Annotated in this window: 42 protein-coding genes, 1 tRNA gene and 1 CRISPR repeat array (2 of these 44 running past the window's edge); of the genes, 9 read left to right on the forward strand and 34 right to left on the reverse strand. The window is 70.3% G+C overall.

Translation table 11 applies throughout. The annotated features are described in order from the left end of the window. Nucleotides 1-319: the 5' end (the start) of a FecCD family ABC transporter permease gene (locus ACIBF5_RS14315; RefSeq protein ID WP_396811694.1), read on the reverse strand. It extends 704 nt beyond the left edge of the window; only the first 319 of its 1,023 coding nucleotides appear in the window; it begins with the start codon at nucleotides 317-319; the stop codon falls past the left edge of the window. A gap of 71 nt (nucleotides 320-390) precedes the next feature. After that, a complete protein-coding gene (locus tag ACIBF5_RS14320) occupies nucleotides 391-1,473 on the reverse strand; it encodes an iron chelate uptake ABC transporter family permease subunit (protein WP_396811570.1) in 1,083 nt (360 codons plus the stop codon). A 129-nt stretch (nucleotides 1,474-1,602) separates the two neighbouring features. Here ACIBF5_RS14320 and ACIBF5_RS14325 point away from each other — a divergent pair, with 129 nt between their 5' ends. Next, a complete protein-coding gene (locus ACIBF5_RS14325; protein WP_396811571.1) occupies nucleotides 1,603-1,863 on the forward strand; it encodes a hypothetical protein in 261 nt (86 codons plus the stop codon). 333 nt (nucleotides 1,864-2,196) lie between these two features. Here ACIBF5_RS14325 and metG read toward each other — a convergent pair whose 3' ends face one another. Beyond that, a complete protein-coding gene (metG, locus tag ACIBF5_RS14330) occupies nucleotides 2,197-3,999 on the reverse strand; it encodes a methionine--tRNA ligase (RefSeq protein ID WP_396811573.1) in 1,803 nt (600 codons plus the stop codon). A 367-nt stretch (nucleotides 4,000-4,366) separates the two neighbouring features. Continuing rightward, nucleotides 4,367-4,633, reverse strand: coding sequence for a hypothetical protein (locus ACIBF5_RS14335; RefSeq protein WP_396811575.1), 267 nt, complete (start codon nucleotides 4,631-4,633; stop codon nucleotides 4,367-4,369). Nucleotides 4,634-4,959: 326 nt separating this feature from the next. Between ACIBF5_RS14335 and ACIBF5_RS14340 the strand changes: the two genes are divergently transcribed. Then, nucleotides 4,960-5,697: a hypothetical protein gene (locus tag ACIBF5_RS14340; protein WP_396811577.1), complete on the forward strand. Its 738-nt coding sequence runs from the start codon at nucleotides 4,960-4,962 to the stop codon at nucleotides 5,695-5,697. Nucleotides 5,698-5,814: 117 nt separating this feature from the next. On the opposite strand, the gene rsmI is transcribed toward ACIBF5_RS14340, so the two are convergent. Further along, a complete protein-coding gene (gene rsmI / locus ACIBF5_RS14345) occupies nucleotides 5,815-6,663 on the reverse strand; it encodes a 16S rRNA (cytidine(1402)-2'-O)-methyltransferase (protein ID WP_396811579.1) in 849 nt (282 codons plus the stop codon). Nucleotides 6,664-6,757: 94 nt separating this feature from the next. On the opposite strand from rsmI, the gene ACIBF5_RS14350 reads away from it, so the two are divergent. Both ACIBF5_RS14350 and ACIBF5_RS14355 read left to right on the forward strand, forming a co-directional pair. Then, nucleotides 6,758-8,578, forward strand: a complete 1,821-nt coding sequence (locus ACIBF5_RS14350) for a dolichyl-phosphate-mannose--protein mannosyltransferase (protein WP_396811581.1) — start codon at nucleotides 6,758-6,760, stop codon at nucleotides 8,576-8,578. A 149-nt stretch (nucleotides 8,579-8,727) separates the two neighbouring features. Further along, entirely contained in the window at nucleotides 8,728-9,318 is a 591-nt protein-coding gene (locus tag ACIBF5_RS14355) for a GNAT family N-acetyltransferase (protein WP_396811583.1), read from the forward strand. A gap of 39 nt (nucleotides 9,319-9,357) precedes the next feature. Here ACIBF5_RS14355 and ACIBF5_RS14360 read toward each other — a convergent pair whose 3' ends face one another. Next, nucleotides 9,358-10,614: a DUF418 domain-containing protein gene (locus ACIBF5_RS14360; RefSeq protein WP_396811584.1), complete on the reverse strand. Its 1,257-nt coding sequence runs from the start codon at nucleotides 10,612-10,614 to the stop codon at nucleotides 9,358-9,360. A gap of 108 nt (nucleotides 10,615-10,722) precedes the next feature. On the opposite strand from ACIBF5_RS14360, the gene ACIBF5_RS14365 reads away from it, so the two are divergent. Beyond that, nucleotides 10,723-11,469, forward strand: coding sequence for a TetR/AcrR family transcriptional regulator (locus ACIBF5_RS14365; protein ID WP_396811586.1), 747 nt, complete (start codon nucleotides 10,723-10,725; stop codon nucleotides 11,467-11,469). Here ACIBF5_RS14365 and ACIBF5_RS14370 read toward each other — a convergent pair. Both ACIBF5_RS14370 and ACIBF5_RS14375 read right to left on the reverse strand, forming a co-directional pair. After that, a complete protein-coding gene (locus ACIBF5_RS14370) occupies nucleotides 11,466-12,587 on the reverse strand; it encodes a glycosyltransferase (protein ID WP_396811588.1) in 1,122 nt (373 codons plus the stop codon). The genes ACIBF5_RS14365 and ACIBF5_RS14370 overlap by 4 nt on opposite strands. Nucleotides 12,588-12,685: 98 nt before the next feature. After that, a complete protein-coding gene (locus ACIBF5_RS14375) occupies nucleotides 12,686-13,084 on the reverse strand; it encodes a hypothetical protein (protein WP_396811590.1) in 399 nt (132 codons plus the stop codon). 800 nt (nucleotides 13,085-13,884) lie between these two features. Between ACIBF5_RS14375 and treS the strand changes: the two genes are divergently transcribed. Together treS and ACIBF5_RS14385 are read left to right on the forward strand one after the other, a co-directional pair. Then, on the forward strand, nucleotides 13,885-15,717 hold the full coding sequence (treS, locus tag ACIBF5_RS14380) for a maltose alpha-D-glucosyltransferase (RefSeq protein WP_396811592.1): 1,833 nt from the start codon (nucleotides 13,885-13,887) through the stop codon (nucleotides 15,715-15,717). A gap of 155 nt (nucleotides 15,718-15,872) precedes the next feature. Continuing rightward, nucleotides 15,873-16,529: an HNH endonuclease family protein gene (locus ACIBF5_RS14385; RefSeq protein WP_396811594.1), complete on the forward strand. Its 657-nt coding sequence runs from the start codon at nucleotides 15,873-15,875 to the stop codon at nucleotides 16,527-16,529. Nucleotides 16,530-16,618: 89 nt separating this feature from the next. Here ACIBF5_RS14385 and ACIBF5_RS14390 read toward each other — a convergent pair whose 3' ends face one another. The 19 genes from ACIBF5_RS14390 to ACIBF5_RS14480 all read right to left on the reverse strand — a co-directional run bounded on the left by ACIBF5_RS14390 (nucleotide 16,619) and on the right by ACIBF5_RS14480 (nucleotide 50,227). Then, a complete protein-coding gene (locus ACIBF5_RS14390; protein ID WP_396811596.1) occupies nucleotides 16,619-18,388 on the reverse strand; it encodes an NACHT domain-containing protein in 1,770 nt (589 codons plus the stop codon). After that, a complete protein-coding gene (locus ACIBF5_RS14395) occupies nucleotides 18,352-19,941 on the reverse strand; it encodes a VWA domain-containing protein (protein WP_396811598.1) in 1,590 nt (529 codons plus the stop codon). The genes ACIBF5_RS14390 and ACIBF5_RS14395 overlap by 37 nt, the downstream gene beginning before the upstream one ends. Nucleotides 19,942-20,038: 97 nt before the next feature. Beyond that, entirely contained in the window at nucleotides 20,039-22,621 is a 2,583-nt protein-coding gene (locus tag ACIBF5_RS14400; RefSeq protein ID WP_396811599.1) for a tetratricopeptide repeat protein, read from the reverse strand. Further along, on the reverse strand, nucleotides 22,618-23,955 hold the full coding sequence (locus tag ACIBF5_RS14405; protein WP_396811600.1) for a hypothetical protein: 1,338 nt from the start codon (nucleotides 23,953-23,955) through the stop codon (nucleotides 22,618-22,620). Before ACIBF5_RS14405 ends, ACIBF5_RS14400 begins: the two co-directional genes overlap by 4 nt. A 56-nt stretch (nucleotides 23,956-24,011) precedes the next feature. Then, a complete protein-coding gene (locus tag ACIBF5_RS14410; protein WP_396811602.1) occupies nucleotides 24,012-25,055 on the reverse strand; it encodes a transporter substrate-binding domain-containing protein in 1,044 nt (347 codons plus the stop codon). Further along, nucleotides 25,052-26,413, reverse strand: coding sequence for a hypothetical protein (locus tag ACIBF5_RS14415; protein ID WP_396811604.1), 1,362 nt, complete (start codon nucleotides 26,411-26,413; stop codon nucleotides 25,052-25,054). The genes ACIBF5_RS14410 and ACIBF5_RS14415 overlap by 4 nt, the downstream gene beginning before the upstream one ends. 225 nt (nucleotides 26,414-26,638) lie before the next feature. Further along, nucleotides 26,639-27,553, reverse strand: a complete 915-nt coding sequence (locus ACIBF5_RS14420; protein WP_396811606.1) for an NADP-dependent oxidoreductase — start codon at nucleotides 27,551-27,553, stop codon at nucleotides 26,639-26,641. A gap of 238 nt (nucleotides 27,554-27,791) precedes the next feature. Then, the gene (locus ACIBF5_RS14425) at nucleotides 27,792-32,168 is read right to left on the reverse strand and encodes an ExeM/NucH family extracellular endonuclease (RefSeq protein WP_396811608.1); all 4,377 of its coding nucleotides are present in this window, start codon (nucleotides 32,166-32,168) and stop codon (nucleotides 27,792-27,794) included. Between the two features lie 253 nt (nucleotides 32,169-32,421). Then, a complete protein-coding gene (locus ACIBF5_RS14430) occupies nucleotides 32,422-34,338 on the reverse strand; it encodes a glycerophosphodiester phosphodiesterase family protein (RefSeq protein ID WP_396811610.1) in 1,917 nt (638 codons plus the stop codon). A gap of 83 nt (nucleotides 34,339-34,421) precedes the next feature. Then, nucleotides 34,422-36,542: an acyltransferase family protein gene (locus tag ACIBF5_RS14435; RefSeq protein WP_396811612.1), complete on the reverse strand. Its 2,121-nt coding sequence runs from the start codon at nucleotides 36,540-36,542 to the stop codon at nucleotides 34,422-34,424. 228 nt (nucleotides 36,543-36,770) lie between these two features. Beyond that, nucleotides 36,771-39,726: a CRISPR direct-repeat array (repeat unit 37 nt; unit sequence GTTGCGATCCTCGCCCGGTCCGGGGACTGGGCGCAGC). Between the two features lie 126 nt (nucleotides 39,727-39,852). Further along, nucleotides 39,853-40,161 (reverse strand): CRISPR-associated endonuclease Cas2, encoded by a 309-nt coding sequence (cas2, locus tag ACIBF5_RS14440; protein ID WP_396811614.1) that lies wholly within the window; start codon nucleotides 40,159-40,161, stop codon nucleotides 39,853-39,855. After that, nucleotides 40,146-41,174: a type I-C CRISPR-associated endonuclease Cas1c gene (gene cas1c, locus ACIBF5_RS14445; protein ID WP_396811616.1), complete on the reverse strand. Its 1,029-nt coding sequence runs from the start codon at nucleotides 41,172-41,174 to the stop codon at nucleotides 40,146-40,148. The genes cas2 and cas1c overlap by 16 nt, the downstream gene beginning before the upstream one ends. Further along, nucleotides 41,167-41,811: a CRISPR-associated protein Cas4 gene (gene cas4 / locus ACIBF5_RS14450; protein WP_396811618.1), complete on the reverse strand. Its 645-nt coding sequence runs from the start codon at nucleotides 41,809-41,811 to the stop codon at nucleotides 41,167-41,169. The genes cas1c and cas4 overlap by 8 nt, the downstream gene beginning before the upstream one ends. Beyond that, nucleotides 41,808-42,671, reverse strand: a complete 864-nt coding sequence (gene cas7c / locus ACIBF5_RS14455; protein WP_396811620.1) for a type I-C CRISPR-associated protein Cas7/Csd2 — start codon at nucleotides 42,669-42,671, stop codon at nucleotides 41,808-41,810. Before cas7c ends, cas4 begins: the two co-directional genes overlap by 4 nt. Next, nucleotides 42,668-44,491 (reverse strand): type I-C CRISPR-associated protein Cas8c/Csd1, encoded by a 1,824-nt coding sequence (cas8c, locus tag ACIBF5_RS14460; RefSeq protein WP_396811622.1) that lies wholly within the window; start codon nucleotides 44,489-44,491, stop codon nucleotides 42,668-42,670. The genes cas7c and cas8c overlap by 4 nt, the downstream gene beginning before the upstream one ends. Beyond that, nucleotides 44,491-45,177 (reverse strand): type I-C CRISPR-associated protein Cas5c, encoded by a 687-nt coding sequence (cas5c, locus tag ACIBF5_RS14465; RefSeq protein ID WP_396811696.1) that lies wholly within the window; start codon nucleotides 45,175-45,177, stop codon nucleotides 44,491-44,493. The genes cas8c and cas5c overlap by 1 nt, the downstream gene beginning before the upstream one ends. 966 nt (nucleotides 45,178-46,143) lie before the next feature. Further along, nucleotides 46,144-48,417: a CRISPR-associated helicase Cas3' gene (gene cas3 / locus ACIBF5_RS14470; RefSeq protein WP_396811623.1), complete on the reverse strand. Its 2,274-nt coding sequence runs from the start codon at nucleotides 48,415-48,417 to the stop codon at nucleotides 46,144-46,146. Nucleotides 48,418-48,518: 101 nt separating this feature from the next. Beyond that, the gene (locus ACIBF5_RS14475) at nucleotides 48,519-49,655 is read right to left on the reverse strand and encodes a TolB family protein (protein ID WP_396811625.1); all 1,137 of its coding nucleotides are present in this window, start codon (nucleotides 49,653-49,655) and stop codon (nucleotides 48,519-48,521) included. Continuing rightward, complete coding sequence (locus ACIBF5_RS14480; protein ID WP_396811627.1) at nucleotides 49,652-50,227, reverse strand: SigE family RNA polymerase sigma factor; 576 nt, start codon at nucleotides 50,225-50,227, stop codon at nucleotides 49,652-49,654. The genes ACIBF5_RS14475 and ACIBF5_RS14480 overlap by 4 nt, the downstream gene beginning before the upstream one ends. 170 nt (nucleotides 50,228-50,397) lie before the next feature. Here ACIBF5_RS14480 and cobF point away from each other — a divergent pair, with 170 nt between their 5' ends. Further along, nucleotides 50,398-51,156 (forward strand): precorrin-6A synthase (deacetylating), encoded by a 759-nt coding sequence (cobF, locus tag ACIBF5_RS14485; protein ID WP_396811629.1) that lies wholly within the window; start codon nucleotides 50,398-50,400, stop codon nucleotides 51,154-51,156. Between the two features lie 111 nt (nucleotides 51,157-51,267). Next, entirely contained in the window at nucleotides 51,268-52,527 is a 1,260-nt protein-coding gene (locus ACIBF5_RS14490) for a D-alanyl-D-alanine carboxypeptidase family protein (protein ID WP_396811631.1), read from the forward strand. A gap of 24 nt (nucleotides 52,528-52,551) precedes the next feature. On the opposite strand, the gene ACIBF5_RS14495 is transcribed toward ACIBF5_RS14490, so the two are convergent. From ACIBF5_RS14495 to ACIBF5_RS14525, 7 genes are all read right to left on the reverse strand, one after another. After that, nucleotides 52,552-53,088, reverse strand: coding sequence for a GNAT family N-acetyltransferase (locus ACIBF5_RS14495; protein ID WP_396811633.1), 537 nt, complete (start codon nucleotides 53,086-53,088; stop codon nucleotides 52,552-52,554). Nucleotides 53,089-53,190: 102 nt separating this feature from the next. Then, the gene (locus ACIBF5_RS14500) at nucleotides 53,191-54,126 is read right to left on the reverse strand and encodes a threonine/serine dehydratase (RefSeq protein ID WP_396811634.1); all 936 of its coding nucleotides are present in this window, start codon (nucleotides 54,124-54,126) and stop codon (nucleotides 53,191-53,193) included. An 83-nt stretch (nucleotides 54,127-54,209) separates the two neighbouring features. Then, nucleotides 54,210-54,286 (reverse strand) — tRNA-Ala (locus ACIBF5_RS14505). Nucleotides 54,287-54,451: 165 nt separating this feature from the next. Further along, nucleotides 54,452-55,267 carry a hypothetical protein gene (locus ACIBF5_RS14510; RefSeq protein WP_396811636.1) on the reverse strand — a complete coding sequence of 272 codons (816 nt, stop codon included), beginning with the start codon at nucleotides 55,265-55,267 and terminating at the stop codon, nucleotides 54,452-54,454. A 167-nt stretch (nucleotides 55,268-55,434) separates the two neighbouring features. After that, complete coding sequence (locus tag ACIBF5_RS14515; protein ID WP_396811638.1) at nucleotides 55,435-56,076, reverse strand: GNAT family N-acetyltransferase; 642 nt, start codon at nucleotides 56,074-56,076, stop codon at nucleotides 55,435-55,437. Beyond that, complete coding sequence (gene glp, locus ACIBF5_RS14520) at nucleotides 56,073-57,401, reverse strand: gephyrin-like molybdotransferase Glp (protein WP_396811640.1); 1,329 nt, start codon at nucleotides 57,399-57,401, stop codon at nucleotides 56,073-56,075. Before glp ends, ACIBF5_RS14515 begins: the two co-directional genes overlap by 4 nt. Beyond that, nucleotides 57,398-57,671: the end of a UTP--glucose-1-phosphate uridylyltransferase gene (locus ACIBF5_RS14525; RefSeq protein WP_396811642.1), read on the reverse strand. The gene runs 689 nt beyond the window's last position; only the last 274 of its 963 coding nucleotides appear in the window; the start codon falls outside the window, past its right edge — the gene reads right to left on this strand; the stop codon is at nucleotides 57,398-57,400. The genes glp and ACIBF5_RS14525 overlap by 4 nt, the downstream gene beginning before the upstream one ends.

A 57,671-nucleotide genomic window follows, 5' to 3' on the forward strand; every position in this document is an offset into this window, starting at 1 on the left:
CGGTGTCGAACCCGACGACGTCGGGGCTGCCGAGCGGGTTGCGCGACAAACTCTGGAAGAGCGCGCCGCCGACGCCGAGCGCCGCCCCGACGAGTACAGCGGTGAGCAGGCGGGGCAACCGGAGTTCGCGGACGATGAAGTCGGTGGCCGGGGTGCCCTGGCCGAGCAGGGTACGGACCACCTCCGCGACCGGGATCGGGTAGTCCCCGATGCCGAGGCTGAAGACCGCGACCACGACGATCACCGCGGCGAGCGTGGCGCAGACGACGCTGGCCCGGCGGTCGACCCGGAGTGTGATCCGCCCGCCCAGGGCGTGTATCCGGCGGACCGGCGGCGCGGCGGGCGGCGCCACGGTGGTGACGCCCGGCCCCCCGGAGGTCGGCGGGGCGGTCACGGTTGGGCCACCCGGGTCCGGCGAATCAACGCGACCAGTACCGGGGCACCGACGAACGCGGTGACGATGCCGACCTCGATCTCACCGGGTCGGGCGATCACCCGACCGATGATGTCGGCGCCGAGCAGCAGGATCGGTGCGAGCACCATCGAGTAGGGCAGGATCCAGCGTTGGTCCGGGCCGACGAGGGCTCGGGCGATGTGTGGGATGGTCAGCCCGACGAAGGCGATCGGTCCGAGCGCGGCGGTCGCCGCGCCGCAGAGCAGGGTCACCGCGAGGACAGCGATTCCCCGGGTACGGCCGAGATGCGCGCCGAGGGCACGACCGCTCTCCTCGCCGAGGGCGAGTGCGTTGAGGGGGCGTGCCAGCGCGAGCGCGCAGACCGCGCCGGCGAGGAGGAACGGGCCGACCGCGGTGAGTACCGAGAGGTCCCGGCCGGTCAGGCTGCCGACCGACCAGAACCGGTATCCGTTGAAGGCGTTCGGGTCGAGCAGCACCAGCCCGGAGATGTATCCGGTCAGCGCGGCGGTGACCGCCGTACCGGCGAGGGTGAGCCGGACCGCCGTGGCGGCGCTACGGCCCCGGGAGCCGAGCAGGTAGACGACGGTGGCGGCGAACGCGGCACCGATCAGGGCGAACCAGACGTACCCGAGCGGGCTGGTGACGCCGAGCAGGGCGATCGCGGTGACCACCGCGGCGGCAGCGCCCGCGTTGACCCCGAGCAGCCCGGGATCGGCGAGCGGGTTGCGGGTGAGGGCCTGCATCAGCGCGCCGGCCAGGCCGAGCGCCGCTCCGACGGCGAGGCCGAGCAGCGTACGGGGAATCCGCAGGCCGCGGACGATGTCGCCGTCGGCAGAGCCGGTGCGGTGCAGCAGTTCGTGTACGACGATGCCGGGCGCGAGCGGCTTGGCGCCGACGGCGAGGCTGAGCAGTGCCACCACGGCGACCACCGCGATCGCGAGCACCAGCCCGGCGAGTCGCCGTCCGACCGCCGGGCGGCGTGGCGACGACGGATGCGGGGGCGACGCGGACGGCGGCGGGGTTGTCGTCGCGCGGGTGTGGCGAACGTCGGTGGACACGGAGTTAGGCTAGCCTGACCTAACCTGCGATGGGCAATACCCCCTTCCCACGCAAAGCTGTGGCCTGCATCTCCTTGGTACCGTCGGCCCGCCAGACGTTCGGCGACCGGCGATGGGGAGAGTGCGGAGATGACATCGGTGGGAGAGGTCAAGGCCGGCTTGACCCGGTTCAACGACGAGACGACCCGTCAGGCGGCAACCATCCGTTCCCTCGCGGAATCGATGGACCGGACCTCGGCGATGCTGCGCGGCCTCACCAGCGGCGCGAGCGCCGCCCAGGTCGCCGAGGCGCTGGTCCGACTCGAACAGGCGAAACAGCGACTACACGAGGCGGCGACCCTCGCCCATGCGGCGGTCGAGGCGACCGACAGCTACGCCGCCGGCTTCTGACCCCGGACCGGTCAACCGTCGAGAACGGATGATCGGGAGGTTCGCTACTCATTCAACTCGCTGCTCATTCAAGATGTGGGCAGGGCCGGACAGAGCGAATCCTCTGTGGCATCGGTACCCGGATGCCGCTGGCCCTGACCGCACTGGTCGGCGCCGTGGCACTGGCGCCGACGGCCGCGAGCGCCGGTACGACCGGCACGCCGCGCTGCTGTCGACGGCCCGGCGACGCCCGACAGTCGTCGACCGTCGGGCGTCGGGCGTCGGGCGTCGGGCGTCGGGCGTCGGGCGTCGGGCGTCGGGCGTCGGGCAGATAGTCCAGCCCGCGTCCCGTGCTCAGTTACCGAGCCGGGCCAACTCCTCGTCCACGATGGACGGATCGAGCTTGCGGAAGACCGGCTTCGGCGGGGCCAACGGCCGGCCAGCCTCGATCGGCGTCGACTCCCACCGGGCGCCGACCGTGTAGTCACCGGTCAGCACCGGGTACGACGGACCGCCGTCCAGGTCCTCGACCTGGACGATCGAGGGCATCGGCGCGTGTACGCCGGTGCCGCCGAGCAGTTCGTGCACCTGCTGCGCGGAGTGCGGCAGGAAGGGCGTGAGCAGGGTGTTGGCGTCACTGACCACCTGGAGGGCGACGTGCAGGATCGTACCCATCCGGGCTTTCTGATCCTCGCCCTTGAGCTTCCACGGCGCCTGGTCGGAGAGGTACCTGTTGGCCTCGGCGACCACCCGCATCGCCTCGCCGATCGCCGCCTTCTGCCGGTGCCGTTCGATCAGGTTGCCGACCGTGGCGAATCCGTCGCGGGCGACCGCGAGCAGCGCCTCGTCCGCCTCGGTGAGCCCGGCCGGGTCGACCGGTGGAATCGCGCCGAAGTTCTTCGCCGCCATCGAGATCGACCGGTTGACCAGGTTGCCCCAGCCGGCGACGAGTTCGTCGTTGTTCCGCCGGAGGAACTCCGACCAGGTGAAGTCGGTGTCGTTGCTCTCCGGGCCGGCGACGGCGATGAAGTAGCGCAGCGCGTCGGCGTCGTAGCGGTCGAGGAAGTCACGGACGTAGATGACCACCTGGCGGGAGGAGGAGAACTTGCGTCCCTCCATCGTCAGGAACTCGCTGGAGACGACCTCGGTGGGAAGGTTCAGCCGACCCAACTCGCCCGGGGTGCCGTCCCGGTCGCCCTCACCGGAGTAGCCGAGCAGCAACGCCGGCCAGATCACCGAGTGGAAGACGATGTTGTCCTTGCCCATGAAGTAGTAGCCGGTGGCGTCCTTGCCCTCGCCGTCCGCCGCCCACCAGCGCCGCCACGCCTCCGGGTCGCCGGAGCGGCGGGCCCACTCGATCGAGGCGGAGAGGTAGCCGATGACCGCGTCGAACCAGACGTAGATCCGCTTGTCGTTGCGGTCGCGCCAGCCGTCGAGCGGGATCGGCACGCCCCACTCCAGGTCACGGGTGATCGCCCGGGGCTGGAGGTCGCCCAGCAGGTTCTTCGAGAACCGCAGTACGTTGGTCCGCCACCCCTCCCGGGTGTCCAGCCAACGGCCGAGTGATTCGGCGAAGCCGGGCAGGTCGAGGAAGAAGTGTTCGGTCTCCACGAACTCCGGGGTCTCGCCGTTGATCTTCGAGCGAGGGTTGACCAGGTCGATCGGGTCGAGCTGGTTGCCGCAGTTGTCGCACTGGTCGCCCCGGGCGCTGTCGTACCCGCAGATCGGGCAGGTGCCCTCGATGTAGCGGTCGGGCAGCGTACGGCCGGTCGACGGGGAGATCGCCCCCATGGTCACCTTCGGCACGATGTAGCCGTTGCGGTGCAGCCCCTCGAACAGTTGCTGCACCACGGCGTAGTGGTTGCCGGTGGTGGTCCGGGTGAACAGGTCGTACGAGAGACCGAGACCGTGCAGGTCCTCGACGATCACCCGGTTGTAGCGGTCGGCCAGCTCGCGCGGGCTGACCCCCTCCTTGTCGGCCTGCACCTGGATCGGGGTGCCGTGCTCGTCCGTGCCGGAGACCATGAGTACGTCGTGGCCCGCCATCCGCATGTACCGGCTGAAAACGTCGGAGGGGACGCCGAAGCCGGAGACGTGGCCGATATGGCGCGGGCCATTGGCGTACGGCCAGGCGACCGCCGCGAGAACGTGACTCATGAACAGCAAGCCTAGTGACCGCCGCTGGGAGATCGCGAACCAATAGGCCCGTTCCGGCTCCGTACGCCCGAGCCCGGCCATCCGGACGTGACTTTGGCCATCCGAAGGTGAGCTGGGACATCCCGTCCGGACCCCAGTCGGATTTCTGCGCCCGATTTGTCGGCGACACGCACCCCAAGCTGCCCCTTTGAGCCAACAGTGCATTGTCCAATACTTTCTGTGACCGGTAGAGCGAACGGGCAACAGCCGGGGGATGCCGATCCCGGCCGGGCCGACGACGGCGATTCGCCAACCTCCGTACCCGAGGCCAGCGGCAACGGGCCAGCCGACGACCCACCAGCGCCTCCGCCACCCACGGCCGTGCCGCCTACACCCGCTTCGCCCACGCCCACGCCTGGGCCTGGGCCGCACGCGCCAGCGTCCAGCCCGCCCTCGCCGCCGGTGTCCAGCCTTCCCCCGACGCCCAGCACGCCCGCACCACCGGCATCCACCGCGCCCACACCACCGACGCCCAGTTCGCCCGCTCCCGCCGCTGTGACACCCGCCGCGCCGGACGCGCGGGCAGCCGGTCCACGGGTGCCGTCCCGGCCCGCCGACGTACCGGCGGCGACACCGGACGCGCGGCCGGACCCATGGGCGCCACTCCCTGCGGCGACACCGCTGGGAACACCGGCGGTCCCCGCCGCCCGACCGGCGCCCACCCAGTTACCTCCCACCCCACCCGGTACGCCGACGCAACCCGGCCCAGCGCGCACTCCGACACAACCCGGCCCCGCTCGGGCCGAAACGAGTGCACCTGAGGTCGTACCCCCGGCGCAGCCGCCGCCCGGCCCGGGCGCGAACCCGGCGGCTGGGCCGGGCGCCGCGACCGGGGCGGCCGGATCACCCTGGCTCGCCGCGCCGGTCTCCGCCGCGATCGAACCGACCACAGGCGCACCGCGCAGTTCGCTCCCCGACCGGGTGCCCCGGATCAACGAGGCCGGGACGCGCACGGTGCCGTCGGCGGACGGCACAGCGAGCCCGGCGACGGTTCCGGGGCAGGCCCCGACGGCCGAGGACGAAGAGGACTTCTGGCTTCCGATCGAGCAGGTCAACTGGGATGGCACGCCGGCCCGGCCGGACCCCGACGAGCGACCCCGACGGCTCTGGTCGTTCCCGACCGGGCGGGTGCCGGCGGGGGCACCCCCGCGGCTGCCGAAGCCACCCCGCCGACCCGCCTCGGGCCTGGCCGGACTGGTCCTGCTGGCACTGCTGGCCAGCTTCTTCGCCTGGGTGAGTGTGGAGCCGCTCTGGCTCGCCTTCGGGCACGGCGACCTCGGCACCGCCACGGTGATCGACTGCACCGGTGAGGGGATCAACCAACGCTGCCGGGGCGAGTTCGTCTCGGCGGACGGGAAGTTCAGTGCCGAGGGAATCCGGCTGGCCGGCGTACCCGCCGAGGACGAACTCGAAAGCTGGCAGCTCACCGCCCGGATGATCGACGCCGACAGCAGCACCGCGTACGTCGGCACCGGCACCGGCTCGCTGCACCTACGCTGGGTCCTCGGGCTGGGCCTGGTGGTCCTCTGCGGCGTCGGCATCGTCTGGGCGACCGGTGCCGTACGGCTGCCGAACCGTTCCGCCCGGCGGGGTGCCGTACTGATCGGGCTCGCCGGCCCGCTGGCGATCACCGCAGGCTTCCTCGCCGCCACCTTCTGACCGCACCCGCACCCGCACCCGCATTCGCATTCGCGCCCGCATTCGGCGCACCCGCTCCTGCTGCGGCGTTAGGAAGGGCCCCTTCCTATACAGAAAGCGATAACAAGGGGCCCTTCCTTACCCCTGGGCGGTGTGGACGACGGTGTAGACGTCGCGGCGGCGGAGGGCGTATGCGGTGGCGACCTCGGTGATGGCGTCGCGGCGGGTGATGCCAGCGGCTTCACGGGCGGCGACCGCGGCGCGGAGTTCGTCGTCGGTGGGGCGGGCGGCGGGGGTGGCGGTGGCGCCGGCGATCACGAGGGTGATCTCGCCGCGCGGTTCACCCTCGGTGGCCCAGGTGGCGAGTTCGCCGAGGGGGCGGCGGAGGATTTCCTCGTACGTCTTCGTCAGCTCGCGGCAGACGGCGGCGGGCCGGTCGGCGCCGAAGGTTTCGGCGAGGTCGGTCAGGGTGCCGGCGACCCGGTGGGGTGCCTCGAAGAACACGAGGGTGCGTTCCTCGGTGGCGAGGGCCCGAAGCCGGGTACGGCGGGCGCCGCCGGTGCGGGGCAGGAAGCCTTCGAAGCAGAACCGGTCGACGGGGAGTCCGGAGAGGGCGAGTGCGGTGGTGACGGCGCTCGGGCCGGGGGCTGCGGTGACCGGCGCTCCGGCGTCGACCACGGCCTTGACCAGGCGGTATCCGGGGTCGGAGACGCTGGGCATGCCGCCGTCGGTGACGAGCGCGACCAGTTCTCCGGCGAGTACGGCCTCGACCAGCCCGGGGGTGCGCCGTTCTTCGTTGCCCTCGAAGTAGGAGATGATCCGGCCGCTGATGGTGATCTCCAGATCGCGGGCGAGTCGGGTGAGTCGGCGGGTGTCCTCGGCGGCGACCACGTCGGCGGCGGCGAGTGTCTCCCGGAGTCGGGTGGAGGCGTCGCCGGGGTTGCCGAGCGGCGCTCCGAGTATGACAAGTCGCCCAGAACCCGACATATCTACCACCAGAAACGTCCCCTCATCGACACCTATGAAAACGTCAGGTTGGCGTAGGCCGCCACCGTCCGCTCCCGCAGCCTACGATCGCGGGGTGACCCTGGCGTCGACAGCGCATACCGCAAGCCGCGACAGCGACCGCGATCACTCGGGCGGTACGTCCACCGCACCCCCCGATGGTCCTCGTGTCGAGGCGGCGAAGACCGAGCCGACACTCCCCGGCGGACGACACCTCCCCGCCGTGCTGCGACGCCGGCTGGTCCCGATCGACAGCCGACTGGAGCCGTACTCCTGGCTCGCCACGCTGGTGGTGGTCGCGATCGCCGCCATCCTGCGACTGGTCGGGCTGAGCCACCCCAAGGGCAAGATCTTCGACGAGACCTACTACGCCAAGGACGCCTGGGGCCTGGTCAGCAAGGGCGTCGAGTGGAATTACAAGGACAACGTCCCGTCGTACGTGGTCCACCCGCCGCTGGGCAAGTGGATGATCGGGATCGGCGAGTGGGCGTTCGGCTACTACGACGTCGACGGCAACGTCGTCTCCCCCGGGCACATCGTCACCACCTCGCCCGAGTTCGGTTGGCGCTTCTCGGCGGCGATCATCGGCATCCTCTCGGTACTGCTGATGGTCCGGACCGCTCGCCGCCTCTTCGGGTCGACCGTGCTCGGCTGCGCCGCCGGCCTGCTGCTCGCCCTCGACGGGTTCCACCTGGTGCTCTCCCGCACCGCCCTGCTCGACATCTTCCTGCTCTTCTTCGTCTTCGCCGCGTTCGCCGCACTGGTCGTCGACCGGGACCACCACCGCCGCCGGTGGGTACGCGCGATCGAGGGCGGACTCGACCCGAGCCGGCGGGGTGCCGTCGGTCGACTGCCACTGCGGTTCCCCGAGAGCGTCCCGTGGTGGCGTCTGCTCGCCGCGCTGATGCTCGGCTGCGCGGTCGGCGTCAAGTGGAGCGCGCTCTACTTCATCCCGGCGTTCGCTCTGCTGGTGATCTTCTGGGAGGTCGGCGCACGCCGCTCGGCGGGCGTACGCCGCCCCTGGCTGGACACGCTGCTCGGCGAGATCGGCTGGCTGGCCCTGGCCGGGGTACTGATCGTGGGCACGTACGTCGCCACCTGGTCGGGCTGGTTCGCCACCGACCACGGCTACTTCCGGCACTGGCTGGCCGACAACGGCCACTCCGAGCCACCGATCCTCGGGGCGTTGCGGAACCTGTGGCACTACCACGTCGAGGCGTACAGGTTCCACACCGGTCTGGAGACGCCACACGTCTACCAGTCGTGGCCGTGGCAGTGGCTGCTCCTCGGCCGCCCGGTCGCGTTCTACTGGTCGTCCGACGCCGGCTGCGGCGCACCGAGCTGCGCCGCCGAGATCCTGCTGCTCGGCACCCCGATCCTCTGGTGGTCGTTCCTGCCGGCGCTCGCCGCGACCGCCTGGCTGGGCATCGCCCGCCGCGACTGGCGGGCCGGGGCGATCCTGCTCTCCGGCGCCGCCGGACTGCTCCCCTGGTTCTGGTTCGCCTTCGACGGGCGGACGATGTTCTCCTTCTACGCCGCACCCGCGCTGCCGTTCCTGATCCTCGCGGTGACGTACGTGCTCGGTGCGATCATCGGCCCACCCGGCGGCGGCAGACCGGCCCGGTCCCGGGTCCGTTCGGCGGCACCGGCCGAGGGCGACACCGGGAAGCCGACGGCCCTCACCCTCTCCGAGGAGACACTTCCGGCCGAACTGTCCGGCGAGTCGTCGGCCGAGGGCGGTGGCCTGGACCGGCGTACGGTCGGCGTCATCATCGCCGGGGCGTACGTCCTGCTGGTGGCGATCTGTTTCGCGTACTTCTATCCGGTCTTCGTCGGCCAACTGCTGCCGTACGCCGAGTGGTCCGCCCGAATGTGGCTAGGACCCCGCTGGATCTAACCCGCCCCCACCCCTCCTCGCCGATCCAGGGCAAAGCGACGTGAGTTGATCTCCGGCAGAGGCGCTTCGCCCTGGATCGACAGCGAGGGGAGGGGCGGGGACGGGACGGGTTTGTGGTGGGTAACGGGGAGAGCAGGCATGATCTCGTTGTGGCCGACGCAATCTCGTTGATCGAGAAGCCGATCCTGGTGGGTGAACGGGTGCTGCTCCGCCCCGTCGAAACCGCCGACGCACCGGGGTTGGCGGCGCTCGACCCGGAGACACTCAGACTGACCGGCAGCCACCGCACGCACAGCCTGGAGATCCTGGAACGCTGGTACGCCACCCGCGCCGGCCATGACGATCGCCTCGACCTGGCGATCGTCGACCAGGACAGCGGCGAGTGGGTGGGCGAGGTCGTGTTGTTGGACCTCGACGAGCACAACCGGTCGTGCTGGTTCCGCATCCTGTTGGCCGGTCCTCGATTCTTCGGCCGTGGGTTCGGCACCGAGGCGACCCGACTGATCTTGGCGTACGCCTTCGAGACCGTCGGTCTGCACCGGATCGAGCTTGAGGTGTACGCCTTCAACCCGCGCGCCCAGCGGGTCTACGAGAAGGTCGGCTTTGTCCACGAGGGCACCAAGCGCCAGGCTCTGCACTGGGACGGCGAGTGGATCGACGCCCACCTCATGGCACTGCTCGCCCCCGACTGGGCCGCCCACCGGGGCCACCCGACACCCCCACCCGCGCGTCGACCCTGAGGTCGGCGCGCGGGACGGGCAGGGACGTGACGCCGCGCGTCAACGCGGGTCGGGCTGGCCGGTGGTGGTCCGGACCGGTTCGACGATTTTCGCGTGCGGCTGCTCGGATGCCGGTTGGTCCGATGTCGGCGGCGCGACGAAGGCGGGGCGGCGGGCGTTGGTGAGCCAGCGCAGCCCCCACTCGACCGGGCCGTAGCGGAAACGGCGCAGCCAGAGCCCGCTCAGGCCCAGTTGAGTGGCGAAGACGACCGCGACGAAGGCGAAGAGCGCGAGCGGGGAGAGGCTGCCCGCGAGGCCGAACCCGATGCCGGTGAAGGCGATCAGACCGATCGCGGACTGACCCAGGTAGTTGGTGAGGGCCATCCGGCCGGCCGGGGCGAGCGCGCTTCGGACCGCCGCCGTACGCGGGTGGTGCATGACACGCAGCAGCGTCGCCACGTACGCGGCGGCCAGCAGCGGTGCCGTCGCCACGCTCGCCGCGACCCCGAGGGTGTTGCCGTTTCCGCCGCTGACGGTGTAGGCGATCGAACCGAGCAGCCCGACGGGGAATCCGATCCACTGGATCCGGCGCAACACCGGCTCGCCGCCGGTGATCCGGGCCAGCCACTGCCGGCGCCCCGCGACCATGCCGAGCAGGAAGAGCCCGAGCGCGGTCGGGCCCTGCAGGGTCACTGCCTGGAGTACGAGCAGCGGCAGGCCGCCGAGGTGCTCGCCGATGTTCGCACCCCAGCCGCCGAGCAGTGCCCGGGTCGCCTCCTCGCCGTTGGCCAGCGCCTCGGCCTCGCCCGGTACGAACGTCGAGCGGTCCACCAGGAACGCGCTGGCGATCAGGCTGACCAGCACGAGTGCGTAGAGGGCCCCCGCTGTCCGGATCGCCGTACGGTCCTTGATGTTGCGCAGCAGGAGCAGGACGAGACACGCCACCGCGTAGGTGGTGAGCACGTCGCCGCCGTACAGCAGGACGGTGTGCAGGGCGCCGAGGAGGAAGAGGCCACCGATGCGGCGGAGCATCCGCGCCGAGAAGGCGGCGCCGGCCCGGCTCGCCGCCTCCATCTGGAGGGTGAAGCTGTACCCGAAGAGGAACGAGAAGAGCACGTAGAACTTCATGTCGACGAAGAGGGAGGAGAACGCCCGTACGGCGTGGTCGATTCCCGAGTCGAAGTGGGGGTCGCTGACCAGGTTTCCCGGATAACCGGAGGCCATGAAGGTGACGTTGACGGCGAAGATCCCGAGGAGTGCGAACCCTCGGATCGCGTCGACGTCGAGAACACGTCTGACTGGACTCTCTGTAGCCATAGCAGTCCTCCCCGTAATCTGCGTATGCGATACAGCGTACGCGGTACAGAGTTGCCGAGATCTACAGTGAGCGCAAGACCCGCGGGTGGAGGACGAGGAGAGTTCAACGTGGCGGAACCGACGCTCCCCCCCGTGGTGGCCCGGATGTGGGGTCGCGAGACGATCGCCCGGCACGGCCCCCGACCCAGCCTTGACCTGGGCAGAATCATCGACGCCGCGATCCGGATCGCCGATCGCGACGGCCTGGAGGCCGTGAAGATGAGCAGCGTCGCCGCCGAAGTCGGGATGGCGACAATGTCCCTGTACCGCTACGTCGGCAGCAAGGACGAGCTCCTGATCGCGATGGCCGACGCCGCGACACCCGAACCACCCACGTTGGACGGACAGGGCTGGCGCGACTACCTGACCGAGTGGACCCGGGCCAACCGGGATCTCCTCCTCGAACGACCCTGGCTGCTGGGGCTCGACCAGCGCACTCCACCCACCGGTCCTCGGCTGCTGCGCTGGCTCGACCGCGCGCTCGCCGCGCTCGCCGACACCGGACTCGGCTACGGCGAACGAATCAACATCGCGACCAGCCTCACCGGCTACGCCGTCCGGCAGGCAGCCCTGGCCCACGCCCTCAACGGTGTGACCGGAACCGTCACCGGCGACGACTCGATCGCCGGGCTGGCCGACTACGGCAAGGTCCTCGGGCAGGTCCTCGATCCGGAGGGTTACCCCGAACTCACCGAGGCCGTACGCGTCGACGCCTTTGGGGCCGCCGAGGAGTGGATCGACGACGCCGACTTCACCTTCGGGCTCGACCTACTCCTCGACGGCATCGAGGCGCTCATCGCCCGCCGACACGGCTAGGCCGCAGCGGCCAGCGCGACCAGTTGCCGCAGGGCCTCCGGGGTGGAGTTCATGGTCGCCATCTCCTCCGCGACCTTCGCGGCAGCGGCGCGGTACGAGCCCTCGGCGAGGAGCTGGGCCGTGGCCGGACCGACCTCGTCGGCCCGTTCCAACCCGATCGCCGCACCGGTGGCGGTCGCGGCGGCGACGTTGCGCGGGTGATCGGCACCCTGGGGCAGCATCACCAACGGGATGCCACGGCTGAGCGTGGCGAGCATCGTTCCCGCCCCTCCGACCGTGACGACGGCATCGACGCCGTCGAGCAATTGGTCCAGCGGCACAAAGTCGACCAGGCGCACCTGCTCGGTGTCGATCGCGAGAGCGTCGCGGTCGATCTTGTCGTCGATGGTGGCGATGACGTTGACGTCGATCGACTTCAACGATTCCAGGATCGTGCCCAGCCGTTCATCGCTGTTGAAGATGGTACCGAGCGTAACCAGGACCAACGGCAGGCCCGTCCGACCGGGGAACTCGGGCACGCTCCACGAGAAGCCGGCCTGACGGTGAGGTTCCGGACGCACGGTGAGGCGGGGCGCCGGAGGCTCCCATCCGGCGGGCTGGAGCGAGAGCGGGCAGGGGTCGAGGTAGGCGACCGCTGGCCGCTGGGTGAGGCCACGCGCCTCGTAACGGGGGGCCACCTTCTCCGCCACCAACCTGACCGTCTCCGGTTCCATCCGGGGCCCGTACGCGATCCGGCTCCACGGCACGCCGAGTTGCGTGGCCAGGAGCGGGCCGACGTTGTCCGAGGTCTCGCAGACGACGAGGTCCGGCTTCCACTCCCTGGCCGCGGCGACGGCCTCGTCGATGGTCAGGTCGACCCGGGCCGCGGCGAAGAACTCGATCTGACCGGGCACGCCGTGGACGCCGAGGCGCAGCCCGCTACGGCGCTCCGCCTCGTCGACCATGGCGGGGAGGGTCGGACCGGCCGACAGGATCGGCAACTCGGAATCGACCTTGCCGACCATCTCCGGGCCGGTGACCAGCGCGACCTCGTGACCGGCACCCCGTGCCGCACGGGCCAGCGGCACCATCGGCAGGACGTGGCCGAAAAGCGCCACGGCGGAGAACAGAATGCGCACAGCAATCCCCCTGAGAGATGAGCGGGGCCTTCACGTTACAAGATCGAGAATAGGTGAGCAGGGACGCGGGTTCCACGTCCCTCATCCGGTGACCTCCCTCATCGCCCACTTCCCAGGGCGGAGACCAGCCTGTCCGGGTCGTCGACCGTGACCGTGACAGCCGGGTGGCGCAGCCAACCACCCGGGGCGAGCCCCGGCACCGGGGTGCGGAACCGGATGCAGACACCGCCGGCGCTGGTGGTACCGAAACTGGCGCCCCGATCGACCATCGACATGTGCGGCCCGAGCACCCGCCACCACCGGTACGGGCCGGTCCGCTCGGCGCCGACGATGTTCACCCGAGGGCTGTAGAGCCGCCACGGCCCGTACCGGACGGTCAGCCCGGCCACATCGACGGTGACCCTGGCGCTGTCCGGGCGGACGCCGATGAGCGACAGGGGCAGCCGGAACGGTCGCGCGAACGCGAAGCCGAACTGTTGTGCGGCCGGGTCGGTCACGACGCGCCACCGGATCGAAGGGTTCGCGGCATGCCGCCGGTCTACCCGATCGGTGCCGGTCGACACTTCCCGGCGACGACGAGTGCCCCCGGTTTCGCTCTGGCAGCGGGCGGTGCCCGGAAACCGCCCGGCCGGGTCGTCGCCGCTCGCACCGCCTCAGGGTGTCCGCCGGTAAGCCGGTACGCGCAACGCTGCTGTAGCGAAAATGACCGCGGAGAGTGATCGCCGCAGCCGCGGTGGTGGGGCCGGCGGTCACCACCCGTCGTTCGCACAGTGGCGGGCCCAGGGTGTCAGACATGACCGTCGTCGGTGTGGACGCTGCACGCACCGGACGGGCGCTCGGGGCCGTAAGCAAACGGCCTCACATAGGTGCGCGCCCCGATCGCCTGCCACGGGGGAAGCGGGCGATTGGGGCGCGCACGATGAGCTTAACCATGCCGGTTCACCGAACACAACGGGTGATGTTCAGTCAGATTTCCGACGGGTGTCCGGGTGGGCAGAAGGCGTAAATCATCTCAACCGTCATAAATGACCATGAGTCAACTCGTCCACGACAACCTCCACAGCGTACATATGCCCTGGTCGGAGGGGGTGCGAAGCGATCACCGGTCGGGTTTCCCTCGATCGTCGGATTCGCTACTGAAACATCGGCGTTACCGCTGATCGTCACCCCCGGTTGAAGCGGATGAACGGGCGGTGAACCCGCCGTCACCGGCGCCGGCGATTCCTTCCCGCGTGACCCGCGGGCACGACGGCTGCCGTACCTGCGGGCCCTCCACTTGGAACCCCGGAGGAGAACCATGTCCGATCTCGCTGAGCGCATCAACGCGCTGACGGTCCCGTCCCCGGACCAGGAACTGCTGCCCCGGCAGTTGCCCGTACCACTGGAATCGACCCCCGCGCCCCTGCGGCGTGCCCGGGAGCTGCCCGCTGAACCGCAGTGGTACCAGCGGGCCGTCTTCTACGAGATGTTCGTGCAGGCGTGCTTCGACGCCAGCGGTGACGGCTTCGGAGACCTGCCCGGCCTCACCACCAAACTCGACTATCTGAAGTGGCTCGGCGTCGACTGCCTCTGGCTGCCACCGTTCTACGACTCCCCCCGCCGCGACGGCGGCTACGACATCCGCGACTACTTCACCGTCGCGCCCGAGTTCGGCACCATCGACGACTTCGTGACGCTGATCGACGAGGCACACGCGCGCGGCATCCGGGTGATCACCGACCTGGTGCTGAACCACACCTCCGACACCCACGAGTGGTTCCAACAGTCCCGGCAGGACCCCGACGGACCGTACGGCGACTTCTACGTCTGGCGCGACACCGACACCGAGTACGCGCAGGTCCCGATCATCTTCTGCGACACCGAGCCGTCGAACTGGACCTACGACCCGGTCCGCCAGCAGTTCTACTGGCACCGGTTCTTCGCCCACCAACCGGACCTGAACTACGACAACCCGGTGGTACGCGAAACCATGTTCGACGTCGTCCGGTTCTGGCTCCAGCTCGGCATCGACGGCTTCCGGCTGGACGCGATCACGTACCTCTTCGAGCGGGAGGGCACCGACTGCGCCAACCTGCCGGAGACGCACGCCTACCTGAAACGGCTGCGCAAGATGGTCGACGAGGAGTTCCCCGGCCGGGTCCTGCTGGCCGAGGCGAACCTCTGGCCGGCCGACCTGGTCGACTACTTCGGCGACCCGGCAGTGGGCGGGGACGAGTGCCACATGGCGTTCCACTTCCCGGTGATGCCCCGGATCTTCATGGCCGTACGCCGCGAGTCCCGCTTCCCGATCTCCGAGATCATCGCCCAGACGCCGCAGATCCCGCAGGGCTGCCAGTGGGGCACCTTCCTACGCAACCACGACGAACTGACCCTGGAGATGGTCACCGACGAAGAACGCGACTACCTCTACAACGAATACGCCAAGGACCCCCGGATGCGGGTGAACGTCGGCATCCGGCGCCGCCTGGCCCCGCTGGTCAACAACGACCGCAACCAGATCGAACTCTTCACCTCGCTGCTGCTCTCGCTGCCCGGCTCACCGGTGCTCTACTACGGAGACGAGATCGGCATGGGAGACAACGTGTGGCTCGGCGACCGCAACGGGGTCCGTACCCCGATGCAATGGTCCCCGGACCGCAACGGCGGCTTCTCCAGCGCCGACCCCGGCGCGCTCTACCTGCCGGTGAACCAGGGCCCGGTCTACGGCTACCAGGCCGTCAACGTGGAACGGCAACTCGAACAACCGGCGTCGCTGTTGCAGTGGACCCGACAGATGATCGCCGTACGCAAACAGCACCCGGCGCTCGCCCTCGGCTCCTTCCGCGACCTCGGCGGCAAGAACGGGACGGTGCTCGCCTTCCTGCGCGAGTACGACGGGCCCGACGGGCACGAAGTGGTGCTCTGCGTACACAACCTGTCCCGCCATCCGCAGCCGGCGCAGCTCCCACTGGGCAGCCGCTTCATCGGTCACCTGCCGGTCGAGCTGACCGGGCAGACACCGTTCCCGCTGATCGGTGCCCGCCCCTACCAGCTCACCCTGCCCGGCTACGGCTCGTTCTGGTTCCAGCTCACCGCCAGGACACCGGCACCGAGGACGTCGCCGACGGACGACCTGATCGCCGCCGGCTGACGCAGGACCGGTCCCCCGGCTACCGGGTCGACGGGACCGAGGACGGAAACAGGGTGGAAATTTAACCATCGTTCATGCGCGGACGAGGCCGTACGACAATTGGCTCCGTCTATATGGGGGACAGGCAGAGAGCCTGCCAACCGGATGGAGTCGTGATGACCCGTACCCCCACGCGCTGGGCCACCACCCTGCTGGCCACCGCCACCCTCGCCGTCCTCGGTCTCGCCAACCCGGCCCAGGCCGCAACCGTCTCCCAGCCGCTCCGCACCATGATCGCCAACCTGCCGGTCGCCACCGAAATCCGGACCGGCTACAACCGCGACCTCTTCCCGCACTGGGTCGACGCCGACGGCGACGGCTGCAACACCCGGTACGAGGTACTGATCGCAGAAGCCACCACCAACCCGTCGGTCGGCTCCGGCTGCACGCTCACCGGCGGACGCTGGTTCTCGTACTACGACGGGGCCTACTGGACCAACCCCGCCGACCTGGACATCGACCACGTGGTCGCGCTCGCCGAGGCGTGGGACTCCGGCGCCCGCTCGTGGACCACCTCCCGGCGGCAGTCGTACGCCAACGACATGGGCGACGTACGGGCACTGATCGCGGTGACCGACAACGTCAACCAGGCCAAGGGTGACCAGGACCCGACCACCTGGGTACCGAGCCGTGAGGTCTGCCGCTACATCGGCGAATGGGTGGCGGTGAAGACCCGCTGGCGGCTCACTGTCGACACCGCCGAGAAGAACGCCCTCACCAGCCGGGCCGCCTCCTGCTCGAACATCACCCTCACGGTCACCCACGCCTTCTGAGCCACCGGCTCCGCGGTCGGTACGGGACCGGTGTGACCACACCGGCCCCGTACCGCGCCCGGACGCCCCGGCGGCGCCCGCACCCCGGCTCAGTCAGGAATCGACTGACGTAGGGACGGCACCGCGACGAACGTGTTCGCGGCCCGCCGCACCTGGCGCGGCCAGCGCGGGTCGGCGGCGATGCCGAAGACCGCCCGCCGGATCGCCGGTGCCTTCGCCAGTTCCGCCAGCACCGAAAGGCACTCGCCAGCCAGCGACACCTCGCCGGCCTGCCAGAGCCGCAGCAGAGCGGCCAGGATCATGTCCCGGACCTCCACCGACATCGGAATCCCGGCACCGACCAGGTGGCCTGCGGCCAGGACCTGCGGCCCCGTCCCGCCCGCCAGCCGGGTCAACGCCGACTCCGTCGCCCGACCCGCGCGGGCCAGCACGAACGCGCCCTTCCCCCGGGTCGACGGATCGGCCATCAGCTCCAGCCACCGTGCCTCCTGCCACTCCCGCGCCACCGGGCCGGCCGCCAGGTACTCCGCGACCGCCCGGGTCAGCGGCTCGACATCGGCTCCCCGGGGCAGGAACAGACCGGTGGCGAGCAGCAACGCGCGGACCCGGCCAGGCCAGTCGCGCAACAACCCACCGGGGGCAACCGGGGCGTACGTGTTGGTCCAGTCGACCGCGGCCGTCACCGCACCACCGTCACGCAACCAGCCCGCCGCAGCGGCCTCGCACGCCCCCTCGATCCGCTCGTCCAGCCAGGCCGCCACCTCGGTACCCGCGACACCCCGACGGCCCAACACCGCCGCCACCTCGTCCATCACCGCCGCGCCGCTCTCGATCAGGTGCGGCACGAACCGGTCGAGCAGTTCCGGCGGCCCGGGCGGCAACGTACCCGGCCGCCGTTCCCAGCTCAGCGCCGCGAGCGTGACCAGCAGCGGGTTGCCGGTCAACCCGTCCAGCTCGACCCGGGCCAGATCCACCCGAAACCGGTCGGAGTCCCGGTTCGCCCGCTCCGGATCGGGCACCCGGTCCCGGAACCACCGCTCAGCGAAGATCGACAGGTCGTCCGCCTCGAACGGCAGCAGGTGGTGCTCGGCGAAGTACGTCCGCAACGCCGTCGCCTCCTCCGCCGCCAACGGGCGCGTGGTCACCATCAGTCGGTACGGGTGGTCGACCCGGGCCGCCCACTCCCGCAACTGGCCCAGCACCCGCGACCGGGTGTTCGGGTCGCTGATCCGGTCCACCCCGTCGACGAGCACCAGCCACCGTCCATGCCGACCCGGTGGCTGACCGGTCGAGACCGCCGGCACCCCGAACCGGTACGCCTCGGCGAGCGCCTCCGGTAACGACCGGTCGACCAGCACGGTCGCCGGCAGGGCCAGCCCGACCTCCTCGGGCACCCCGCCCCGGCCCCGCACGGTCCCGCTGAAGCTCCGGGCGAGTTCGCGGACCGCGTGCCCGACGAAGGTGGTCTTGCCGCTGCCGGCCGCCCCGACCAGCAGCAGGTGGGAGTCGGTGCGGAGCAGGCGGTCAGCGTCGAACGCCTCGACCGGTCCGATCGGACCGGTCCCCGGCACCACCCGTTGCCGCACGTAGATCGCGGAGAGGGCGGCAACCGAACCGTCCAGAAACTGGTACGCGTGCGCCGGTACGGTGTCCCGCTGGGCGGCGACGAGGGCGCGTACCGAATCGACGGTCTCCGCCCGGCCCGGCCGGCGGCGCTGCCACGCGGCGCTCCCCCCGACCATCGCCAGTACGGCAACCGTGCCGACGACGATCGACACGATGTTGTCGAACCGCTCCACCCATTCGAAGAGGTCCACCCCGATCAGCCGGCCCGGCTCGCCTGGAAGTCGTACCGGCACCGCTCGCAGAAGCGGCCCCGTCGCCGGGTCTGGCACTCGGGGCACTCGTCCAGCAGCGGGACCGGCGCCGGTTCGCCACCCCGCTCGGCGGCGGCGGCCTGCTTCGGCACCAGATCGGCGCCGGTCCCGGTGGCGTTCTGACTGTTCAGGACGCTGACGCCGGTGGATCCGGCGGTGCCCCAGGAGCGGGTGTGGTGGCCGGTCACGGTCGGCACCTGCCAATGCCCGGGGTCGACATCGGAGCGGAGCCGCACCCGGCCCGTACCAGCGTCCTCGATCTCCACCACCCGGCCGAAGACCGCCAGCTTGTCGTGGGCGCCGGCCGCGTACGCCAACGACACCGCCCGCCCCATCAGCGACTCGGCGTCGGCCAACCGGCGCTCGTCGAACGCCTCCCACGCGGTGCGGATCGCCACCGCCAACTCCTGCTGCCGGGTGTAGTGGGCCACCGTCGGGTTGATCCCGGTGTAGCGGGCGATGTCCTCGGTCCACTCGACCGCGATCGCGGTCTGCCCGACCTCGGCCGTCCGGTCCCCGTCCACCCGGCCCGGCTCGTCCGCCGTCCCCGTCGCGGCGGCGGCCGGTGCCTCGTCCGCCAGTGGCACCAGCAGGCTCAACCAGGCGACCCGCCGGGTCTCGTTGGCCGCCATCGGCTGCACCGCCAGCCCCACGTGATAGTCCCGGTGCCCCTCACCCCAAGCCCCGATCGGATAGTCGGTGGTCTGGGCGTCGACCGGTTGCGCCAGCTCCGCGAGGTCGGCGATGGTCGGGTAGACCTGCTTGACGAACCGGACCGAGGCCAGTGCCGAGGTACGCACCCGCAGCCGTACGTCAGCGGTCCGCTGACCGAGCGCAGCCGTGATCAACTGGGTGAACTCGGCCGAGAGCCGGTCCGGGTCCTCCACCGGCACCACCGGGTTGGCACCGAGGGCATCGGCGATCCTGATCAGCTCGGTGCCCCGCCAGGCGTGCACCCCCGGCCGCTCGGCGATCGCCCGGCAGTCCACCGTGTACCGGCCGGCGCACTCGGCGAGCACCACATCCAACTCGCTGACCAGCTCACTCTCGTTACGGCCGTCGGTGAGCAGGATCGCGTGCCGTACGCTCCCCGGCGCCTCCTCGAAGAGTCGCGCCGCCAGGCGCAACCAGTGACTCATCGCGGTACCGCCGCCGGCACTGGTTCGGCGCAATGCCTCCTTGGCCGCCGCCCGGCTGGTGTCGCTGGCCACCATCAACCGGACCGAGCCCGGGTAGATCATCTCCGCGCTGTGCGTGCCCGCCACCACCGCGAACCGGACCCCGTCCGGCAGGGCCTCGATCGCCGCGACCGCCGCCCGCCGGGCCTGGATCAACTTGCTGGTCGGCGAGCCCATCGAGCCGGAGCAGTCGAGGAGGATCACCTCGGCCAGGTGCGGCGCCGGCGCGCCGGACCCCGCCTCGCCGACCGTCGCGCCGGTCGACCGGACCGTGGCGACGACGTCGACCAGGGTCCCCTCGGTCGGCAGGTACATCTCGTAGTGCGTGGTGATGTCGAAACTCGGACCAGCGCTCACCGGCGCACCTCCCCGGATCGAGACGAGCAGAGACGACGTCGGCGGGAGTGCGGCGGCCGGGACCGCCGCGCAGGGCGGGTGACGGCAGCCCGGCCGGTCACAGCCACGTCCACGGTCGTACCCGGTTGGCCCGGTCGACCAGGGCGACCCGCTCCTGGCGACGTACGCTCTGCCGGGCCAACGAGCGGTAGACCTCGGCCAGCCGCTCCCGCAGCCGGTCCTCGACCAGTGGCACGTCGAAGACCATGCCGGCGACGCCACCCTGCTGCGGGATCATCCAGGCCAGCGCCACCTCCAGCACCTCGGCGGTGAGGCTGTCCCGGGCCGCCCCGGTCAATTCCAACGCCTTCACCGTCGCGGCGGCGTCGACCAGTTCGTCCGCCTCCGGCCGGTCCGGACGTACCCCGCCGAGCAGTGCGCGGACCTTGGCGATCTGCGCGGGGAGCCGGTGACTGGCCGTCTCCGGCACCTGGTCGAGCGCGGTCGCCGCGCCCCGCCGGTCTCCCTGGCGCAGCCGGGTACGGGCCAACCCGAAGAGGGCGCTGAGCGACGAACGCTCGGTGGCCCAGACCGCGGCGTAGTGCCGTTCCGCGGTGACGAGGTCGCCGTCGAGTTCACTGGCGACGGCGTACCCGAGCCGGGAGACCAACTCACCGGGGAGTCGCCGGTAGACGGTGTCGAAGTGCTCCCGGGCCGGGCCGATCTCGCCGGCCGCGAGAGCGACCAGGCCCCGGTGCCAGTCCAATCGCCAGTCGTCGACCGGCGCACCGGGCTGGGCGGCGAGTTCGGTGAGCGTGTCGGCGGCCAGTTCCGGCTGGCCGGCGTCGAGGTGGGCCCGGGTCAGCCGGAGCAGGACGTCCCGGCTGCGCTCCGGCGCCCGCCCGAGTAGTGCGATCAACTCGGCCGGCTGGAGCGCGCCGATCGAGCCGAGGAACCCGGCTCCGGGGTCGGCGAGGTCCATCAACGGCGCCGGGAGCGCGGTCGCGACGGTCGCCGCCGGCAACGGCGTACGGAGGTCGTCGTACGCGCCGAACGGGCGGGGCGCGAGTCCGAAGAGTGTCGACGCCTCCGGGGTCACCTCCTGGCCCTGCTCGGCGAGGACCTGCCGCAGCACCCCGCGCACCTGCGCGTACATCTCGGCGGCGGAACCGAACCGGCGTTCCGGCTCCGGGTCGGTGGCACGCAGCAGCAGCCGGCGGTACGACTCGTGCTGCTCCAGCAGTTGCGGCACGGTTTCCGGCTGCCGGCCGTCGGGGAAGCGGCTGAGGTACTGGCTGGTGTTGGCGGCGAGGCTGAGCGCACCCATGGTGCGCCCGACCGTGTAGAGGTCGGACCGGACCGAGGCGGCTCGCGCACCGTGGCGGTGGACCTCGGGCGCCTCGAAACCACGGGTGCCGAGCAGCGGGCTGTCCAGATCGCCGGCCCGTCTGGCGGCACCGAGGTCGAGCAGCTTGAGCCGGTTGCCGACGTGCATGACGTTGTCCGGCTTCAGGTCGCAGTAGAGCCAGTCCTGGTCGTGCAGGTGGTCGAAGGCGTCCAGGATCGCCAGCCCGTACGCGAGCACCTGCGGCAGTGGCAACGGCCCGGGCACGCCCCAGCCGGAGGGGCGGGGTCGCATCTCGTCGAGGGACTGCCCGCCGACGAACTCCATCACGATGTAGGGCGTACCGTCGCCCGCCTCCGGCGGCACGAAGTCGTAGATCTTGACGATGTTCGGGTGGTCCAGGGCGATCAGTGCCCGCCGTTCCCCGACAAACGCCTCGGCAGCGGTCGAGTCCTCTGCCGCCCGCTGGCGCTTGAGCACCCGCCAACTGCCGTCCATGTCCTCGTCACGGGCGGCGAAGATCCAGCCCATGCCGCCGTACCCGACGCAGCCCTTGATCCGGTACCGCTGCTTGATCACGTCCCCGTCGTGCAGCGGCGGGACAAACGAGAAAGGCGTGCCACAGTACGGGCAGAAGCCGGTGGTGAGGCCGGTCTCGCTGCCGTCGGTACGTCCCACCGGCCGGCGGCAGGATGACCGGGCGCAGATCCGCGCGTGCTCGGGCACCGCATGGTCCGCCCGGATCGCCGCGAGCGGGTCACGGGGCGGCACCACCGGCATCTCGACCAGGCCGAACCAACGCCGGGTCCCGCCACCGCCACCCGGCGACGGGTTACCCCCACCGGACCGACCGCCGACTCCGCCGGAACCGCCGAGCCCCGCACCGGAACCGCCGAACCCTCCGCCCGAGCCGCCGGCCCCTCCGCCCGAACCACTGATGCCTCCACCCGGGCCGCCGCCGAAACCCGGGTCGCTGATGCCTCCACCCGGGCCACCACCGAAACCCGGGTCGCTGATGCCACCACCCGGGCCGCCACCGGAACCCGCGAGACCCCCACCCGAACCGACCACGCCGGCACCGGAGCCGACTCCGGCCGAACCGGCGCCCCAGCCGGCGCCACCGGACCACCCGGGCCCGGCGCTCCCCCCACTGGTCGTCGCCCCCGCACCGGACCGGCCGCCGGGTGCCGCCGGGTCACCGGTACCGGCCGGACCACCGGCGCCAGACGAGCCGGCCGACTGGCCGTCCACACCAGACCGCTCACCGGACTGCCCCAGGCACCGGTGCCCCCACCTGAGACAGAAGCCGTCCAGGTCCACGTTGCCCGGGCAGTCACGGGCGAGACAGCCGTTCACGCCTGGCCCTCCTCGTTCACCGCGTACATGTAGCGGGTGACCGCGGAATCGGCAGCCTCGGCGTCAAACGGCTCCGCCCGTAGCTGACGCCGGGCCTCGTTGTACAGATCGGTCAGGCGCAGATCCTCGGAACGCCCCAGACTGAACGCCTTGCGCTGGAACGCGTCCAACCGGCCACGCAACTCGACCCGAAGCTCACGCAGCCGTTGCCGGTGCAACCCGGCCGCGTCCCTGGCCCGCACCGCTCGCTCCGCCGCCGCGGTCACCGCCGCACCAATCTCGGCCGGCTCCGCCTCCTCGTCGACCGCGTCCCACCACTGGCCATGGCGGCAGCGGCGCTCGACCGCGCGCAGCCGCACCCGCAGCGCCCCGGCCTGCGGCACCGGTGCGCCAAACTCGGCCGCGTCCGCCGCCGCCCCGGACTCGGCCCCCGCCGGTTCCGTGCCGACACGCGGACCCGGGATCGCGGCCAGGCCACGCCACGCGTACCGGGCCTCGGTCTCGTCCGCGTCCAACCGCCCGATGAGTAGCCGCAACTCGTCCACCAGGCTCGGCAACCGGACCCTCAGCTCCTCGGCCCGTCCGAGCCGTACGCCAAGGTCGGCGACCTGCGCGGCGAGGCGCTCCCGGGCCGCCCGCCAGGTCACCCCGTCGGCGGCACCGAGCGGATCGCGCTCGGCGACCCGGCGCAGCGTGTCGAACTCCGCCTCCACGCCGGTGAGCACATCCTCCGGCACGGCCACCGCCACCGCCCGGGTACGCAGCTCGGCGAACCGCCGGGCGAGCGGATCGAGCTGCCCGACCACCACCGTACGGGCGGACGCCACCGCCTCGGCCACGGCGACGATCGCCGCGTGGTGCTCACCGGCCCGCTTGATCACCTCGGGCAGCGGCGACCTCACCACCTCGACCGGCGCCCCGGTGGCCCCGGTCAGCACCACCTCACACGGCCCGTGCAGCAGGGCGGCCAACTCGGCGGCACCGTTCGGGGCGGTCAGATCCGGCGCCAGGACACCGTCCGGTCCCGCTCCCGAACCAGCCGGCACCGGTGCACCGGGCTGGCGGCGGCGCAGCAGCTCCGCCCGGTCGAGCACCTGCTGCGCGGCGGCGAGTTGGGCGGCCAGTTCGCCGATCCGCCACTGGACGTCCTGCCAGGCACGGGCGGTCGCCCCGGCCGTCTCCTGACGGTCGGAGTGCGGGAAGCCGTCCGGGGCGTCCCGGATCATCAACGCTCCGGAGAGCCGGGCGCACTCGGCCGCCAGTCGGCGCAGCTCCGCCTCCGGATCGCCGGCACCACCCTGCTGGTGCTGCGTCAACGGCTGGTGCCGCAACACCGGCGGACGTCGGGCCGCTGGGGGTCGCGCTGCGCGCGGTTCTGGCATCGCCGCCCTCACATGCCCGGGGGCCAGAACAGGTTCGGACCGTAGCGGGCCGGCGGAGGCCCGGCGTCCGGGTGTTCCGGCAACCACTTCTGGTGCATCTGCGCCCATCTGCCGTCCCGTCGGAGCTGTTCCAGCACGTGGTTCACGAACCGGAGCAGGGCGATGTCGTCCTGCCGGGTGGCGATCGCGTGCGGCTCGTCGCTGAACCAGGTGCACGCGGACTTCGGCTCGACGTGCCAGTCGCAGGAGGTGTCACCCGACGGACGCCACCCGGGCGGCTGGGTGACGAGCCTGGTGCTCGGATCGAGGTCACGGAGACCCAGCAGCACGTTGTGGTCGGTCGAGATCGCCTCGACCTGACGTTGTTGCAACATGACCAGGCAGTCTGTCCAGTTCGGCACCGACACCGGGATCGGCTTCTCCGGGCGGTCCCGGGTGTGCTGGAGTGAGGTGGTGCCGGTCGCCGCACAGACCGTCCTGCCTCCCAGGTCCCCGATCCCCTGGTAGGGCGAGTCACCCCGGACCAGCACCGTCTGCCCCGAGTCGAGGTAGTCGGTGGAGAAGGCCACCTCCGTCGCCCGGGCGCAGGTGGCGGTCATCGAGTCGGCGACGATGTCGACCGTGTCGTCCCGCAGCCGCGCCTGCCGCTCCGCCGAGGTGACGACGACGAAGCGGAGCGTCTGCTTCGGGTCCTTGCCCGGAAAGAGGGCCTTGGCGATCTCGTAGAGCAGGTCGATGTCGAAACCATGGAACTCGCCGGTGGCCGGGTGGCGGTAGGTCATCCGGGTCATGGTCTGGTCCACCCCGGCCCGGATGTATCCCTGCGTCACGTACTTGCTTGGTGCGATGTCCAGCGGCGCGACGCTCCGGCGCGCGTCACACTCCGGCGCGTTGACCGGGCTCGGGGTCGGTGCCGGATTCTGTGCCCCGGCCGGGCGCGGCGGAACCACCGTCGGCGGTTGGTAGCTGTTCGTGCAGCCGCTCCCCGCGAGCAGCAGCACCACGGCGAGTACGGCGGTGGCGCGGCGCCGCGCGGCAGAGGTCGACGTCACTGGTACTCCCTCACCCGTACCCCGATGCCGACCAGCACCCCCGCGCTCGCCAGGAGGCAGAGCAGCAGGGTGACCACGCCCATCGAGGCCGGTGCCGGTGGGGTGGCGGTCAGCTCGCGGAAGATGTCCCGGTCGAGCATGGTGATCTCGTTCGTCAGCTCGGTGTCGTAACGCCCGAACGCGGTGGCGACCTCGCCGCCGGGCAGCGCCGCACCGACCGCCGCCGGGTGCGCGCCGAGCCGTTCGTTCTCCTCGACATACCGCCGGTGGGCGTTGCACCAGGCACCGACCAGGGCACGCATCTGATCGGTGAACGGCTCCTGCGACTGTCCGCAACGGGCGTCCCGCTCGAACCGATCGTTCAGCGCGTCCATGCCGTACTGGCTGCTGTTGCCGCCGAGCCGCAGGTAGATGTCCGCGCGGGCCTGAAGTGCGTCGCGTTGGATCTCGATCAGGTCGCGGTGCCGTTCGAACTGGCGGCCGGCCACGGTCAGGCCCTTCTCCGCCTGTGGCCAGTGCCGCCAGGAGACGACCAGCCAACCGGTGGTGGCGACCATGGCGACGGTGGCCAGCACCAACCCGGGGTTGACCCGACGCTTTGTCCGCCGGCGCAGGTAACGCTGGCTCCACCAGAGTGCGACCAGGGTGAGCAGGGTGATCCCGATCGATCCGAACAGCGCCAGTTGGCCGCCGCGTCGGGCTTCCCGCAGTCGGGTGGTCTCGTCCTCCCAGAGTTGCTGCGCGGCCGGGAGCAGCACACTGCGCAGATATCCGGAAGCTTCCCGCAGGTACGCCGAGCCGAGCAGCGCGTCGGTCGGCTTCTGCGCCGGGTCCGCGCCCAGCGTCTGGGCATGCTGTACGAGGTCGGCGTAGACCGTCAACTGGTTCGCCACCCGTGCCAGACCGGCGGCACGGGCCGGATCACCACCGGTGAGTCCGGCTGACTCGCCGAGTAGCCGGCGTACCTCACCGAGCGCCTGCTCGTACCTCTCGTTGAGCTGGTCCCGCTGTCCCGACTCGGGCGAGGCGAGGAAGCGCCCGGTCGCCGCGGCGTCCGCCTCGGCCAGCCAGCGGTGCATGCCCTGTGCGTTGCCGCTCATCTGGGCGGCGCTGGTGACCATGACCCGTCCCGCGTCGACCGCCGCCCGCGCGGCCAGCCCGGCGATCGCGGCGGTCAGCCCGAACAGGAGCACGAGCATCACCCCGACCAGGACGAACCGGTTGGGGGTCGGCACCAGCAGGCTGCGCAGCCACCGACGACGTACGCCCCGGCGGCGCCCGCCGTTGCGCGGGCGGCGTGGGGTCCGGGCGGTCTCGGGCTCGGTCGGCGCTCCCCGGTCCAGTTCGGTCAGTGCCACCCTCACCACCCCTCCACCCATCGACCGGGCGGGTAGATCGTGACCCGCCCCACATCCGCACGCAATGCTACTGACGCCATGCGACACGTGATGCCCCCGCGACGGGGGAAGGAAGGGCCCCTTGTTATCTGATTTGGTAGAGGAAGGGACCCTTCCTAACCCGCCGGCACGGGCGCGCGCGGTGCGGGTGCGCGGTGCGGGTGAGGTGCAGTGCGGTGCGGGGGGTCAGGCGGGGAGGAGGATGAGCTTTCCTCGGATGTGACCCGCCTGGCTGATCCGGTGGGCGTCGGCAGCCCGCTCCAGCGGGAAGGTCTCCGCCACCGGGAGGGTGAAACTGTCCTGTTCGACCAGTCGGGCGACCTGGTCCAGGGCGGGGAACGGGTTCTTGCTCCGGCCGCTGCTGAAACGTACGCCGTACTTCTGCGCATCGGGATCCGCGATGGTGATCACGTTGTCGGTGCCGTGGGCCAACTCGATCAGGTCCGGCAGACCGCCCTTGCCGGCCACGTCGAAGGCCCGGTCCACCCCCGCCGAGGCGATCTCGCGTACCCGCTCGACCAGGCCCTCGCCGTAGCTGACCGGGGCCACCCCGAGCGAGCGGAGAAAGTCGTGGTTGGGCTCGCTGGCGGTGCCGATCACGGTCGCGCCACGGAACCGGGCGAGCTGGACCGCGGCCAGTCCGACGCCGCCGGCCGCCCCGTTGACCAGCACGGTCTGTCCATCGGTGACGCCGAGTTGGTCCAACGCACGCGCGGCGGTCTCCGCCGCCGTCGGCAACGCCGCCGCCTCCGGCCACGGCAGGGCGGGCGGCTTCTGCGCGAACTGGTCCTGGGCCAGTACGGCGTACTCGGCGTACGCCGCGCCGACGGTGAAGCCGAAGATCTCGTCCCCGACCGAGAAGCCGGTGATCCCGTCGCCGATCTCGTCGACGACACCGGAGACCTCACCGCCGGGGATGTACGGGAAGTCGACCGGCAGGAACTCCCGCATCGCGCCGCTGCGGACCTTCCACTCCCACGGGTTGACGCCGATCGCCCGTACCGTCACCCGGATCTGGCCCGCCCCGGCGTGCGGCTCGGCAACCTCGGCTATTCGCAGCACGTCCGGCTCGCCGTACTCGGTGAACTGCACAGCCTTCACGTCGGAACCCCCTCGTCGCACGCCTGCGGGTCCAGGGCGCCGGACCCACTTGATCCTCCCCCGAAATCGCGGAGTTAATCCGCTATCGCGAGCTGACACACAGCGGGAATACGTGGGCCGGACGGAACCACGACACCCCCGCCGGGCTACACCGTCCGGGGGCCGGAAAAGGGCCGGTCCGGGGCCACCCGCGAGGGTGACCCCGGACCGGGGTGTGGCAACCGCTGCGTACGTCAGCTCAGAGCCGCGCGCACTGTCCGCTCGCCGGACCGCGTACGGTGTTCGGCCGGCCGTCGTTGCCCGGCGCGGGCGTGTTGCCCGAGCAGGAGAGGGGACCGTTGACCGTGTTCGCCGCCACCAGCACCGGCTGGCTGCCGGAGTTGCCGGTCACGGTGACCGGGCCGGCGACGGTGAGCGTGTCGAGGCGTACCCCTGCGGTGTTGTTGGTGGCGGAGACCGGGCCGCTGATCCGGCCGGACTCGACCAGCACCGCACCGGTCGCACCGGTGACGGTGACCGGACCGGAGACGGTGGTGCCGGTGAGGGTGAACAGCACCGGGCGGGTCGCGGTGACCGGACCGGAGATGGTGCTGCCGGTGCTGATCAGCGACGCGCCGGGGGCGACCGTGACCGGCCCCGAGATGGTCGCCTTGTCCAGGCAGGTCAGGCCGGCGGTGACGGTCAGCGGCTTGCTGTAGCGACCGGTGATCGTCATGGTGCACTGTGGGCCGGGCTGGCCGACCGCCGAACGCGGCTGCGGGTCGGCGGTCACCGGCGAGTTCGCGCCGAGGTGGTCGGTCAGCATGGTCAGGTCGTTGTCACCGGTGGTGGCCGGGTTGGCGCCACCGCCGAGGGTGGTGAAGTTGTCCCCACCGGCGGCGAGGAACGAGTTCACCGTGACCCGGTACGTCGCGGTCGGGTTGATCGCCACGCCGTTGAGCTTCATCGACGTGATCCGCGAGCCCTGGGCGGCGTCCGGCAGGTAGGTGTAGCTGAAGCCCTTCGAGACGCCCAGCCAGAGCACCGGCCGGGAGGCGCCCGCCGGCTGCCACTGCTGCTCCAGAGCCTGCTTGATCTCGGCACCGGTGTAGCTCTTGGTCACCACGTCGTTCGAGAACGGCTGCACCGAGAAGGCGTCGGCGTAGGTGACCGTGCCGTTGGTGCCGTAGAGCAGGTCGGCGCGGAGTCCGCCCGGGTTCATGAACGCGATCTGCGCCCCTCCCCGGCCGGGTGCCGAGGTACCGGCGAGTTGCACGTCGGCGATGAAGTTGCCGAGCACCGACTCGATGCCCCGGTTCTCCTGGCCGTTGGTGTAACCGCGCTTGATGTCGGCGGTGATCTTGCCGAGTTCACGCTTGCCCAACTCGGCCGCGTTCGCCTTCGCCGTGGCGACGATCGCCGCGACCGCCGGGTCCTGCGGGGCGCCGACGACGTCGAGCAGCGCCGCGTCGGCGGCGGTGACCGACTTCGTGGCCGGGTCGTAGGTCAACGTGACCTTGCCCAGCTTCTGGCCGTAGTCCTCGGCCTGCACCACCGGGCGCAGCTTGTCGGTGCCGGGAACCGGGACCTCGAAGGCGTACGGCTGGTGGGTGTGGCCGCTGAGGATGACGTCGATCGTGGCGTTCGCGCGGGTGTACTTCCCGAAGACCGGGTCGTTCGCCAGCTCGGCCGCGGAGTCGATGTTCTCGGTGGCCGCGCCCTCGTGGGCGAGGAGCACCACCACGTCGGCTTCACCGTTGGCCGGGTTGCCGTCCTTGAGTTCACCGGCGACGGTGTTCGCCTCGGCGACCGCGTCACGGAAGGTCAGGCCGGCGATGCCGTCCGGGCTGACCAGGTTGGCGGTCTGCTCGGTGACCACACCGACGAAGCCGACCTTGACCCCGCCGACGGTGCTGACCGAGTAGGCCGGCAGTACCCGCTCGTTGCCCCGGTAGACGTTCGCACCGAGCAGCGGGAAGTTGGCCCGGTCGGTCACCCGGCCGGTCAGGTCCGCGAAGCCCTTGTCGAACTCGTGGTTGCCGACCGCCGAGGCGGCCAGTCCCATCTGGTTCAGCGCGTCGATCGTCGGGTTGTCCCCGTCGATCGCCGAGATGAAGGTCGAGGCGCCGATGTTGTCTCCGGCGGAGACGAACGCGGTGTTGGGGTTCTCCGCCCGGAGCTGGTTGACCAGCCCGGCGAGCTGCGCCGCACCGCCGACCGGCTGACCGTTCACGGTCGCCGGAGACTCCAGCCGGCCATGGAAGTCGTTGATGTTCAACAACTGGAGGTCGACCGGGGTGGCGGTGGTACGCAGACCGACCACCAGCGGGTTGTGGTCGCTGGCCCGGTACGGGTTCGGCGCGAAGAACGCCGGGTGGCCGTCGTACTGGAAGGCGAACGACTCGTGCGAGTTGATCTGCCACACGTCGGTGGCGGTGACCCGGGCGGCCAGCGACGGGGAGGCGATGGCGTGGTCCAGTGACCCGGACTCGCCACCGAAGACGTAGCTCGCCTCGCCGCTGGTGTTCAGGTCGACGTACTGCTTGTCGTAGAGGACCTGCATCGGGTCTTCGTGGGTGTAGGCGTTGAAGTCGCCGAGCAGCAGTACGTCGTCGCTGCCGCTGTCGGCCTTCAACTGGTCCACGAAGGTGGCCAGTGCCCGCGCCTGGCGGACCCGGTCACCGTTGAACGCGCCCTGGCCGTCGCCGGTGTCGGCGTTGTCGCCGGTCGCCGCGTCCGAGGTGCTCTTGGACTTGAGGTGGTTGGCGACCACGGTGAAGGTGACCGCGCCGGAGGTGAAGCTCTGCGCGATCGGCTCGCGCGCGTTGAACCAGACGCTCTCGTCGTTGACCGAGCGGGACTCGCCCTTGAGCGTGACCTTCGCCGGCTTGAAGATGATCGCGGTGGTGATGAAGTCCTGCTGGGCGGCGGGCGGCAACTGCGTCGGCGTACGGACGTAGTCCCAGGTGCCCGCGCCGGCAGCGGTGTTCAGGGCGGCGACCAGCCGCTTGAGCGCCTGCTGCGGGTCGGCGGCGTTGAACCGTACCGAGTTCTCGATCTCCTCCAGTGCGACCACGTCGGCGCCGAGCGCGTTGATCGCCGAAACGATCTTCGCCTCCTGCTTCGCCAGGCCGGCCTCGTCGTCGGCACCGCGCGCCTCGCCACCGAAGTGGACAAAGTAGTTCAGCACGTTGAAGCTCGCCAGGCGGAGGTCTCCGCCGACGTTCTCCGGTGCCGCCGTACGCGGGTTGGTCGACGTGAAGGTGGTGCGACCGGCGGGCGGGGTGGCCGCGCTGACCGGGGTGGTCGGCTGGAGCCGCCACTCGTTGAAGCCGTACGAGAGCACCGTCGGGCCGAACGCCTCGACCCGGTCACCGACCCGCAGTGGGCTGGCCGGCGAGAAGTACGGCGGCAGGGTGTTGTCGGTGGAGAGGTTGGTGGTCCGACCGTCGTCGACCAGCAGCCGGGCGAGCTTGTTCGCGGCGGCGGCCTGCTGGGCCTCGGGGCTGCCGGGGCGGGCCAGGTCGGTCGGGATGACCGCGGCGTGCTCACCGGCGGCGAGCACGACCTCGCCGTACCGGTTGGTGTTGTAGACCTCGGAGACCGTGTACGGGCCGACCGGGGCGACCAGCATCGACTCGGCCGACTCGCGGCCGGCGGGGTCGAGCGGCAGGCTGAGCGCGACCGGGGTCGGCAGTGCCACGCCCTGCTCGCAGACCTGCACGTCGGCCTTGGCGCCGATGCTGACCTGGGTGAGCCCGTTGAACTCGCTGGCCGTACCGCTGACCCGGACCCGGTCGCCGACGGCGACCGACGGGTGGTTGGCGGCGTTGGTGGTGAGGTAGACGAAGATGCCGTCGGAGGCGGTGCCGGCGGCCGGCGCGCGTCCGCCGCTGCCCGCGGTCTGCACCGAGATGCCGTTGTAGCCGCCGCTGCGGTAGTCGCCGGTCACCACACCCTCGACGGTGACCCGGGTGCCGGCGAGCGGGGTCGCGTCGCCGGTGCCCTGGACCTGGGCGATGGTGTGGGTGACAGCGACGGTGCAGCCGATCGGATCGGGATCGGGATCGGGGTCCGGGTCGCCGCCACCGTTGCGTACGCCGAAGGTGTTCGGGGCCGCGTCCCGCCAGCTTCCGCCGATCTTCTGCAGGGACGAGCCGACCGGGCTGCTGGAGCCTTCGGCGACGCCGATGTCGGTGCCGGGGAGACCGTTCGCGGGGCCACCGACGGCGGTGAAGGTGCCCTCGTAGGTGAGGTACTCGGCGACCGTGCCACCGGGGGCGACGAGTGCGATTCCGTCCGGGGAGCCGTTCTGGATGCCGTCGACCGGGTAGGTCGCGACCACCACGCCGGCGACCGGGACGGTGCCGCTGAGCGTGCGAGTGTTGTAAACGGCGCCGTTGTTGCCGTTGTAGAGGACGATCTGCCAGCCGGCCAGGTCGAACCCGGCCGGGGCCTCGATCTCGATCGCCTCACCGGAGTCGGTGCCGGCGTTGTCGTAGTGGATCTCGCTGACGAAGGGGTTCGCCGTGGGTTCGGCGGCGACCGCGGCGGTGCCGCTGGCAAGGCCGAGCGCTCCGCTGGTGAGGATCACGCCCAACGCGTTCAGTGAACGCGTGCGTCTGGTCCGGCGCATCAAACTGAGCCTCCGTAAAGGGGGATAGACGCACCGGAGCCTATGCGGAAACGGTGTCGTTGCATGAACTGCCGGGTGTACGGAACGCGGTAAATTTTTCAGCCTCGCTGCCAGCGGAAACGGGCTATCCGGCGTTGTCCGACGGTCACTCGCATAACACCCCGGCCGCAAATGCTGACGGTACGGGCGAACAGGAATCCCCGCCGTCGGGAAGTTGACGGCGGGGATTCCACAGTGCAATGACGTACGGCGGTTACTTCAGCGCGAGGGTCCGGGCGTCGGCGGCGATGACGCTGGCGACCTCGGCCGGGACCAGCTTGCCGGCCTGCCGGTCGACATAGCTGGCCAGTTCGGCGTACTTGAGGTCGACGAGCTTGGCGGTCATCGAGTTGATCGCGGCCGGGTCGGCGCCCGAGGTCAGGATGACGTAACCGAGGCCGGCCTGGCTCACCGTGACGGTGAAGGTGCTGGTCGCGGTCGCGGTCCCCTCGGGACCGGTCACCTGGGTGCTGACGGTGTGCTTGCCGGCGGTGAGCTTGACCAGGTCGAGCTTGCGGCCGGTGGCCGACTTCTTGCCGTCGACGGTGACGGTGACGGTGTCGGCGTTGGTCGCGGCGACCGCGATCACCGGGGACTGTGCCCGGTCGAGGCGCGCCCCGTCGGCCGGCGAGGTGATCTCCACGGTCGGGTCACCGGAGGCACGCTGCATGAAGGCCGAGTTCCAGCCGACCAGTTCGGCGGTGCGGTTGGTGATGATCGCGTCCGTACCGATCCGCTCCAGCCGCTGCCAGAGGCTGGCCGAGTCCATCGTCCACGCCATCACGGCGACCCCGGCGGCGTGCAGGGGGGCGACGACCTCCGGCTTGGCGAGGAGCGCGTTGCCGTCCGGGTTGTACGCGGTCAGGTGGAGCTGCTTGGAGATCGCGACCGGGTCGGCGTCGAGGCTGCTGCGCAGCAGGCCGAGCGGCAGTTCGGGGGCGAGTTCGTAGGTGTACTGGAGGGCGTCGACCTCGAAGCTCTGGACGAAGACGCGGCTCATCATCTGCTCGTCGCGGATCACCTTGATGATCGTGGCGACCTCGTCCCTGGTGTGCTTGCCCTTGATCTCCAGCAGCAGGCTGCCACCCCGGGTACGCAGGTCGGCGAGCTGCTCGGCGAGGGTCGGCACCCGCTCGCCGACGTACTGCGGGCCGAACCAGGAGCCGGCGTCGAGGGCCTTGATCTGCTCGGCGGTCAGGTCGCGGATGTTGCCGGTGCCGTCGGTGGTCCGGTCGACGGTGCCGTCGTGCAGGATGAACGGCACGCCGTCCTTGCTCGGCTGGACGTCGTTCTCGATCCAGTCGGCGCCGCCCTTACGCGCGATCTCCTGCGAGACCAGGGTGTTCTCCGGCGCGGCGGCGGAGGCGCCCCGGTGGGCGATCACGGTGAAGGGGCTGCCCTCGGGGCGGATGTAGCCGTTCGGCGGCAGCTCGGTGACGGTGACGTTGTCGTACGAGACGGTGGAGCCGTTGACGAAGAGCGCCTGGACGCCGTCGGTGGAGCGCTGGAGGCTGTTGGTCCGCATCGCCTCCCGCCCGTCGAAGATCCAGCGGGCCTGGTTGCCGTGCACCTCGACGGCGACCCGGATGTCGCGACCGGTCCCGGCGTCGTACGGGGCGGAGGCGGTGTTCGTCACGACCCAGGCGTTGCCGGTGGTCCGCTGGGCGAATTCGAGGCCGTTGGCGGCGGTGGTGCCGCTGCGCATGGTGGCGATCCACCACGGGGTGGCACCGTTGGCCGGGACGTCGAGGCCGAGCGAGGCCCAGCGGGTGGCGGCGGAGACCGTCTCGAAGCGCATGTTCGCCTCGATCCGGAAGTCGTTCAGGTGCTTCCCGAACGTGATCTTGTTGTTCGCGCTGGAACTGGCGGAGGTGCCGTAGAGCCGGCCGTTCTCGACCTTCCAGGCGCCGTCGATCGCGTTCCAGCCGGCGGGGATGGTCCCGGCGGAGAAGTCCTCGGAGACGACGACATTGCCCGGCTCGGCGGCGGCCGGCGACGAGGTGGCGACGGCGACCGCCGCGGCGCCACCGGCGACGGCGAGCGCGGCGAGCACGGCAACGGCCCGGGTACGCGGGGCGATCGGTCCCGCCGTGAGGCGGCCCAGCGGTGATGGTGCGGGAAGGACAGTCATGATCGGGACGCTACGAAGCAGACCCGACACCATGATCAATTGAAAGTAGCCGTTGCCGGAACGACACGTGTACGCGCGCGCCCTCAGTTCAACACCTGGTCGATCGCGGCGCCGAGCCGTGGCGTCAGGCTCCGGGCGTAACTGGCGGTCAGGTGGCTGCTGTCCCGGTAGACCAGCACACCACCGATCACCGGGGCACACCTGGCGGCCGGACAGATGCTGTCGGTCAGGTCGACCAGGCTCACCTGGCGCAGACCCTTGGCCGCCTCCGTCTGTGCCGGGCCGGCGCTCGCCGTCACCGCCACCTCCCGTGAAGCCGCGCACTTCGTGAGCTTCGTACGGTTCGCCGACACGCACTCCGCCACCCGTACGTTCAGCGACGGCGTGTCGCGCAGCACGACCGTACGAACACCCGCGTCCGTCATCGCGGACCAGGTGCGACGCATCGCCTCGACCGTCGCGTCGTAACCGGGCCTGCCGTTGAGCAGCACACCGTCCCGGATCGGCACGTAGTACCCGCTGCTGGTCAGGAGCAGGTCCGGCCGCCCGGCGCCGGTCAGCTCCGCCCGCGCGTTGCGGTTCCACTCGACGCAGGCCGGGGTCGACCGCGCCAGCACCGAAATCTCCAGGTCAAGGAAGGGACAGGACTGCTTCAGGTACGTCACCAGCCGCCACTTCCGCTCGACCGCGACCGCCTGCAACGCCGGCATCCAGTTGCCGGCGTGCGAGTCCCCGACCACCGCCACCGTGTAATCGGAGTCGCGGTCGCCGTACGCGCAGGTCACCAGGTCGGTTTTGGTCCCCTCGGAGAAACACTTCTGGGAGTAGACGTCCGGCAGGTCCGCCTTGGCGGCGAGCGGATCCGGCACGATCACGTCCACCTTGTCCACCGGCACCCCCTCCTTACTGTCCCGGGGAGTGTCGCCGAGGATCGCCGCACCGGGCGGACCGGCGGGCGCAGTGGGCGACGCACCGGGCGACACGACCACCGGCACGCTCAGCGCGCTCGGCGGAAGCTGGCGCGGCGGCGGCCAGACCGTGAACTGGAACAACAGCCCAGCCAGCACCGGCACGGCGGTAAAGAACAACCCCAGGCGCAGCGCCCGTACGGGATAGAACGCCAACCGTGGCGACCGGCGGATCGGATTCTCCAGGTAGTGGTACGTCAACACCGCCGGCACCACGGAAAGCCCCACGACCGCGAGCCCGGCCGGCACACTCAGCTCACCGAACCGGGCCTCCGCCGCCACCAGCAGCGGCCAGTGCCAGAGATAGAGCGAGTAGGAGAGGGCACCGACCGCCCGTACCGGACGCAGCCCCAGCAGCAGTTCGGGTCCGAACCGGCCGGCGACGCCAGCGGCGATCACGGCGGCGGCACCGACCGTCGGCAACAGGGCAAGGTAACCGGGGAAGGCCATACTCGGGGTGATCCGGAGCGCGGCGACGACAACGGCACCGAGCCCGACCCACCCGAGCAGGGCGGCGACCGGGCGCGGCAGCCGGGCCAACCTGTGGCTGAGCAGAGCCAGGCCGCCACCGAGCGCGAGTTCCCACATCCGGGTGGTGGTGACAAAGTAGGAGCGGGCCGGGTCAGACTCGGTCAGGTAGACCGACCAGGCGAACGACGGGACCGCGATCAACGCCAGCGCGGCCAGCAGCCAGCGACGCCGAGCCCAGCCAGCCCAGGCGGCCACGATCAGCAGCAGCGGCCAGACCAGGTAAAACTGCTCCTCGACCGCGAGCGACCAGTAATGCTGAAGAATGCTCGGCGCGTCACCAACCGCGAGATAGTCGACCGCCTGCTCCGCCAGCCGCCAGTTCATCACGTACGCCCCGCTTGCCACCACGTCCCAGCCGGTCTCCGCCCAGCGGGTCTTCGGCAGGAAGAAGAGGGTCAACACCAGCGTGGTGCCGAGCACCAGACCCGCGGCGGGCAGCAGCCGTTTCGCCCGGCGGGCGTAGAAGCCGGTGATCGAGATCTTGCCGGTGCGTTCCAACTCCGCGACCAGGAGTCCGGTGATGAGGAACCCGGAGATCACAAAGAAAACGTCCACCCCGACGAAACCACCAGGGAGGAAGTCCAGGCCCGCGTGCGACAACAACACGAGTACGACCGCGAGCGCCCGCAGCCCCTCGATGTCACCGCGATAACCAGCCCGTACGTCGACTTTGGTTTCCGGTTGCCGGCTGTCCAGTTGCGTCATGTCGTCTACCCCTCCAGGCCCGTCCCCGTGCGCGGCGGCGTACGCCCAGGCGGCCGAGGGGGTGCCGCCCAAACGGATCAATCACGGGTACGACGGGTGTTATGGGGCATGTTAGTGCCCCATAACCCCTGGTCAGCGCATTCCGATTAGATGGCTGGTGATGGTGTCGGACGAGACCAGGAATGTGAGGTGACGGTTGCCGTGGCCGTCCACGGCCAGCTTGTTGCCGTTACAGTCCTCGCCCAGTCCGAAGACCGGGCGCAGCACCTCCCATGTTCGCGAGGCACCGAATGGAGTCAGAGGGTTGCGATCCTCGCCCGGTCCGAAGACCGGGCGCAGCCGTCTGGTACGCCGAGTGGCTGGGCGTCCGGGCCCGCGTTGCGATCCTCGCCCGGTCCGAAGACCGGGCGCAGCCCACTCGATCGTGGCTCAGGCCCGAAGCAACCTCTGGCGGTCGCGAGCCTCGCCCGGTCCGAAGACCGGCCGCAGCGTGGACCGCAGAGGCGTGCCGTCTAACTGGGTCACCCGTTGCGATCCTCGCCCGGTCCGAAGACCGGGCGCAGCCTTCATCGCCCGCGCGTGCTCGGACAGCGGGCCTTCCTCGTTGCGATCCTCGCCCGGTCCGAAGACCGGGCGCAGCCAGCGTCCCTCGTACGCTTCGCCGACGCCGGACCGGTCGTTGCGATCCTCGCCCGGTCCGGAGACCGGGCGCAGCAAGCAGCTCTACTTCACTGCCGACCTCGACCGGGCGATGTTGCGATCCTCGCCTGGTCCGGAGACCGGGCGCAGCCGCTTCACCAGCGTGTCCACGGCCGCCTTTAGCTTGTTGTTGCGATCCTCGCCTGGTCCGAAGACCGGGCGCAGCCCGATGGCCTGGGCTTCCTGCTGGGTTACACCCGGCAGGTTGCGATCCTCGCCTGGTCCGAAGACCGGGCGCAGCGGGCTCTCGGCGCAGGCGGCGACGTCGACGACGCGGTTGCGATCCTCGCCTGGTCCGAAGACCGGGCGCAGCTGAGTCGGTCACCCGGCTTGTAGTCCCACACCTCAGAGAGGTTGCGATCCTCGCCTGGTCCGAAGACCGGGCGCAGCTCTCGTGAGAGCGGAGTAAGCATGGCTGACTGGTTCGTGTTGCGATCCTCGCCTGGTCCCGAAGACCGGGCGCAGCTGCCCGGTAACTACCCCCATATCGCACTCGCGCTCAATGCCGTTGCGATCCTCGCCTGGTCCGAAGACCGGGCGCAGCCCGTAGTGCGCCCGGTCGTACGCCGGGGAGTCCAGCACGTTGCGATCCTCGCCTGGTCCGAAGACCGGGCGCAGCGGTTCGGCTGCCAGGTCGGTTGGTGGTGGCCCGGACCAGTTGCGATCCTCGCCTGGTCCGAAGACCGGGCGCAGCGCGTAACCGCCGGGGCCTGCACCGCGAGCTTGCCCAGTTGGTTGCGATCCTCGCCTGGTCCGAAGACCGGGCGCAGCAGCGAGGCGAGGGCTCCGGGCCATCGTCGCCGCCCAGGGTTGCGATCCTCGCCTGGTCCGAAGACCGGGCGCAGCCGGCGCGGAGGATGTGACCGCCCTTCGCCAACATCGGTTGCGATCCTCGCCTGGTCCGAAGACCGGGCGCAGCCGCCGCGCACGCGCTCAAGGTTCCGGTCGGCCCCGATGAGTTGCGATCCTCGCCCGGTCCGGGGACTGGGCGCAGCGGCCCGCTGGCGATGACCGCCTGAACCAGTCCGGGCGTGTTGCGATCCTCGCCCGGTCCGGGGACTGGGCGCAGCGCCGTCCATCCAGGACCCCACCGTCCCGCTGTGGATCACCGTTGCGATCCTCGCCCGGTCCGGGGACTGGGCGCAGCACCTGCGTGACCTGTTCGGATTCGGGGGTGTGCTGTGTTGCGATCCTCGCCCGGTCCGGGGACTGGGCGCAGCGCGCGGTCGTCATCATCGTCGACTGGCTGGTCGACAAGTTGCGATCCTCGCCCGGTCCGGGGACTGGGCGCAGCTGGTTGCAGTCAATGCGCCACACCCGGAGCTACGCCAAGTTGCGATCCTCGCCCGGTCCGGGGACTGGGCGCAGCCGGAGCGCCCCATCGACGCCGTTGGTGTAGGCCACAAGGTTGCGATCCTCGCCCGGTCCGGGGACTGGGCGCAGCATGGTCCACCCGGACTGGGACGACGACCAGGTACGCGTTGCGATCCTCGCCCGGTCCGGGGACTGGGCGCAGCCGTAGTAGTCCGGGGCCGCCTCCGAGTCCTGCTGCTGGGTTGCGATCCTCGCCCGGTCCGGGGACTGGGCGCAGCGGTTTGAGCTGCTGAGGGCGGCACGGGTGGTGATCGAGGTGTTGCGATCCTCGCCCGGTCCGGGGACTGGGCGCAGCGGGAGGTCCGCCGGCTCGACATCCAGGTTCGGCACCTCCGGTTGCGATCCTCGCCCGGTCCGGGGACTGGGCGCAGCGTGCCCTACGTCCTCATCACCCCGGCCAGCTTAAAGTTGCGATCCTCGCCCGGTCCGGGGACTGGGCGCAGCGATCGCCGCCTTGTTGCACCCCTGTCCGACGCCCTTCTCGTTGCGATCCTCGCCCGGTCCGGGGACTGGGCGCAGCTTGGCTTCGTGACCGTCATGCTCGCCCTTAACCTGGTCGTGTTGCGATCCTCGCCCGGTCCGGGGACTGGGCGCAGCGATGCGCACTACACAGTCAGTAACGGCAAGGCCCTTCGTTGCGATCCTCGCCCGGTCCGGGGACTGGGCGCAGCGGCGATCATCTCGGCGACCGAGCCGGGCGTGAAGTCGTTGCGATCCTCGCCCGGTCCGGGGACTGGGCGCAGCGCTCCGCTGGCAGGTGTGGGACAACCCGGCCGTCGAGTTGCGATCCTCGCCCGGTCCGGGGACTGGGCGCAGCTCGGGCTCCTGGTCGGCGTTCCCGCGCCGAGTCAGTTGCGATCCTCGCCCGGTCCGGGGACTGGGCGCAGCCGCCGCGATCGGGGTCGGTGAGACGACCATCAGAAGGTGGTTGCGATCCTCGCCCGGTCCGGGGACTGGGCGCAGCCGCGGAGTCCGCCGGTGCCGCGCACACCGCCATCGTGTTGCGATCCTCGCCCGGTCCGGGGACTGGGCGCAGCGGGGTGCACCTGCAACCCCCGCTCCGGGGTCAGTCCGGTTGCGATCCTCGCCCGGTCCGGGGGCTGGGCGCAGCGGCTCGCGAGCAGGGCAAATAGTCCAATGCCAATGCACCTGAAGTCTGCTCGTGGTCCGATTTGTTCACTTTATCCAGACTCTCTGGTTCGGAACCCCTCGGTGATTCCGTGTGAGCTTGGGGTTCCTAGATCACGAACGGACCACGCGGATCAACTGCCCGAGGCTTGCCGAGATGTTCGACGTCGTCGAGTGCGCTTGCCGGCAGCCGGTAGATCCTGACACTGTCTCGGACCGGGTCGATGACGGCTTGCAACTCGGCGACGAGTCGTACCTTGTCGGCGTCTCGGCAGACGACCTCGAACACGGACTTCTGGACCCGGTGACCGTACGCCTCACAGATCTTCGCCACCGCGCGAAGCCGGCGCTGCCCTTGCGGGGTGACGGTTTCCACGTCGTACGTGACCAGCAGATCCATGGTCAGCTCACCATCCACGGCTGGTACGCGACCAGGTCGCCCCGCAGGTGGCGGGCAAGGAGCCTGGCCTGCACCAGCGGCAACAGCGCCCCGGGCACGTCCCGTCCCAGTTGAACGTGTGGCCAGACGCGCTGACGGCTCTGTTGCCACGCGGCGAGCACCGACTTCCGCCCGTTCTCAGTCAGCCGGTAACCGCCGTTCGGCAGCGCCTCGAAGTCGTCGCGGGTCAGCTCGCGCCGGTTGAGCAGGGTCAGCGCGAGCCGATCGGCGAGCAGCGGCCGGAACTCCTCCATCAGGTCGAGAGCAAGTGCCGGCTTACCGGGCCGCACGCCGTGCAGGAACCCGATGTACGGATCAAGACCGACCTGCTCCAACGCTCCCTGCACAGCGACTCGCAGCATTCCGTACAGGAAGGAGAGCAGGCAGTTCAGTGGGTCGGTCGGCGGGCGCTTGTTTCGCCCGGACGCTTTCCACTCCTTGTTGTCAGTCAGTAGGTACGGCATCGCCGCGAAGTAGTCGCGGGCGGCGATGCCTTCGACGCCGAGCACTTCGTTTGCACTGTCCGCAGTCCGGAGCAGTTCCAGTCGTTCACCGAGCAGTTCGGCGCTCGCCCGCAGCGCGGTCTGGCGATGCCCCGAACTGTCGCGGGCGGTGCGGAGCAGCACCTGACGGGAGTTGTGAATCTTGCCGGCCACCATCGCGACCGCGATGCGCAGGCGCTGTTCGGCTGAGTCGGCCACCCGGTGCTGGGACTGCCGCAGCAGTGGGTTGCCGGTGGTCGGGCCGACCGTACGGGCACGGAATCGCCCGTTTCCGGTGAGCCAGCTGATGGACCTTCCCTCGTCCGCACAGCGAAGGATCAGGTCGTCGGTGACGTTGACTCCGCCGAAGACAACGAAGTGGTCGATCCGGACCAGTGGCAGGATCCGGCGCCCGGGCTGGTCGGGGTGGAAGACACGTACGGTGTCGCCGTCCAGGTGCAGGCTGGTGCCGGGTGTCTGCACGTAGAGGGTGTTGAGCAGCTCAGTCACGCCACTGTCCCAACGGTCGTGGGGTCAACAGGTCGGATGGGGACTGCCGGCGCCCATCGGTGAGTTCGGGCAGGCAGTCCTCGCGCAGGGAACACTTCCGGCAACGGCTGTCGTTGCGGGCCGCCGGCAGCGTGGCGTTGGCCATCAGTTCGCGTACGGCCTCGGTCGCCCGCACCACCCGGTCGAGCAGATTCGCGGTGATCGGTACGGGATGCCGCCGCCGTTCCGCGACCGAGTAGACGTATCCGGTCGGGACGGCAAACCCGGCCTCGATCAGGCAGAGTGCCTGGCCGGCGAGTTGGAGTTCGGCCGGGCCGCCGGGGAGGTAGCGACCGACCTTGTATTCGACCGGGGTCGCCGTACCGTTTTCGAATTCGACAATGTCGCAGACGCCGCGCAGCCCATGCGTGTCGCTCCAGACCTGGAGTGATCGCACCACGGTGAGCCCACGGCGGCGCTGGATTCCGGGCAGGTCGACGGCGGTGTGGCTGAGGTCGCCGCGTACGGTTTCCGCGCTCTCCGACCAGACTCCCTCGACGTGGATCAGGGCGGTCTGGCGCTGGCAGTAGTCGTAGTGCTCCAGGGCGGACAGCGGCACTTCTCGTGCGCCGCTGTCCGCTGCGGCGGCGTCGGTCACGGCCAGAGGTCGACCAGCTTGGTCAGCTCGATGCCCTCGGGCAGGCCCGACTCGTCCAGGCCCCGCACATAGTCAGTGTGGGCGCGGGCCGCCTTGTCCGGGTTGGCCCGGTTGAGGGTTACCCGTTGGGTGAGGCTGGCCGACGGCGCGACGCCGAACGCGTCCGGGTGGCTGAAGATGTAAAGACCGCAGAGCTTCATCTCGCCCCTGGTGGCGGCCCGGTCATGGTCGAACATGACGCTGATCGCCTGCCAGAATGCGGCCAGGTCGTCGCTGGTGACACCGGTCTTCGCAGCTCGGGGCGCGGAGTAGAACGCGTGCGCCCGGTAGAGCCCGTACGGGACCGTCCACTTCGAGCCGATCTCCGTACGCTCGCCTTTGTCTATGTCTTCCTGTCGGGTCTGGGTGACTCGGGTGATGGTGTGATCGGTCGGCAGGATGGGGTCGATGCTGCGGGCGAAGGTGAGCTGCAACGGCCCGCGCACCTGGCCGGCACCGCCACCCTTGCCGGTGCTGAGCACGCCGCCGAACATCCGGATGTCGAAGTAGTGCTCGCAGAGCCAGCGCTGCGCTTCGTCAGCCTTGCCGGGGTTGGCCTTGAGCGCGGCCTCGATCCGGGTGTTCAGCGCGAAACCGGCCTCGACGAAGATGCCGTAACGCGGGTCGTCGCCACGCACCAGGGAGACGGTGTCCCGGATCTTGCGCTTGATCGCCACGTCGGTGACGAGCCCCTGGCCGCTCTCGTCGTCGGTACGTGGCTGGTTGCCCGCGTCCGGGTCGCCGTTCGGGTTGCCGTCGGAGACGTCGAAGAGCAGCACGGCGTCATGACGCCGGGTCGGGTCGAGGTGGGCGGCGGTCATGCGTTGTCGTCTCCTTCGAGCTTCGGCGCCTCTTGTTCCGGCTCCGGGGGCAGGTCGGTCTTCTTCTTGTTCGCGGCTGCCGCGATCCGCTCCGCGCGCAGATCCGCACGCTGCTGGTGGTAGCCGAGGATGAACTCGGCCTTGTCGGTCAGCACGGCACCGCTGGGGATCTTTTCGAGGCGGTTGAACAGGTCGTCGAGACGCCGCTCGTACGCCTCGGACCAGTTCGGGCGGTGCAGTGGCCCGCGGAGCCGCTTGAGCCAGGCGGTGGTGTTACGCCGTCCCGAGACCAGCACCACCTGGGGGTTGTCGATGGCTCGCCCGAAGTAGCGCTCGGCGAACGTCGTGTTGATCTTCTGGTCGGCGACCCGGAACACGGTGCGTTGCAAGTCGTCCATGACGGCGAAGATCCGGCCGGACACGTATGCCGGGTGCTTCTTCTCCTCGTTCAAGGTCGGCGTCAGCCTCTCTCGGTCGTCGTGATTCAGGTACGGGTGACGGCGCAGGGCGAGCCGGATCAGGCCGGCACGGGGTGCGTCGAGCCGCCCGTCCAACCGGATTCGGTTGATGACGTGGTGCAGCAGTTTCGGTGGCAGCGGCCGGCCGAGCAGGGCGGCACCGATCAGCCGGTGGAACATGTCCGGCGGGCGATGCTCCGCCGAGGCACCGAACTTCGTCCAGGACCCGCTGGCCCCGTTGCGGCCAGCCTCGAAACGACCAGCGACCCGGGCAAAATGCGGCACGCCGGCGTAGACGATCTCAGCGGTCCAGGCGTCGACCATTCCGCAGTCGGCGAACCAGTTCTTGATGTTCTTCTGAATCTTGGGGAGCGGTTGCTCGACCCAGTCCCGTACGACCACACGGGCGACATTCCCGCCGACCGTCACAGCGCAGTAGGTGGAGAAGTCGTCCACGCCGCGCTCCGAACCGGTGACCGCCCCGCCGAGCATCTCGCCGATCACGACCGGGTCCGGCTGCTCGACCATGGCCATGGGGTTGTACGTCGACCCGCCCAGCACCCACCAGGCCAACCGAGCATTCTGGCCAGAGAACGCGGTGCTGTGCTGTGGGTCGGAGAGCAACCCGGTCAGCGCCGTCATGAACTTCAGGCCACAGTCGGCGCAGATCGGCGTGTTGGTCAGAAACTTCTGCAGCTCGTAGCCGTGCGTTGCCTCGTTCATGCTGACCAGGGAGGCACCCTGGGTGGCGCCCGGCAGCCAACGCTGCGGGATCTGCTGCGGGATCGTCTTCAGCAACGGCTGCACCTGACCGCAGACCAGGCAGAGACCGATCCGTCCGGACCCCTTCCGGTCACCGGCTACGCCGGCCCAGAAACGTTTGGCTTCCTCGGTTTCCGCCGCGTACTTTCCCGCGACCCGAAACGTGATCAGGTCGGGACGGGCCCACCCGTCCGGCGGCTCAAGTTTGCGGTCGTGGCCGTCGCGGTAAAAGGCGGCGATGGCGGGACCGGGGCCAGTCGGCTCTGCTGTGGCCCACTCCCCGACCAGTTCCCGGAACGCTTCGTACTGCTTCGCCACCCGGTCCGGCTTCGCTCCTTCGGCCAGCCAACCGAAGACATACTCCCCGTTGTCGACCCCGAGCACCGGCGCGATCCCGACCGTACGGGTAACCGACGGCACCAATCGGGAGACGCCGAACTTCCGCTGCGGGTCGCTCGGCTCCGCCGTGTCGACGAAGTCCCCGGTCGGAGTCCCGTCGGCCGCGATGTTGAGAGTCCATCGCACCGATTTCCGAGCGTAGAACGGCGGGAACGCATCGTCGCTGGTGTCGGCATACTCGACCAGCCGCTGGAGCAGCACTAGGCCACCAGACCTTCCGGCAGCGCCAACTCCATCCCACGTTCCGGCACCGCCAGCACGCCGTCGACGATCCGCGCGGCGAACCACTCCATCTTCGGCTGAGCCGAACTGCCGTCCCGGTGGATGGAGTGCAGCATGATGCCGACCTCCTCGTCGACCGGCTCGCGCGGGCTGTCGTCGGGCCAGCCGAAGTCGGCGGTGAACTCGCGCGTGCCCAGGTAGGGCTGCTGGAAGCAGGCACCCCTGCGGACCCGGCGACGCAACTGATCCCGGTACGCGGCAACCGGTTTGTCCGCGTGGGAAGCCAACTCGATGTGGGCATGAATCCGGTACGCGACATCGCGCAGGCAGACCGCGTTGCGCTGATCCCGACGGGCCGCCGTATCCACCCGCCGCGTTCCCTTGATCGCCTCGGCGAGCGGGGCAACATCCGAAGTCTCATTACGTCGGATGGTGAACTGCCTGATCGGCTTGAGCACCTCGATCGCCACGATCGAGTATCGGATCTCCGGCTTCCAGAAGATCGACTCCAGCACACCGACCGCCGCCGACGGCGTCATCACGGGATAACTCACCCGCTCGACCTTCAACTCCGGACGGGAGAACAACGCCGCCTCGGCGCTGACCTGCACCACCACCGGAAGGTCCCCGTCAGGGCTCCGCCGCAGCGCAACCCCGTTGACCACCTCCGCTGTCACAGTCGTCCTCCTAATGGCGATCATCAACGAACATGAACTGGATTCGACTGGCCACAGGAGCCGACCAGCACGTCGATCACAAGGATCCGTGAGGGGTATGACAATCCACGAGAGTTTCCGTCGCGCAACAACACTCGTCAACCACGAAAAGATGATCAGGACAACCAAATCGGGCGGCCACCAATTGGAAGGGGTACCCGAGGACAAGTAGGCGACAAATTCAGCCAGAATCGCGAGCGCCCGTCAACCCTGAGTCGCCCACGACGGACAACCCGTCCGTCGTGGGCGAGCAAGGATGATCGCTAATGGTTCGATCGGCGCGCCCTTCACCGACAACGTTTCTAGCCTCGGCAGACAGACGCCGCAGGCGCACGCCATTGGGCGAACGCACCATGAGGATCGAGCCCAGGACACCAACAACCAGCGGCGCAAGGTAGACGACCTCTGGAGTCCCGAACCCCAGACTCCGTCACCTAGACCCCATTGTCAATCTAGCCTCACCTCGACGTCTCGACGCGACTTCGTTGTAGGTGTTTTAGCGCCCCGAACGATCACGACAGCGAGGCTTGCCGAGAGACCAAAACGTATGCCATTCTCGTCACTGTTCCCCAGCCAGTCGCGGAACGGAATCAGTAGAGCATTCGTTTTCCCCTCACATCACCCGCGTCGCATACCGCGCTAACGATCAGCAAGGAGACAGGTGAGGATCATTCAAATCTTAGAATCCCAACCGCCTGACCGGAGGCCACAAGAGCCCACCTCGGCCTTCAACTTGAATTTTGAAGTGGGCCTCAAGCTAGGCATTCGAGGCGCATTAGGTCTCGCGGCCGGCATTATCGGAATCGTTGTAATCCAACACTGGATGAGCTGAGCCCTGAGTCGTCGGTTGGACGAGACATTCCGATGTTCGTCCAACCGACGACTCAGCCATAGGTCGTCCAGACCCTCGTCCCACTACAGGACGAAGTCTTCAAGGCAGGGGTCGAAGTCGATGCCGGTGTCCGGGTCGTACCGCCCACACCACTCGACCAGCGCGCCAGGGCGCACGTCGGTGCCGAGCATCGGCTTCATCAGCGCGCCCACGCCCAGGTTGCGCAGCGCGCTCTTGTGTACGTTCGTGGTGTACGGCTGGAGCAGACGCAGCTTCGCCATGTCCGGCACCGGCGCGCTCCGTAGCTCCTCGATCACCTGCTCCAGCTCACGATGCTTCTCCGGTGCCAACGCACCCTGCGGCGTCACCACCGAGATTCCCTCGTCGTCGATCATGCGGAATGCCCGCTTACGGTCGCGTTTCTTACTAACGGGATCGATCACCGGACCATCCGAGACGGTTTCGAACTCCCAGCGGCCACGGGCCTTCTGGATCGCCTGCCCGACCTGACCGACATCTGCCAGGTTCAGCGCGTCGTACACGTCGCAGTAATAGCGGCCGAGGGCGGCCAGGTCGTCGGGGTCGTCCTTGTCGGGACCGAAATGCTGGCCCGCGCAGCCGACGAGGGTCTTGTACGTGGGCGGCTGGCCACCGTCTGCGGGCGCAAAGATGACCACGCGCCCTCCCTGTGGCAGCAGGCCCTCCCGGTTTGCTCGCCCGGCGGCCTGGAGCAGCGAGTCGGCCGGCGCCATCGCGCGGAACACCACCGGAAAGTCGACGTCCACCCCTGCTTCCACCAACTGGGTAGAGACCAGCAGGACCCGCTCGCCCCGCTTGAGTCGCTGGCGCACCTGGGCAAGCACGTGTTGTCGATGCGCTGGGCACATCCGGGTCGAGAGGTGCCACGCGGCGCTCTCGGGTTCGGTGTCCCGCCAGCAGTCGAAGACCACTTTCGCGTTCGCGGTCGTGTTGACCACGACCAACGCCGCTGGTTCCGCTGCCGCCTGTGTGGCGATCTCCGCGAGAGTCGGCTTCGGTTCGGTGACCTGCCATTCGAACCGGACCCGCCGCAGCTCACTGACCAGCTTGGGCGTGTCCTGGATCAGATCGACCTGACGTACGCCCTTGAACTCCTCCAGCGCCCAGAAGCTTGGCTGGGTGGCCGACGAGAGCAGCACGGTGGCACCGAAGTGTTCGACCAGCAGGCGAAGCCCGTCGAGGATCGGGGCGAGCATCGGGTGCGGCAGCGCCTGCACCTCGTCCAGCACGATCACCGCGTTGGCGAGGCGGTGCACCCGGCGCATCGCGGCGGGCTTACGTGCGTACAGGGACTCGAAGAGCCGGACGAAGGTCGTGACGACGAACGGGGCGTCCCAGTTCTCCGCCGCCAACCGTGCCCAACGGCGGGCAACGTCGTCGTCGAAGTTGGCCTGGCTGTGGTGCTCCAGCACGGCGGGCTCCGTCCCGTCCTCGTCGAGCAACCGCCGATAGACGGCGGCGTTCTGCTCGGTGATGGTCAGGAACGGAACGGCGACGATCACCCGACGTTTGCCGTGCAGTGCGGCGTGGCGAAGGGCGAACCCGCCACTGGCCAGCGTCTTGCCGGCCCCCGTCGGCGCACCCAGTCGGAAAACCCCGGGCTCGCGCTCCGCAGCGGCGAGACATTCTGCGTAGACCCGGTCCCGAAGCGCTGCGATCGGGCTGCTCCCTCGGCCGGCCAACTCCTCACCGCGCCGCTGCTCGAACAGCTTGTAGAGGCGGTCAAAGTCAGCGTCTGGCCGCACCTGCGGGCCGGGCAGTCTCCGAAAGTGGGCGCTGGTGTCGAGGCTGTCGGCATCCACCAGGGCGCTGTAGCAGAGACGCAACGCCATCTCGCCCACCAACGGCTCTCGGAGCCACACCGCTGGTATGAACGGCGCAAGATCGGCCGGCAGGTCCGGCAACAGCTGCGCCAACACCGCTTCAGCCGAGGCGACGTTGGCAGCGTTGTCGACCAGTCGTTTCTTCAACGCCCCGAGCAGGAGCGGACCGTCGACGAGGCCGCCGTGGTGACCGAAGATCCCGTTCGCGAACCCGCCGAGTCCCCGCTCGGCGGCGATTCGCGTACCCAAGGACTTGTGGTCGATTCCCACCGGCGCACCGGTGTTCGCCACCGTCGTGAGTTTGTCCTGCCAGCCGCAGGCCGCCTTGCCCACGTCGTGCAACGCCCCCAGCCAGTAGGCGACATCACCGCCGCCGAAGGGAGCGGCGAACCGGCGGGCCAGCTCGGCGGTTCCACGGAGATGCTCGACCAATCCGTGCCACTGGTTGCTGCCGGGGGCGGGGCTGTGTGCCCATAAAGGCACGGCGTCTGCCATCAGCGGTCCTCACGTTGAGAGCGTCGATGATTGCGCTCATCAAGCCAGGGTTCGGCGCCCCGCTCCACCTCGACTCGCCAGGTTGTCAGCTACCCGTCAGGTCAGCGGGCTCCGACGAAGAGGAGGCGGCCGGTCAGCTCGACCGGGAGCGGCACCTCACGTACCTTCTTGCCCTTCAGATCGGTTTCGGTCGCGACCTGCCGCTCCCGATCGGTGGTCAGGTACATCAGCCGGTCGTCGGTCAGCCAATGCGCATCCGCCCTGGTCAACGTCCCGACGACGGCGCCGGTCGACACGGTGGTGAGTTGTACGTCCCGCTCGGCCTGGACGACCGCGAGCTGGCCGTCCGGCGACCACGAGTACGTCCCGTCCACGTCGCCCCGGATCGGCAGGAGCCGGGTCGGCCTGACCTCGTCGGCGGAGAAGAGTTGCAGCCCACGACGGGGTGGGCGGCCGTCCGGCTGCCGTGCACGACTCGGGTCGTCCTGCGGGAAGGCGATCTCGTTGCCGTCCGGCATCCAGGTGAACTGGCAGTATTCGGTGCAGGGGAATTTCTGTCCGTCCACTCCGAACCTGCGCGCGCGCCCGTCGGCGGCGGTGACGATGACGGCGGTGTAACCACCGGTCGAGCCCTTTGTCGGCAGGGTCAGCAGGAGCAGGCGCCCATCGGGCGACCACTGCGGGTGCATCCGGTGGTTGCCGGTCGGCACCCAGGTGACGGCTCCGGTCGGGACGTCGAGCAGGCCGGTTTCCTCCGGTCGGCTGTAGTCGTAGGCGGCGGCGAAGTTGCCGCGCGGCGCCGCCCAGATTTCGTCGTACTCGCTGAAGGTGACGTACTGGTTCCGGGTGCGGTCGAAGACGTAGGGCCGGCCACCAGGTGACCCGGTGGTGGTCCCACCGACCACCATCAGTTTGTCGGAGAGCGGGAGCGGGACGTAGGTCCAGGGGGCACCGGCGCCCGGGGGTGGTTCGGCCGGGGCGCCGGGGTAACCGTTGACGGGGGCGACGCCTCCGGTCGGTGTGGCGAGTTCCGGTCCCGGACCGGGGCGAAGCCAGACGAAGGGTGCGGTCAGCGCCCCGATCACGGCCACCGTCGCGGCGACACCGACTGCTCGGCGGCGGCGCCGTACCCGCTGCCCCCGGGCCATAGCGATCGGTGCCAGGTTGGTCACGGGGCGGGCTTCGTCGGCCAATCCGCGTACGGCCCGACGCAGGGCTTCGTCAGTGGCGTGGCTCATCGCGCCGTCTCCCACCGGGTCCGGGGTTCGTTCCGATCGGCTTGCTCGTACCGCTGTGTGGCGTCGTTGCCGGCGCCCAGGCTGTCGAAGGCGGGGACCAGGTCGCGGAGTTTGGTCAGTGCCCGTGAGGACTGGCTCGCCACCGTGCCGGTCTGGCAGCCGAGCAGCTCCGCGGTCTGTTCCACGCTGAGGTCTTCGAGGTAGCGCAGCACCAGCACTGCCCGCTGGCGGGGTGGGAGCATCCGCAGCGCGTCCCGGAGCATCATCTGGAGCACGGTGTCGTCGGCGGTGTCGCCACCGGCTGCGGGTTCCGGCGTGACCGCGAGCGGCACCTCCGGGCGTCGTTTCCGGCGCCGCCAGCCGGAGACCTGGTCGTTGTAGAGGATCCGACGTACGTACGGTTCGGCCTCACCCCGGATCTTCGGCCAGCGTGCGTACGCCTTGGCGAGCGCGTCCTGCAACAGGTCCTCGGCGGCGTACTGGTCACCGGCGAGGGCGTACGCGACCCGCAGCAGAGCTTCACCGCGTTCGTTGACGAATGCGGTGAACTCGTCCTCGGAGCCCTGGTCCACAGCCCACCTCCGCCATAACGACGCTGGCGCCGCCGGATAGTTTGCTTGTCGCGCCGGAAAACCAGGACCCGTCTCCGCCCTGACCGATCTCCGGGCAGCTCGCCACATAGTGTCGGAGGCGTCGTGCCTGCTCCTGGGCGTCGACCGGCGGTGGGGTGAGGAGCGCGGGGATGCGGAAGCTGTTGGTGATCGGGATCGGGGCCGGTGACCCGGGTCAGCTCACCGTCGGGGCGGTCGACGCGCTCCACGCGGTCGACGTCTTCTTCGTCCTGGACAAGGGGGAGGCGGCGGCGGATCTGACGGTGGCCCGGCGGCAGCTCTGTGACCGCTTCGTCGGACCGGGACGCTACCGGGAGGTGCTGGTCGCGGATCCGCCCCGGGACCGCGCCGCCGCCGACTACCCCGAGGCGGTACGGCACTGGCGCGACGGACGCGCCAAGCTGCTCGAACGGGTCATCGCGGCCGAGCTTGACGACGGCGGCGTCGGCGGTTTCCTGGTCTGGGGCGACCCGTCGCTCTACGACGGCACCGTCCGGGTGCTCGACACCATCGCCGCCCGTGGCGTACTGCCGATCGAATACGAGGTGATCCCGGGGATCAGCAGTGTGCAGGCGCTCGCCGCGCGGCACCGGGTGACGCTGAACCGGGTGGCGGGCGCGGTGCAGATCACGACCGGGCGGCGGCTCGCCGAAGGGCTGCCGTCCGGGGTGGACGACATCGTGGTGATGCTCGACGCGCACCTGGCATGTAAGGCGTACCGGGACCAGGAGATCGACATCTACTGGGGCGCGTACCTCGGTACGGAGGACGAGGCGCTGGTCGCCGGCCGGCTCGACGAGGTGGTCGACGAGATCGAGCGGCTCCGACAGGATCTGCGCCGACGCAAGGGCTGGATCATGGACACCTACCTCCTGCGCCGCAACCCGTGACCGGGGCGGTCAGTCCGTCATCGTGAGCAGGAGGGCCCGGCAGCGGCGCGTGTCCGAATCGGCACCGGGTCAGCGGTCATGTTCGGCGGACATCTGGGAAGAACACCGCCCATGTACCAGTCGGCACCGCAGACCCCCACACAACCCCGGCCGCGTCGGCGACGGCCGCTCTGGCCCGCCGTACTGGCGCCGGTCCTGGTCGCGATGGCGCTGATCGTCGCCCAGCCACTCTGGCACCAGCCGTCACGGCCGACAGCCGAGGCGACCCTGCCCACCACGTCCCGGATCCCCGGCACCGTCCCACAGTTGCCGTGGCCGTCGACCGGGCAGGCCGCCGTCGCCGTCGACGGCGTCGGTGACCTGGGCAACCACGGTACGCAGACCCCGGTGCCGATCGGCAGCGTGGCGAAGGTGATGACGGCGTACGTCGTACTGACCGACCATCCGCTGCGGGTCGGCGAACCGGGGCCGAGCCTGACTGTCAGCGCCGAGCAGGCGGCGGCGTACCCGGCTGAGCAGGCGCGCGGCGAGTCCCTGGTCCGGGTCGCGGCCGGGGCGAGGTTCACCCAGCGGGAGGCGTTGCAGGCGGTGCTGCTGCCGTCGGCGAACAACATGGCCCGGATCCTCGCCGCCTGGGACGCCGGGAGCGTCGCCGCGTTCGTCGCGAAGATGAACGCGATGGCGACCGGGCTGGGGATGACGAACACCCGCTACACCGACCCGGCCGGCCTCGCCCCCGACACCGTCAGCACCGCCGTCGACCAGGTGATCCTGACCCGTAAGGCGATGGCCCTGCCCGCCTTCGCGGAGATCGTCGCCCAGCCGAGGGCGACCCTGCCGGTGGCGGGCACGGTGACCAACTACAACCACCTACTCGGCCAGGACGGGGTGGTCGGGGTCAAGACCGGCTCCACCGACCAGGCCGGGGGGTGTTTCACCTTCGCCTCGGTGGCGAAGGTCGGCTCGGCCCAGTTCCTCGTGGTCGGCGCGATCCTGGGACAGCCCGGCAAGGACACCCCGGCCCAGTTGCGGTCGGTGTTCGCCGCGACGACGCCGCTGGTCCGGGCTGCGGCGGCGGCGCTCGGCGTACACACGGTCGTCCCGGCGGGGCGGGAGGTGGCGACCGTACGCGGACCGCTCGGCACCGGTACGACGCTGCGCGCCGGGCAGAATCTCGACGTGATCGGCTGGCCGGGCCTCGACGTACGGCTCGGGACCGAGATCCCGACGATGCCGAGGGAGTTCACGGCGGGCGCCGAACACGGTCGGGCGCTCGCGACCGTCGGCAACCAACCGGCGGTCGGTACGGCGCTACGCGCCGACGACCGGCTCGAACCGCCGGGCGTGTGGGACCGGCTGACCCGCCGCTGACCCTTGCGCCGTCGCAGGCTGACGCTAGACCGGAGTGGGTGGGGAGGCGCTGCGGTCGCCGAGGTCGCGTTGGTAGAGCAGGGTGTCGACCCACCGGCCGTGTTTGAAGCCGACCGACCGCAACCTGCCCGCCTCGACGAAGCCGTACCGGCGGTGCAGGGCTACCGAGGCATCCCCGCCCTCGGCGATCACCGCCACCACCTGACGTACGCCGGCCGCCGTGCACCCGTCCAGCACCGCGCCGAGCAGCAGCGATCCGAGCCCGGCCCCGGTCCGGTCCGGAGCGAGGTAGATGCTGTTCTCGGCCGAGTGCCGGTACGCCGGCTTCGGCCGCCACTGGCTCGCGTACCCGTATCCGGCGATCTCGCCACCGACCTCGACCACCAGGAACGGCATCCCGGCCGCGTGCAGTGTCTCGCTCCGGCGCCGCCAGTCGTCGGCACTCGGCGGCGTCTCGTCGAAGGTGATCACGGTTTCGGTGACGTAGTAGGCGTAGATCGCCGCTACCGCGTCATAGTCGTCCGGCCCGACCGGCCGGACCAACGCCGTCGAAGCCGACACCGGTCTTTTCCCTCTCCCTGGCGCCGTGGCCGACGGCATCCTCGAAGAACGTGATCGTACGTCCGGGCAGCCGGCCGGTCAGCGGTTTCCGGAACCGGGCGGCTACAGGTCGGACGGGTCGGTGTTGGCGCCGCAGAGCAGCACCGCGACCCGCTCGCCCGGTTCGGGCCGGTAGGCGCCGGAGGCGAGTGCCGCGTACGCGGCACAGGCGCCGTACTCGACCCCGATCCGCCACCGGTCCCAGAGCTGTTGCCGGGCGGTGACCAGGTCGTCGTCGGAGACGAGGACCGCGTGTACGCCGGTCCGGGTGGCGACCGCGTACGCGATCTCACCGAGCCGGCGGGCGCCGAGCGAGTCGGCGGCGATCCCCGACACCGGTACGTCGACCGGCCCTCCCTCGGTGAGCGCGGTGTGCAGGGTGGGGATGGTGACCGGTTCGACCCCGGCGACCCGGGCCACGCCCTCGGCGGCGGCGGCGATGCCGGCCATCAGCCCGCCTCCACCGACCGCGACGAGGATGGTGTCGACCGCCCCGTCGAGCTGTTCGATCAGTTCGCTGCCGGCGGTGCCCGCACCGGCGACGATCTCCGGCTGGTCGTACGCGTGGCAGTAGACCGCCCCGGTCTCGGCGACCGTCTTGAGGGCCGCCTCGTACGCCTCGGCGTACTCGTTGCCGTGCTGGACCACGGTGGCGCCGTACGACCTGAGCTTCGCCACCTTCACCGCCGGTGCGGTCAGCGGCACGAACACCGTCGCCGGTACGCCGAACGCCCGCGCCGCGTACGCGTTGGCGAGGCCGGCGTTGCCCCCGGAGGCGACCACGATCCCGACCGCCGGGTCGAGTTCACCGGTTTCGCGGGCGGCGAGCAGCCGGTTCACCGCACCCCGGGCCTTGAAGGTGCCGGTGTGCTGCATGAACTCGCACTTGAACCAGCCCGGTCCGCCCCGTCCGTCCTGATCCATTTCGATCAGCGGGGTACGCCGGACGTGCCCGGCGATCCGTACGGCAGCCGCGTCGACATCAGCCCGGGTGGTCACGTTCGGTCGCCCTCTTTCCCACCGTCAAACGATGAAGGCGGCTTCTCGATCTTCCGAGAAACCGCCTTTGAACTGCCACCTCTTGGTGGAGTTGAGGGGATTCGAACCCCTGACCCCCTCGATGCGAACGAGGTGCGCTACCAGGCTGCGCCACAACCCCTCGCCCGACTCGCGCCGGACGATCGACCCGCCATCCGAACCTCAACGGCGAACCGGCGCCAAGGTTAACAGGTACGGCGCCCGGGGGGCGAATCCGCCCCCCGGCGCGGCGACTCCGACACCGGTCCAGTCCGGTGGGCCAACACAAGATCGGGTTCGACCAGGGTCAGGCGGAGTGGGAGCCGCGACCGGCCTCGTACGGGCGACCGCGCAGGCCACCGGAGCCACGGTAGGAGACCGAGCCCCGGGTGCGTCCACCGCTGGCCGCGGCGGGCAGGTCGTTCGGCCGGTCGAGGCCCATCGCGGCGCGCCGTACCGCTTCGCGCTGGGCCGCCAGCCGACGCTGCGCCTCCCGGCGGGCCGCCGCGCGGCGGGCCTGCTCCCGGCGTACCTCGGCCTGCCGGGCGGCCAGCCAGGCCGCCTCCCGGGCCTGCATGCGCCGGCGCCGGCGGTCGACGATGGCCCGGTTGCGCAGGTGTACGACGTACGCGACGAGCAGGGTGCCGGTGACCGCGAAGCTGATCCAGAAGCCGGGGCTGACCGTGATCACCCCGATCAGCTCGGCGAGGTTGAGCAGGAGCAGGGCGGCGAAGACCCGTCGGCGCCGATAGACGGCCGGGGTGTGCCGGCGGGGCGGCGGGCGGCGGCGTGACCGCGCCCCGGAGCGGGGTACGGCGCGCAGCCGGCTCGCTCGGCGCCCGGTCGCGGGCGGAGCGGAGACCGGATCGGGCATTCCGTAGACCGGATTCTCCGCCCGCGATTCACCGCGCAGAGTAACCGTGAGGACACGGGACGGGTTCACGGGCTGTCGTCCCGGGACAGTGCGACGTCGTCGGCGGCGCTGTAACACCCGCGCCGTCGACTGCGCCCGCTCCGCCACCAGCCGCTCCGTGGCGTCGTACCGGCGAACCAGCGCTGGCGCGAAGGCGAGCAGACCGGCGGCGGCGAGGACGGCGAGGAGCACCGAGGCCGGCACCCTCACCCCTCCCGTCACCCACGTCGGGCAACCGCGACCGTGACCGGGCGACCCACCGAAGCAGCAGGGCCGTGACGACCACCGGACGGTTACCGCACATCCAGTTACTTCAGGTTACGGGCGGTACACCAGGATCAACGCGCGCCGCGCCGATCACGTCGAGTCACAGATGATCAAGAAGTGACGGTACGGAGTCGGTGCCAGCGGGCCAGCAGACCGCCCTCGGCCGCGACCTCCTCGCTGGTCATGGCGTACCCGATGTGGTCGCGCCACGCGCCGTCGATGTGCATGTAGCGCGGGTGGTACGACTCCTCGCGGAAGCCGAGCTTCTCCACCACCCGACGCGAGGGGCCGTTCTCCGGCCGGATGTTGACCTCGATCCGGTGCAGCCCACCCTGGCCGAACGCATGGTCGGCGACGAGCGCCAACGCGGTCGGCATCAGACCCCGCCCGGCAACCCGCGAGTCGATCCAGTAGCCGACGTACGCGGAGCAGAACGCCCGACGCACGATGTTGCCCAGGTTGATGTGCCCGACCAGCCGTTCCCGCCCGTGTTCGCGCAGGCAGATCGCGAACGGCATGCTCTCGCCGCGCCGCGCCGACCGGCGCTGGTCGCGGTGGACGTAGCGGAACGCGGTCGGCGAGTTGAGTTCGTCCCACCCTCCGGCGGGAGCGGTCTCCCACGGGGCCAGCCACACCCGGTTGGCCCGACGCACCTCGGACCAGGCGACCGCGTCCGTCCGCTTGTACGGGCGTAGCAACACCGGACCGTCGACGAGCGCCACCGGCCAGCCCGGTGTCCCGATCAGACTCATCGGCGCCGGTCCAGCAGCAGCACGTCCACGGTGGAACCGGCCGCCGCTGTGGTCACCCGCTCACCGAGAACCAGCAGGCCGTTCGCCTCGGCCAGGCCGGCGAGAGTGTGCGGGCCGCCCCGCAACGGCTGCACGGTGTAACCACCGCCGCGCCGCTCGGCCACGTGCGCGGGACGGAACTCACGCAGGCCACCGGGAGACGAGACGGTCTCCAGTAGATGGGCACGCACGCTCGGCCGGAACACCGGCTCGGCGCCAGCAAGGAGCTGGATCGCCGGACGGGCCAGCATCTCGAAGCCGATCAACGCGGCACCGGGTTCACCGGGCAGACAGACCACCGGAACCTCCTCGGCACCGACCGTACCGAATCCGAGGGCACTTCCGGGGTACAGGGCAACCTCGGTGAAGGCCACCGGCCCGGCCCGGCCGCCGTCCCGGCGGGAGAGAATCCGTCGCACCATGTCCCCCGGCCCGGTGCCGGTGCCCCCGGTGGTGATGATCAGGTCGGCCCGCAGGGTCTGGTCCTCCAGCAGCCCACGCAGCCCTTCGGGATCGTCGTCGCAGATCCCGACCCGGTACGCGAGCGCCCCCACCTCTGCGGCAGCCGCGGTCAACGCGTGCGAGTTGGTGTCCACCACCTGACCGGGCTGGCTGCCCCGCCCCACCTCGACCAACTCGTCACCGGTCGCCACGATCACCACCCGAGGACTGGGCCGGACCACCACGTGTCCGATACCGGTGGCGGCGAAGACCGCGACCAGCGCCGGGGAGACGTACGCGCCGGAACGGGCGAGCAGCGTGCCGGCCTGCACCTCCTCACCGACGCGACGCAGGCCGTACCCGCGTTTCGGCACCCGGAAGATCTCCACCGCGGCCATGCCCTGGTCGGTCCACTCCACCGGTACGACCACGTCGGCGGCGACCGGCAGCGGTGACCCGGCCGCCACCGAGAAACACGAACCCGGGGTGAGCCGGACCGGACGCCAACTCGCCGCGCCGAGGTCACCGACGACGTTGAGCCGTACCGGGCGGGTGTCGCCGGGACGGCGACCGGCGGAGGCACCGGAGCCGGACGAGGCGAATCCACCCCGTCCGGCACCGGCCAGGTCGTCCCAGCGGGCCGCGTACCCGTCGATCGCGGCCTGGTCGAACGCCGGGTACGCGTGCGGCGCGACCACGTCCTCGGCGAGGACGTTTCCGTACGCCTGGGTCAGGTCGAGGTCGAGCGGAGGCAGCGCCCGCAACCTGCGCAGCGTGCTGCCCAGGTAGTCGGCGAGCGGCGTCAGCTCGTTAGCGGCCGCCTCGGCATCGGCCGTGGCTGTCATGTATTGCGCCCGCCGAACTGCTCGGAGCCGACGAAGTCGGCCAGCCACTGACGGAACTCCCGTCCCATGTCCTCACGCTGGGAGGCGAGCTGCACCACCGCCTGGAGGTAACCCAGCGGCATGCCGGTGTCGAACCGGGTACCTCGGTAGACGATCGCGTGCACGGGGGTCCCCTCGTCCAGCAGGGTCGCCATCGCGTCGGTCAGCTGGATCTCACCGCCGCTGCCCGGCCCGGTACGCCGGATCGCCTCGAAGATCTTGCCAGGCAGA

This window comes from Micromonospora sp. NPDC050417, from assembly GCF_044458865.1.
Taxonomy (GTDB): domain Bacteria; phylum Actinomycetota; class Actinomycetes; order Mycobacteriales; family Micromonosporaceae; genus Micromonospora_G.

Excerpts from the sequence above, each read along its gene's own strand:
- ACIBF5_RS14325 (WP_396811571.1), top strand. The coding sequence starts at position 1,603 with ATGACATCGGTGGGAGAGGTCAAGGCCGGCTTGACCCGGTTCAACGAC.
- metG (WP_396811573.1), bottom strand. The coding sequence starts at position 3,999 with ATGAGTCACGTTCTCGCGGCGGTCGCCTGGCCGTACGCCAATGGCCCG.
- ACIBF5_RS14335 (WP_396811575.1), bottom strand. The coding sequence starts at position 4,633 with ATGGGTCCGGCCGCGCGTCCGGTGTCGCCGCCGGTACGTCGGCGGGCC.
- rsmI (WP_396811579.1), bottom strand. The coding sequence starts at position 6,663 with ATGTCGGGTTCTGGGCGACTTGTCATACTCGGAGCGCCGCTCGGCAAC.
- ACIBF5_RS14360 (WP_396811584.1), bottom strand. The coding sequence starts at position 10,614 with ATGGCTACAGAGAGTCCAGTCAGACGTGTTCTCGACGTCGACGCGATC.
- treS (WP_396811592.1), top strand. The coding sequence starts at position 13,885 with ATGTCCGATCTCGCTGAGCGCATCAACGCGCTGACGGTCCCGTCCCCG.
- ACIBF5_RS14385 (WP_396811594.1), top strand. The coding sequence starts at position 15,873 with ATGACCCGTACCCCCACGCGCTGGGCCACCACCCTGCTGGCCACCGCC.
- ACIBF5_RS14425 (WP_396811608.1), bottom strand. The coding sequence starts at position 32,168 with ATGCGCCGGACCAGACGCACGCGTTCACTGAACGCGTTGGGCGTGATC.
- ACIBF5_RS14430 (WP_396811610.1), bottom strand. The coding sequence starts at position 34,338 with ATGACTGTCCTTCCCGCACCATCACCGCTGGGCCGCCTCACGGCGGGA.
- ACIBF5_RS14435 (WP_396811612.1), bottom strand. The coding sequence starts at position 36,542 with ATGACGCAACTGGACAGCCGGCAACCGGAAACCAAAGTCGACGTACGG.
- cas7c (WP_396811620.1), bottom strand. The coding sequence starts at position 42,671 with ATGACCGCCGCCCACCTCGACCCGACCCGGCGTCATGACGCCGTGCTG.
- cas3 (WP_396811623.1), bottom strand. The coding sequence starts at position 48,417 with ATGGCAGACGCCGTGCCTTTATGGGCACACAGCCCCGCCCCCGGCAGC.
- ACIBF5_RS14475 (WP_396811625.1), bottom strand. The coding sequence starts at position 49,655 with ATGAGCCACGCCACTGACGAAGCCCTGCGTCGGGCCGTACGCGGATTG.
- cobF (WP_396811629.1), top strand. The coding sequence starts at position 50,398 with ATGCGGAAGCTGTTGGTGATCGGGATCGGGGCCGGTGACCCGGGTCAG.
- ACIBF5_RS14490 (WP_396811631.1), top strand. The coding sequence starts at position 51,268 with ATGTACCAGTCGGCACCGCAGACCCCCACACAACCCCGGCCGCGTCGG.
- ACIBF5_RS14515 (WP_396811638.1), bottom strand. The coding sequence starts at position 56,076 with ATGAGTCTGATCGGGACACCGGGCTGGCCGGTGGCGCTCGTCGACGGT.
- glp (WP_396811640.1), bottom strand. The coding sequence starts at position 57,401 with ATGACAGCCACGGCCGATGCCGAGGCGGCCGCTAACGAGCTGACGCCG.